At 70.3% G+C, this 57,671-nt stretch carries 47 protein-coding genes and 1 pseudogene (2 of these 48 running past the window's edge); 25 read left to right on the top strand and 23 right to left on the bottom strand.

The window, feature by feature from the left end:
* The 7 genes from AB0J90_RS02330 to AB0J90_RS02300 all read left to right on the top strand — a co-directional run.
* Nucleotides 1-473, top strand: the 3' end of a protein-coding gene (locus AB0J90_RS02330; protein ID WP_363591290.1) for a hypothetical protein. 562 nt of this gene lie to the left of the window's left edge; 473 of the gene's 1,035 nt are visible here — the last part of the coding sequence; its start codon lies off the left edge, out of view; its stop codon occupies nucleotides 471-473.
* Between the two features lie 197 nt (nucleotides 474-670).
* Nucleotides 671-2,041, top strand: coding sequence for an Nramp family divalent metal transporter (locus AB0J90_RS02325; protein ID WP_363591288.1), 1,371 nt, complete (start codon nucleotides 671-673; stop codon nucleotides 2,039-2,041).
* Nucleotides 2,042-2,193: 152 nt separating this feature from the next.
* Nucleotides 2,194-2,373, top strand: coding sequence for a hypothetical protein (locus tag AB0J90_RS02320; protein ID WP_363591286.1), 180 nt, complete (start codon nucleotides 2,194-2,196; stop codon nucleotides 2,371-2,373).
* Nucleotides 2,374-2,453: 80 nt separating this feature from the next.
* The gene (locus AB0J90_RS02315) at nucleotides 2,454-4,223 is read left to right on the top strand and encodes a thiamine pyrophosphate-dependent enzyme (protein WP_363591284.1); all 1,770 of its coding nucleotides are present in this window, start codon (nucleotides 2,454-2,456) and stop codon (nucleotides 4,221-4,223) included.
* Nucleotides 4,224-4,309: 86 nt separating this feature from the next.
* Nucleotides 4,310-5,611 carry a low temperature requirement protein A gene (locus AB0J90_RS02310; RefSeq protein ID WP_363591282.1) on the top strand — a complete coding sequence of 434 codons (1,302 nt, stop codon included), beginning with the start codon at nucleotides 4,310-4,312 and terminating at the stop codon, nucleotides 5,609-5,611.
* Between the two features lie 274 nt (nucleotides 5,612-5,885).
* Nucleotides 5,886-11,504: a ThuA domain-containing protein gene (locus AB0J90_RS02305; RefSeq protein ID WP_363591280.1), complete on the top strand. Its 5,619-nt coding sequence runs from the start codon at nucleotides 5,886-5,888 to the stop codon at nucleotides 11,502-11,504.
* A gap of 177 nt (nucleotides 11,505-11,681) precedes the next feature.
* Nucleotides 11,682-12,980, top strand: coding sequence for a vanadium-dependent haloperoxidase (locus tag AB0J90_RS02300; protein ID WP_363591278.1), 1,299 nt, complete (start codon nucleotides 11,682-11,684; stop codon nucleotides 12,978-12,980).
* A gap of 23 nt (nucleotides 12,981-13,003) precedes the next feature.
* Here the strand turns inward: AB0J90_RS02300 and AB0J90_RS02295 are convergent, their stop codons facing one another.
* Nucleotides 13,004-13,378: a hypothetical protein gene (locus AB0J90_RS02295; RefSeq protein ID WP_363591276.1), complete on the bottom strand. Its 375-nt coding sequence runs from the start codon at nucleotides 13,376-13,378 to the stop codon at nucleotides 13,004-13,006.
* Nucleotides 13,379-13,631: 253 nt separating this feature from the next.
* Here AB0J90_RS02295 and AB0J90_RS02290 point away from each other — a divergent pair, with 253 nt between their 5' ends.
* Nucleotides 13,632-14,609 carry an aminoglycoside phosphotransferase gene (locus AB0J90_RS02290; RefSeq protein WP_363591274.1) on the top strand — a complete coding sequence of 326 codons (978 nt, stop codon included), beginning with the start codon at nucleotides 13,632-13,634 and terminating at the stop codon, nucleotides 14,607-14,609.
* Nucleotides 14,610-14,750: 141 nt separating this feature from the next.
* Nucleotides 14,751-15,242 carry a GyrI-like domain-containing protein gene (locus tag AB0J90_RS02285; RefSeq protein WP_363591272.1) on the top strand — a complete coding sequence of 164 codons (492 nt, stop codon included), beginning with the start codon at nucleotides 14,751-14,753 and terminating at the stop codon, nucleotides 15,240-15,242.
* Nucleotides 15,243-15,499: 257 nt separating this feature from the next.
* On the opposite strand, the gene AB0J90_RS02280 is transcribed toward AB0J90_RS02285, so the two are convergent.
* Entirely contained in the window at nucleotides 15,500-16,402 is a 903-nt protein-coding gene (locus AB0J90_RS02280) for an aldo/keto reductase (protein WP_363591270.1), read from the bottom strand.
* Nucleotides 16,403-16,489: 87 nt separating this feature from the next.
* Between AB0J90_RS02280 and AB0J90_RS02275 the strand changes: the two genes are divergently transcribed.
* Nucleotides 16,490-17,191, top strand: coding sequence for a TetR/AcrR family transcriptional regulator (locus AB0J90_RS02275; RefSeq protein WP_363591267.1), 702 nt, complete (start codon nucleotides 16,490-16,492; stop codon nucleotides 17,189-17,191).
* A 53-nt stretch (nucleotides 17,192-17,244) separates the two neighbouring features.
* Nucleotides 17,245-17,367, top strand: coding sequence for a hypothetical protein (locus AB0J90_RS02270; protein WP_363591265.1), 123 nt, complete (start codon nucleotides 17,245-17,247; stop codon nucleotides 17,365-17,367).
* 222 nt (nucleotides 17,368-17,589) lie between these two features.
* On the opposite strand, the gene aceB is transcribed toward AB0J90_RS02270, so the two are convergent.
* Nucleotides 17,590-19,203: a malate synthase A gene (gene aceB, locus AB0J90_RS02265; protein WP_363591263.1), complete on the bottom strand. Its 1,614-nt coding sequence runs from the start codon at nucleotides 19,201-19,203 to the stop codon at nucleotides 17,590-17,592.
* Nucleotides 19,203-20,573, bottom strand: a complete 1,371-nt coding sequence (aceA, locus tag AB0J90_RS02260; protein WP_363591261.1) for an isocitrate lyase — start codon at nucleotides 20,571-20,573, stop codon at nucleotides 19,203-19,205. The genes aceB and aceA overlap by 1 nt, the downstream gene beginning before the upstream one ends.
* Nucleotides 20,574-20,837: 264 nt before the next feature.
* Here aceA and AB0J90_RS02255 point away from each other — a divergent pair, with 264 nt between their 5' ends.
* Nucleotides 20,838-22,259 (top strand): short-chain fatty acyl-CoA regulator family protein, encoded by a 1,422-nt coding sequence (locus AB0J90_RS02255; protein WP_363591259.1) that lies wholly within the window; start codon nucleotides 20,838-20,840, stop codon nucleotides 22,257-22,259.
* 106 nt (nucleotides 22,260-22,365) lie between these two features.
* Nucleotides 22,366-23,151 (top strand): peptidoglycan DD-metalloendopeptidase family protein, encoded by a 786-nt coding sequence (locus AB0J90_RS02250; protein ID WP_363591257.1) that lies wholly within the window; start codon nucleotides 22,366-22,368, stop codon nucleotides 23,149-23,151.
* A 90-nt stretch (nucleotides 23,152-23,241) separates the two neighbouring features.
* Here the strand turns inward: AB0J90_RS02250 and AB0J90_RS02245 are convergent, their stop codons facing one another.
* Nucleotides 23,242-24,396: a magnesium and cobalt transport protein CorA gene (locus tag AB0J90_RS02245; RefSeq protein ID WP_363591255.1), complete on the bottom strand. Its 1,155-nt coding sequence runs from the start codon at nucleotides 24,394-24,396 to the stop codon at nucleotides 23,242-23,244.
* A gap of 147 nt (nucleotides 24,397-24,543) precedes the next feature.
* Between AB0J90_RS02245 and AB0J90_RS02240 the strand changes: the two genes are divergently transcribed.
* From AB0J90_RS02240 to AB0J90_RS02230, 3 genes are all read left to right on the top strand, one after another.
* Nucleotides 24,544-24,873, top strand: coding sequence for a metalloregulator ArsR/SmtB family transcription factor (locus AB0J90_RS02240; RefSeq protein ID WP_326559146.1), 330 nt, complete (start codon nucleotides 24,544-24,546; stop codon nucleotides 24,871-24,873).
* Nucleotides 24,873-25,580, top strand: a complete 708-nt coding sequence (locus AB0J90_RS02235; protein ID WP_363591253.1) for a cation transporter — start codon at nucleotides 24,873-24,875, stop codon at nucleotides 25,578-25,580. Before AB0J90_RS02240 ends, AB0J90_RS02235 begins: the two co-directional genes overlap by 1 nt.
* 224 nt (nucleotides 25,581-25,804) lie before the next feature.
* A complete protein-coding gene (locus AB0J90_RS02230) occupies nucleotides 25,805-28,273 on the top strand; it encodes a beta-N-acetylhexosaminidase (protein WP_363591251.1) in 2,469 nt (822 codons plus the stop codon).
* 185 nt (nucleotides 28,274-28,458) lie between these two features.
* Here AB0J90_RS02230 and AB0J90_RS02225 read toward each other — a convergent pair whose 3' ends face one another.
* Nucleotides 28,459-29,064, bottom strand: a complete 606-nt coding sequence (locus AB0J90_RS02225; RefSeq protein ID WP_363591249.1) for a class I SAM-dependent methyltransferase — start codon at nucleotides 29,062-29,064, stop codon at nucleotides 28,459-28,461.
* A gap of 142 nt (nucleotides 29,065-29,206) precedes the next feature.
* Nucleotides 29,207-31,282 carry an MMPL family transporter gene (locus AB0J90_RS02220; RefSeq protein WP_363591247.1) on the bottom strand — a complete coding sequence of 692 codons (2,076 nt, stop codon included), beginning with the start codon at nucleotides 31,280-31,282 and terminating at the stop codon, nucleotides 29,207-29,209.
* Nucleotides 31,283-31,381: 99 nt separating this feature from the next.
* Here AB0J90_RS02220 and AB0J90_RS02215 point away from each other — a divergent pair, with 99 nt between their 5' ends.
* A complete protein-coding gene (locus AB0J90_RS02215; RefSeq protein WP_363591245.1) occupies nucleotides 31,382-31,882 on the top strand; it encodes a MarR family transcriptional regulator in 501 nt (166 codons plus the stop codon).
* Between the two features lie 456 nt (nucleotides 31,883-32,338).
* Here AB0J90_RS02215 and AB0J90_RS02210 read toward each other — a convergent pair.
* The 7 genes and pseudogenes from AB0J90_RS02210 to AB0J90_RS02180 form a co-directional block, all read right to left on the bottom strand.
* Nucleotides 32,339-32,734 (bottom strand): annotated as a pseudogene (locus AB0J90_RS02210) (hypothetical protein); the annotation flags it as partial.
* Nucleotides 32,735-32,897: 163 nt separating this feature from the next.
* The gene (locus AB0J90_RS02205; protein ID WP_363591243.1) at nucleotides 32,898-33,254 is read right to left on the bottom strand and encodes a hypothetical protein; all 357 of its coding nucleotides are present in this window, start codon (nucleotides 33,252-33,254) and stop codon (nucleotides 32,898-32,900) included.
* A gap of 281 nt (nucleotides 33,255-33,535) precedes the next feature.
* Complete coding sequence (locus tag AB0J90_RS02200; protein WP_363591241.1) at nucleotides 33,536-34,573, bottom strand: glycosyltransferase family 2 protein; 1,038 nt, start codon at nucleotides 34,571-34,573, stop codon at nucleotides 33,536-33,538.
* Nucleotides 34,570-35,583, bottom strand: coding sequence for a glycosyltransferase family 2 protein (locus AB0J90_RS02195; RefSeq protein ID WP_363591239.1), 1,014 nt, complete (start codon nucleotides 35,581-35,583; stop codon nucleotides 34,570-34,572). Before AB0J90_RS02195 ends, AB0J90_RS02200 begins: the two co-directional genes overlap by 4 nt.
* Nucleotides 35,580-36,551: a UbiA prenyltransferase family protein gene (locus AB0J90_RS02190; RefSeq protein ID WP_363591237.1), complete on the bottom strand. Its 972-nt coding sequence runs from the start codon at nucleotides 36,549-36,551 to the stop codon at nucleotides 35,580-35,582. The genes AB0J90_RS02195 and AB0J90_RS02190 overlap by 4 nt, the downstream gene beginning before the upstream one ends.
* A 15-nt stretch (nucleotides 36,552-36,566) precedes the next feature.
* The gene (locus AB0J90_RS02185; protein WP_363591235.1) at nucleotides 36,567-37,586 is read right to left on the bottom strand and encodes an NAD-dependent epimerase/dehydratase family protein; all 1,020 of its coding nucleotides are present in this window, start codon (nucleotides 37,584-37,586) and stop codon (nucleotides 36,567-36,569) included.
* Nucleotides 37,580-38,893 (bottom strand): aspartate aminotransferase family protein, encoded by a 1,314-nt coding sequence (locus tag AB0J90_RS02180; RefSeq protein ID WP_363591395.1) that lies wholly within the window; start codon nucleotides 38,891-38,893, stop codon nucleotides 37,580-37,582. Before AB0J90_RS02180 ends, AB0J90_RS02185 begins: the two co-directional genes overlap by 7 nt.
* A 226-nt stretch (nucleotides 38,894-39,119) precedes the next feature.
* On the opposite strand from AB0J90_RS02180, the gene AB0J90_RS02175 reads away from it, so the two are divergent.
* The 3 genes from AB0J90_RS02175 (at nucleotide 39,120) to AB0J90_RS02165 (ending at nucleotide 41,788) form a co-directional block, all read left to right on the top strand.
* On the top strand, nucleotides 39,120-40,172 hold the full coding sequence (locus tag AB0J90_RS02175; protein ID WP_363591233.1) for a glycosyltransferase family A protein: 1,053 nt from the start codon (nucleotides 39,120-39,122) through the stop codon (nucleotides 40,170-40,172).
* A complete protein-coding gene (locus tag AB0J90_RS02170) occupies nucleotides 40,169-40,885 on the top strand; it encodes a polysaccharide deacetylase family protein (RefSeq protein ID WP_363591231.1) in 717 nt (238 codons plus the stop codon). The genes AB0J90_RS02175 and AB0J90_RS02170 overlap by 4 nt, the downstream gene beginning before the upstream one ends.
* 96 nt (nucleotides 40,886-40,981) lie before the next feature.
* A complete protein-coding gene (locus AB0J90_RS02165) occupies nucleotides 40,982-41,788 on the top strand; it encodes an AfsR/SARP family transcriptional regulator (protein ID WP_363591229.1) in 807 nt (268 codons plus the stop codon).
* 82 nt (nucleotides 41,789-41,870) lie between these two features.
* Here the strand turns inward: AB0J90_RS02165 and AB0J90_RS02160 are convergent, their stop codons facing one another.
* The 6 genes from AB0J90_RS02160 to AB0J90_RS02135 form a co-directional block, all read right to left on the bottom strand.
* A complete protein-coding gene (locus tag AB0J90_RS02160; protein ID WP_363591227.1) occupies nucleotides 41,871-42,449 on the bottom strand; it encodes a class I SAM-dependent methyltransferase in 579 nt (192 codons plus the stop codon).
* Nucleotides 42,450-42,602: 153 nt separating this feature from the next.
* Nucleotides 42,603-43,619 carry a lysylphosphatidylglycerol synthase domain-containing protein gene (locus tag AB0J90_RS02155; RefSeq protein WP_363591225.1) on the bottom strand — a complete coding sequence of 339 codons (1,017 nt, stop codon included), beginning with the start codon at nucleotides 43,617-43,619 and terminating at the stop codon, nucleotides 42,603-42,605.
* Nucleotides 43,616-44,644 (bottom strand): glycosyltransferase, encoded by a 1,029-nt coding sequence (locus AB0J90_RS02150; RefSeq protein WP_363591223.1) that lies wholly within the window; start codon nucleotides 44,642-44,644, stop codon nucleotides 43,616-43,618. The genes AB0J90_RS02155 and AB0J90_RS02150 overlap by 4 nt, the downstream gene beginning before the upstream one ends.
* A gap of 174 nt (nucleotides 44,645-44,818) precedes the next feature.
* A complete protein-coding gene (locus AB0J90_RS02145; protein ID WP_363591220.1) occupies nucleotides 44,819-45,928 on the bottom strand; it encodes an endonuclease/exonuclease/phosphatase family protein in 1,110 nt (369 codons plus the stop codon).
* Nucleotides 45,929-45,989: 61 nt separating this feature from the next.
* Nucleotides 45,990-47,201: a glycosyltransferase 87 family protein gene (locus tag AB0J90_RS02140; protein WP_363591218.1), complete on the bottom strand. Its 1,212-nt coding sequence runs from the start codon at nucleotides 47,199-47,201 to the stop codon at nucleotides 45,990-45,992.
* A gap of 115 nt (nucleotides 47,202-47,316) precedes the next feature.
* Nucleotides 47,317-47,592 carry a DUF6289 family protein gene (locus tag AB0J90_RS02135; RefSeq protein WP_363591216.1) on the bottom strand — a complete coding sequence of 92 codons (276 nt, stop codon included), beginning with the start codon at nucleotides 47,590-47,592 and terminating at the stop codon, nucleotides 47,317-47,319.
* Nucleotides 47,593-47,740: 148 nt separating this feature from the next.
* Between AB0J90_RS02135 and AB0J90_RS02130 the strand changes: the two genes are divergently transcribed.
* The gene (locus AB0J90_RS02130) at nucleotides 47,741-49,291 is read left to right on the top strand and encodes an MFS transporter (protein WP_363591214.1); all 1,551 of its coding nucleotides are present in this window, start codon (nucleotides 47,741-47,743) and stop codon (nucleotides 49,289-49,291) included.
* A gap of 12 nt (nucleotides 49,292-49,303) precedes the next feature.
* On the opposite strand, the gene AB0J90_RS02125 is transcribed toward AB0J90_RS02130, so the two are convergent.
* Nucleotides 49,304-49,813, bottom strand: a complete 510-nt coding sequence (locus tag AB0J90_RS02125) for a helix-turn-helix domain-containing protein (protein WP_363591212.1) — start codon at nucleotides 49,811-49,813, stop codon at nucleotides 49,304-49,306.
* Between the two features lie 54 nt (nucleotides 49,814-49,867).
* Between AB0J90_RS02125 and AB0J90_RS02120 the strand changes: the two genes are divergently transcribed.
* Nucleotides 49,868-50,380, top strand: a complete 513-nt coding sequence (locus tag AB0J90_RS02120) for a PaaI family thioesterase (protein ID WP_363591210.1) — start codon at nucleotides 49,868-49,870, stop codon at nucleotides 50,378-50,380.
* Between the two features lie 12 nt (nucleotides 50,381-50,392).
* On the opposite strand, the gene AB0J90_RS02115 is transcribed toward AB0J90_RS02120, so the two are convergent.
* Nucleotides 50,393-51,850, bottom strand: coding sequence for a PLP-dependent aminotransferase family protein (locus tag AB0J90_RS02115; RefSeq protein WP_363591208.1), 1,458 nt, complete (start codon nucleotides 51,848-51,850; stop codon nucleotides 50,393-50,395).
* Between the two features lie 177 nt (nucleotides 51,851-52,027).
* On the opposite strand from AB0J90_RS02115, the gene AB0J90_RS02110 reads away from it, so the two are divergent.
* Nucleotides 52,028-55,210, top strand: a complete 3,183-nt coding sequence (locus tag AB0J90_RS02110) for a BTAD domain-containing putative transcriptional regulator (protein WP_363591206.1) — start codon at nucleotides 52,028-52,030, stop codon at nucleotides 55,208-55,210.
* Here AB0J90_RS02110 and AB0J90_RS02105 read toward each other — a convergent pair.
* A complete protein-coding gene (locus AB0J90_RS02105; RefSeq protein WP_363591204.1) occupies nucleotides 55,204-55,704 on the bottom strand; it encodes a Calx-beta domain-containing protein in 501 nt (166 codons plus the stop codon). The genes AB0J90_RS02110 and AB0J90_RS02105 overlap by 7 nt on opposite strands.
* Nucleotides 55,705-55,923: 219 nt before the next feature.
* Here AB0J90_RS02105 and AB0J90_RS02100 point away from each other — a divergent pair, with 219 nt between their 5' ends.
* Both AB0J90_RS02100 and AB0J90_RS02095 read left to right on the top strand, forming a co-directional pair.
* Nucleotides 55,924-56,289 (top strand): hypothetical protein, encoded by a 366-nt coding sequence (locus AB0J90_RS02100; RefSeq protein WP_363591202.1) that lies wholly within the window; start codon nucleotides 55,924-55,926, stop codon nucleotides 56,287-56,289.
* A gap of 422 nt (nucleotides 56,290-56,711) precedes the next feature.
* On the top strand, nucleotides 56,712-57,671 hold the 5' portion of the coding sequence (locus AB0J90_RS02095; protein ID WP_363591393.1) for a LacI family DNA-binding transcriptional regulator. 42 nt of this gene lie beyond the right edge of the window; 960 of the gene's 1,002 nt are visible here — the first part of the coding sequence; it begins with the start codon at nucleotides 56,712-56,714; its stop codon lies beyond the right edge, outside the window.

The following is a 57,671-nucleotide window of genomic DNA, read 5'->3' as shown; positions in this document are numbered from 1 at the left end:
ACCTCGTCCCGAACACCACCGAGACCTCGTACGCCCGGGTGTTCGAACACCGGATCGCCGGCCGCGACAACAAGTACGTGATGCTCTTCATGGGCGTGCACACCGTACGGCCGGGCACCCGGAAGATCTTCTGGGGCTGGTCGCCGAACGGGTGGGACCAGTGGCAGTTCGCCCCGAACCCGTTGGTCTCGCCGGCCGGCGACGGGCTGGCCGACATCGCCGCACCGCACCTGCTCACCCGCAACGGCACCGCGTACGTGGTCTACCACGGGGGCGACGGGCGGATGCACCTGACCGAGGTTGGTCTGAACTTCGATCGCGAGGTGCATCTGGGGGTGTTCCACACGCCGATCGCCTCCGACAACGGGCGGGTGGCGTCGCCCAGTTTCGGGACCGATGGTGGGGTGTCCTACATGGTGTACGAGGCTGGGCCTCGGTTGGATGCTCGGATCTGCGTGGCTCGGGCTGTGTGAGAGGGGTCGGGCCGACCGTGCCCGGGGAGCGCCGTCGAGCTTGATCCGCTCGCCGGGCACGGTCGGCCCGACCGCGTCCACAGTGGGGGTTTTGCTGGGTTCTGCTCTGGGTATGGGTGGGGTCCCGTTCCTGGAGGTCGACGATGACCCGGACTGCTGCTGATCGGTTTCCTACCCGGCATCTGCCGGGGGTGAGTGTGCGGGATCTGCCAGAGCCGCCGGGGTCGGCGTGGCCGGTGATCGGGCCGGGGGTGATCGCGGCCGGGGTGGGGCTGGCGTCGGGCGAGTTCATCCTGTTCCCGTACATCGCGTCGCAGGTGGGGCTGGTTTTCCTGTGGGCAGCCGGGGTCGGGATCGTGACCCAGTGGTTCCTCAACATGGAGATCGAGCGATACACGCTTGCCACCGGTGAGACGGCGCTGACCGGGTTTTCCCGGTTCTGGCGTCACTGGGGACTGGTGTTCGCGGTGATGGTGTACTTCGCGAACCTCTGGCCGGGCTGGGCGTCGAGTTCGGCGACCATGGTGACGTACCTGTTCGGTGGGGACGCCACCTGGATCGCGGTCGGCATGCTGGTGATCATCGGGCTGACGCTCACGCTGGCGCCGGTCATCTACACGGCGCTGGAGCGGGTGGAGTTCGTCAAGGTCGGCCTGGTCGTGGTCTTCCTGGTGGTGGCGGTGGTGTTCGCGGTCGGCGCGGACGCGTGGCGGGAACTGCCGCGTACGGTCACCGCGCCGGAGTTCCCGACCGAGCTGGGCTTCGCGCTGATCCTCTCCGCGCTGGTCTTCGCCGGCGCGGGAGGCGGGCAGAACCTGGTTCAGTCGAACTGGATCAGGGACAAGGGCTTCGGCATGGGCCGGTACGTTCCCCGGCTGGTCAGCCCGGTCACCGGTCGGCCGGAGGCGGCACCGGACACGGCCGGGTTCGTGTTCGAGCCGACCGAGGAGAACCTGGGCCGGTGGCGGCGCTGGTGGCGGTTGGCGAACCGGGAGCAGCTCGTCACGTTCGTGCTGATCTCGTTCGTCACCATCGTGCTGATGTCCATGCTCGCGTTCTCGACCGTGCACGGCGTACCGGGGCTCGCCAACAGCGTCTCGTTCCTCCAGGTGGAGGGCGACCGGCTCGGTGAGCTGGTCGGGCCCTGGTTCGGCACCCTGTTCTGGGTGATCGGCGCGATCTCCCTGTTCGCGGCGGCGATGGGCATCGTCGACTACACCAGCCGGCTCGCCGCGGACGTGATCAAGACGTCGTACCTGCCTAGTCGGTCCGAGAGCACGATCTACTTCGTACTGGTCTGGGGACTGGTCGGGCTGGGATGCGCGATCCTGCTCGCCGGCTTCGACCAGCCGCTGGTGCTGCTGGTCATCTCCGCCTGCGTCGGCGGGCTGATGATGTTCATCTACTCGATCCTGCTGTTGGTGCTCAACCGGCGGGTGCTGCCGCCGCAGATCCGGCCTCGGACCTACCGGGTGATCGCGCTGGTCTGGGCGGTGCTGCTGTTCGGGGTCTTCTCCGCGCTGACCATCTGGCAGCAGGGCGACCGGCTGCTCGACTGGCTGCGCTGATCCGCCGACCGGGTGGGCGCGACCCGCTGGCGGCACCGACCGGGTGGGATCGATGACAAGCTGTATGTCCAATATTTCACCAATGGTCGGTTATCGTCGGCTTGGGCGAGCGGCTTCCACACGCGGATCCGAGCCGGGAGGAGTACGGGCAGATGACGCACGGGCGCATCGGCGACGCGGCCATCGGTGCGGTCGGTGACGCCGCCGGAGCCGTCATGGATCCGGTGCAGGGTGCTCATCGGCTCAAGGCCGCTGTGAGCGTCCCGGCGCTGGTCGCGGCCGTGGCGGCCCTCGCTGTGGGCTACCTGATCGGTCGCCGGTCCCGGCGCTGACCCGGCACCGACCGCAGCCGGCTGTGACGCCCGCCGGGTGACCGCCACCGCGGCTCCGGGACACAGACGGGGGAGCACTGATGCAGGAAATCGTCGGAGAGGCCCTGGCCAAACGCTTGGTCGACTGGGGGGTCGACACCGTGTTCGGGCTGCCGGGTGACGGCATCAACGGCCTGATGGAGGGCTTCCGCCGACAACGGGAGCGGCTGCGGTTCGTGCTGGTGCAGCACGAGGAGGCGGCCGCGTTCATGGCCACCGGGTACGCCAAGGCGACCGGCCGGTTGGGGGTGTGCGCCGCGACGTCCGGCCCCGGCGCGATCCACCTGCTCAACGGCCTGTACGACGCGAAGATGGACCACATGCCGGTGCTGGCCATCACCGGCATGCAGGAAACCTCGGTGCTCGGTACGCAGTACCAGCAGGAGGTGCAGACGACCCAGCTCTACCAGGACGTCGCCGGTGCCTACAACCTGATGGTGACCAACCCGCAGCAGGTGCCGGGCGTGGTGGACATCGCCATCCGACACGCCCTGGCCAAGCGGACCGTGGTGCACCTGAGCTTCCCGAACGACATCCAGGTGGCGGAGACCACCAGTGACCCGTACCGGCATGTCAGTCCGGGGGCGCCGCCGAAGAGCAGCCCGGTGCTCTCCCGCCCACCGGTGCCCGCGGCGCACGAGGAACTCGAACGGGCGGTCCAGGTGCTGGACGCGGGGAAGAAGGTGGCGATGCTGGTCGGGGCCGGTGCCCGCGACGCCGGCCAGGAGGTGATCGCCGTCGCCGACGCCCTCGGCGCCCCGATCGTGAAGACACTGCCGGGCAAGCAGGTAGTGCCCGACGAACACCCGCTCACCACCGGAGGCCTCGGCCTGCTCGGCACCAAGCCGAGCGAGGAACTGATGGAGCAGTGCGACACGCTGCTGATGGTCGGCACCTCGTTCCCGTACGCCAGTTATCTGCCGTCGCCGGGGCAGGCCCGGGTGGTGCAGATCGACCACGACGCCAGCCAGATCGGCGTACGGCTGCCGGTGGAGGTGGCGATCAGCGCCGACGCCCGGCTCACGCTCAAGCAACTGTTGCCACTGCTGCGCCGCCGCGACGACCGGTCGTTCCTCGGCAAGTACCAGGGCATGCGCGACACCTGGCGGGAGGAGATGCGGGCGTTGCAGGACGGCACCCGCCACCCGATCGCACCGCAGTACCTGATCGGCTGCGTCGACGAACTCGCCGCCGACGACGCGATCCTCACCTGCGATTCGGGCACCATCGCCACCTGGGCCGCCCGGCACTGGACGATCCGTGGCGGGCGGGAGTTCTACCTCTCCGGCAACCTCGCCTCGATGGCACCGGGGCTGCCGTACGCGATCGGGATGCAGTTCGCCCACCCGGGGCGGCAGGTGATCGCGTACGTGGGTGACGGCGGGTTCGCGATGCTGATGGCCGAGTTCCTCACCGCGGCCCGCTACGAACTGCCGATCAAGGTCGTGGTCAACAACAACAACGCGTACGGGCAGATCCTCTGGGAGCAGATCATCCTCGGCTTCCCCGAGTACGCCGTACGCCACCAGCAGCCGGAGGCGGACTTCGCCGCCTGGGCGACGAGCTGCGGCGGCTACGGCTGCAAGGTCACCGAGCCGGGGCAGGTGTCGTCGGCGATCCGGGAGGCGTTGGCGTACCCGGGGCCGGCGCTGGTCGACTGCCGGGTCAACCCGGACGAGCCGCCGATGCCCGGCAAGGTCCGGTACGAGCAGGCAAAGGAGTTCACCGAGGCGTTCCTGCGGGGTGAGCCGCACAAGATGTCGACCCTGGCCACGGTCGCCCGCGACAAGTTCAACGAGCTGCGTTCGTGAGCCCGATTGCGTTCGTGAGCCCGGTTGCGTTCGTGAGCCCGGTTGCGTTCGTGAGCCCGGGACATGCGTCGCACTGACGGCGCCGGATGGTGAACCGCCGTCGAGGGCTGCTCGGGCAGTTGCGCCGCGCCGGCCCGGGGACCAGGGCGAACAGCCTGGAGGTCTTCTTCGACCTGGTCTTCGTCTTCGTGTTCTTCAGCATCGCCCGGGTCACCAGCGAGAACCTGACCCCGGTCGGCCTCTACCACGGGCTGCTGATCCTGGCCCTGCTCTGGTGGTGCTGGTGCTCGCACATGGTGGTGGCCAACTGGCTCCGGCTCGGCGAGGGGATCGGCCCGCTCGTGGTCTTCCCCGTCATGATCGCCACGTTCACCATCGCCCTGATCATCCCGCAGGCGTTCGTCGGCGACACCAGCGGATTCGACGCCCCGCTGGTGCTGGCCGTCTGCTACCTGGTCGTGCGGGCGTTGCACCTGGTGTTGCACTGGTACTCGGCCCGGGACGATCCGGTGCTGCGCCGGCAGATCCTGCACTACGCGCTGCCGCTGGTCAGCGCCACCACCGTGCTGTTCATCGCCGGCCTGATTCCGTCGGAGTTCCATGGCCTCGACGAGGTGACCTTCCGTACGCTGCTCTGGACCATCGTGGTCGTGATCGAGTACGCCGCCGGCCGGTTCCTCAGCGTCTCCCACTGGGGGCTCGCCTCGGCCGGGCACTGGGTGGAACGGTTCGAGCTGATCATCATCGTCGGGCTCGGCGAGACGATCATCTCGGTCGGGCTCGGCACCAGCCTGACCGACCGTACCGAGACCTGGCCGATGTTCATCGGGACCGCGCTCGGCATCGGCATCACGGCGTCCCTCTGGTGGGCGTACTTCGACATCGTCGCCCCGGCGGCGCACAAGGCCATGCACGGCACCCACGACCTACCCCGGATCCGGTTGGCCCGGGACGCGTACGTCTACCTGCACCTACCCATGATCGCCGCGCTGATCCTGCTGTCCCTCGGCGACAAGGAGCTGATCCACCAGCTCAGCAGCGAACACCTCCCGCTGGACGAACCCCAGCAGGGTCCCGGGGTGTACCTCGCCTACGGCGGAGTCATCCTGTTCCTCCTCGGACACATGGCCTTCCAGGCCCGCATCCTCGGTACGCTCAGCTGGACCCGGGTGGGCGCGGTCGTCCTCCTCGGTGCCCTGATACCGCTGGCCGTCGTGCTCCCCGCGCTGGCGGCGCTCGGGCTGCTCGCGCTGGTGTGTTTCGCCGTCGTGATCAGTGAGGTGGTCATCTTCGCCGACTCGCGGCACGAGCTGCGGGAGTCGGCACTGCAGGAGGCGAAGGTGCACGAGGACCGCGAATCAGAGTGGCGCCGCGACCGCTACGAATAGGCGGCCGACGGCGATGGCGATCGTCCCACTCCGCGGTCTCCAGACATCGGGTCTCTCCGTGCCCCCATGCCCGGCACATGTCCGAAATCTCCAGCTCACACAGGTTGATCCACAGTGGAAGACAAAGATCACGCGACTCTTTGATAGGAGGGGTTGACTCCCCTGAAACCGGCCGGCAAAGTCCGAGCGATATCGAACGGCTCGGCGGCCCTTCGGTGACCCTTCAGGTGCGGCGGCGCGCTCCTCTTACTCCCGACCTCCGGAAGGAGCACCCATGCGCCGACGCATCATCGCGTCCGCCGCCAGTGCTGCCCTTGTCCTGACCTCACTGGTCACCCTCACCCCGCCCGCCACCGCCGCGCCAGCCGCGCCCGCCGCCGCGGAGATCCTGCAGGAGGTGACCCTCGCCAAGGGGCCGGTCGCGATGGGCGAACCGATGGCCTTGACCGTCCTGCCGGACCGTACGGTGCTGCACACCTCGCGCGACGGGCGGATCTTCTCCACCGACGCGCTCGGCAACACGAAGCTCGCCGCGACCATCCCGGTCTACACCCATGACGAGGACGGGTTGCAGGGCATCGCCGCCGACCCCGACTTCGCCACCAACCGGTGGGTGTACGTCTACTACGCCCCGGTGCTCGCCTCCACGCCGGCCGGCGACGCCCCGTCGAACGGCACCGACGCCGACTTCGCCCGCTGGCAGGGGCACAACCAGTTGTCCCGGCTGACCGTACGGGCCGACGGGACGATCGACCTGGCCAGTGAGAAGAAGCTGCTCCAGGTCCCCGTCGACCGGGGGATGTGCTGCCACGTCGGCGGCGACCTCGACTTCGACGCCCAGGGCAACCTCTACCTGACCACGGGAGACGACACCCAGCCGTGGTCGTCCAGCGGGTACACCCCGATCGACGAGCGCGACGGCTTCACCTGGGCCTTCGACGCGCAGCGTACCTCCGGCAACACCAATGACCTGCGCGGCAAGCTGCTGCGCATCCACCCCGAGGACGACGGCAGCTACACCGTGCCGGCCGGCAACCTGTTCGCGCCAGGCACCGTGAAGACCCGCCCCGAGATCTACGCGATGGGCTTTCGCAACCCGTTCCGGATGTCCGTGGACAAGGCCACCGGCGTGGTCTACGTCGGCACGTACGCCGCCGACGCGGAGGTCGCCGACCCGAACCGGGGCGACGGCGGGCACCAGGAGTTCGAGCGGATCACCGGCCCCGGTAACTTCGGCTGGCCGTACTGCCAGGGCTACAACTCGCCCTACAACGACTTCGACTTCGCCACCAACACGTCGGGGCCGAAGTTCGACTGTGCCGCCCCGGTGAACGAGTCACCGCACAACACCGGCCTGACCGAGCTGCCGCCGGCCCAGCCGGCCTGGATCGCGTACGACGGTGGCCTGTCCTCGCCGCTGGGCAACGGCGGCGGCCCGATGGCCGGACCCGTCTACCACTTCGACCCGGCGCTCGACTCGCCGACGAAGCTGCCGGCCAGCTTCGACAACAGGTTCTTCGCCGGGGAGTTCACCCAGGACTGGATCAAGACGATCACCGCCGACGGCGACGGCAGCGCCGGCACGATCACCGACTTCCCGTGGAACCACACCCACATCATGGACCTGGCGATGGGCCCGGAGGGCGCCCTCTACGTGCTGGACTACGGCGCCGGCTGGTTCAACGGCGACGAGAACTCCGCGCTCTACCGGATCGAGACCGCCCCGAACGGCAACCGGGCACCGACCGCGGTCGCCGCGGCCGACAAGACCTCCGGACCCGGACCGCTCACCGTCGCGTTCAGCTCCGCCGGATCGAGCGATCCGGAGGGCGACGCGCTGAGCTACTCGTGGACCTTCGGCGACGGTGGCACCTCGACCTCCGCGAACCCGACCCACACGTACGCGGCCAACGGCACCTACCCGGCGAAGCTGACCGTGCAGGACCCGGCCGGTAACTTCGGCAGCTCGACGGTGAACATCACGGTCGGCAACACCGCACCGACGATCACCATCACCGGACCGGCCGAGGGCTCGGTGTTCAACTTCGGTGACGCGGTGCCGTACCAGGTCACGGTCACCGACCCGGAGGACGGCACGATCGACTGCACCAAGGTCGCGGTCAACTTCGTCCTCGGGCACGACCAGCACGGCCACCCGATGACCAGCGCCACCGGCTGCACCGGGGTGCTCCAGACCACCGCCAACAGCGAGCACGGCCCGGGCGACAACCTGTTCGGTGTGATCGACGCCGCCTACACCGACCGTTCCGGCCTGGCCGGACACGCCCAGGTGGTGCTGCAACCCCGGCACCGCCAGGCGGAGCATTTCGCCGACTCCAGCGGCAACGTGACCATCTACCAGAGCCCGGCGACCGAGGGCGGCTACGTCGGGGCGATCAACAACGGCGAGTGGGTGTCGTTCACCCCGTACAACCTGGTCGGGGTCACCGGGTTCACCGCCCGCGTCTCTTCGGCCAACGCCGGGGGAGTGCTCGAACTGCGTACCGGCTCGGCGACCGGCTCGGTGGTCGCCTCGGCCACCGTGCCCGGCACCGGCGGTTGGGAGAACTTCGTCGACGTGACCGGTACGGTCACCGCCCCGGCCGGCACCGACACGCTGTTCCTGACCTTCGCCGGGGACCCCACCGAGGGCCTGTTCAACGTGGACAGCTTCACCTTCACCGGTGGCGGCAGCGCCAACAGCGACCTGGCCCGGCACCGGCCGGTGACGGCGTCGTCGACCTACGAGGCGTACCGGGTGCCGGGGCTGGCGGTCGACGGTGACGCCAGCACCCGCTGGTCCAGCGAATACACCGACCCGCAGTGGATCAGCGTGGACCTGGGCGCGTCCCACGAGCTGGCGCGGGTCCGGCTGAACTGGGAAACCGCGGCCGCCAAGGCGTACGAGATCCAGATCTCCGAGGACGGCGACACCTGGACCACCGTGCACAGCGCCACGAACGGCAACGGTGGTGTCGACGACATCCAGATCAGCGGCACCGGTCGGTACGTCCGGATGTACGGCACCCAGCGCACCACCGCCTGGGGCTACTCGCTGTTCGACTTCAACGTCTACGGGCCGTCCGAGGAGGAGAACCCGCCGGAGACGTACCAGGTGATGGTCTTCTCCAAGACGGCCGGGTACCGCCACGACTCGGTCGGCGCCGGCATCTCCGCGATCGAACAGCTCGGCCGGGAGAACGGGTTCCGGGTCGACGCCACCGAGGACGCCGGTGCGTTCACCGCCGCCAACCTGGCCCAGTACGAGGCAGTCGTCTTCCTCTCCACCACCGGTGACGCGTTGGACGGCGAGCAGCAGGCGGCGTTCGAAACGTACATCCGGGGTGGCGGTGGCTTCGTCGGCGTGCACGCCGCGGCCGACACCGAGTACGACTGGCCCTGGTACGGCGGCCTCGTCGGAGGCTGGTTCGACTCGCACCCGGCGACCCAGCCGGCCACGGTCCGGTTCGAGGACCGGGCCAACCCGTCGACCTCGCACTTCGCGCCGACCTGGAACCACACCGACGAGTGGTACAACTACCGCACCAACCCGCGCGCCAACGTGAAGGTGCTCGCCACCGTGGACGAGTCGACCTACAGCGGTGGCGGGATGGGCGCGGACCACCCGATCACCTGGTGCCAGGAGTACGACGGCGGCCGGGCCTGGTACACCGGAATGGGCCACACCGTGGAGTCCTTCGCCGAGGAGAACTACACGAAGATGCTGCTCGGCGGCATCCAGTTGGCAGCCGAGCAGGCGGACGCCGACTGCCGGCCGGAGACCGGCTACACCGCCCTGTTCGACGGCACCCAGGCCAGCCTGGACCAGTGGGAGCAGGCCGGTCCGGGCGGTTTCACCCTGGCCGACGGCACGCTCAGCTCGTTCGGCGGCATGGGCCTGCTCTGGTACCCGCAGCGCACGTACGCCAACTACTCGCTGAAGGTCGACTGGATGATGCCGGGCGACGACAACGGCGGGGTGTTCATCGGGTTCCCGGACCCGCAGGGTGACCCGTGGAAGCCGGTCGACGCCGGGCACGAGATCCAGATCGACGCGACCGACAACGACCCGACCCGTACCACCGGCAGTGTCTACAGCTTCAAGGCCCCGGACACCGCGCTGCGCGAAGCCAACCTCAACCCGCCAGGCTCCTGGAACACGTACGACGTTCGGGTGCACGGGCAGCACGTGGAGATCTTCCTCAACGGGGTGAAGATCACCGATTACACCTCCAGCCGCAACATCGCCGACGGGCACTTCGGGGTGCAGAACGACGGCGCCGGACTGGAAATCAACTACCGCAACATCCGGATTCGCACCGACGACTCCCCGACCGGGGAGGACCTGGCCCGGGATCGTCCGGTGACCGCGTCGTCGGTGGAGCCGAACTCGTCGCACCTGCCCGGCAACGCGGTCGACGGCAACCCCTCCACCCGGTGGGCGAGCGAGCACCTGGTCGACCCGCAGTGGCTCAGCGTCGACCTCGGCGCCGAGTACGACTTGAACCGGGTACGCCTCGCCTGGGAGGCGGCGTACGCCGGCGCGTACGAGGTGCAGACCTCGACCGACGGCACCACCTGGACCCGGATCCACGCCACCACCAGCGGTGACGGCGGGGTCGACGACCTCGCGGTCACCGGCACCGGCCGCTACCTGCGGGTGTACGGCACCGCGCGGGCCACCGAATGGGGTTACTCGCTCTACGACGTCAACGTCTACGGCACCCCGGCCGTTGGCGACACCACTGCCCCGACGACCACGGCCGAGGTCGCCGGACCGGGCAGCGCAGGCTGGTACACCGGCACCGCCACTGTCACCCTGACCTCGACCGACGGGGCCGGCGGCAGCGGGGTCGGATCCACCGAATACCAGCTCGACGGCGATCCCGCGTGGACCGTCTACACCACGCCGGTCCCGGTTTCCGGCGACGGCGAGCACGTGCTGCGCTACCGCTCCACCGACCGGGCCGGCAACCTGTCCGCACCCGGCCAGGTCGAGGTGAAGGTCGACGCCACCGCACCGGTCAGCGCCGCGACCTTCGCCCCGGCCAACGACAACGGCTGGCACGCCGGGACCATCCCGGTCACGCTCGCCGCCACCGACGCAGGATCGGGCGCCCAGGGGATCGAATGGTCCCTCGACGGTGGGCCGTGGACGGCGTACTCGACGCCGGTCGACGTGACCGGCGACGGGCAGCACGAGTTGCTCTACCGGGCGAAGGACACGGCCGGGAACGCCGAGACCCTCAAATCCGCGCTGGTGCGGATCGACGGGACGAAGCCGACCGTGATCGTCTCCGGGCTCGCCGACGGCCAGCTCTACGGCGACAGCGGCGAGGTCCGGATCACGTTCCAGGCGGTCGACCCGACCTCCGGCGTCGCCGCCACGGTCGGCGAACTCGACGGTACGCCGTACGCCAGCAACACCCTGCAAGCCCTGTACGACCTCAGCCTGGGCCTGCACGAGCTGACCGTCACCGCCACCGACAAGGCCGGCAACAGCACCACCAGCTCCGTACGGTTCTTCGTCACCACCTCGTTCCGGGACATCCAGCACCTGCTGGACCGGTTCGAGGCGACCAGCCGGCTGTCCGCCAAGGCACACCGCCAGCTCACCAACAAGCTGACCGCGGCCCGTGACTCAGAGGCGGCCGGTAACGACAAGCGGGCGGTTCAGCAGCTCGCCGCCTTCGTCGAGTTGGCCACGGACCCGGCCCTGGTGCCGGACGCCGACGTACGCGGCGTGCTGGTACGCGACACCGACGCGATGATCGTGTCGCTCGGTGGCGTCGCCAGCACCGCCGGAGTGGCCGCGAACGACGGCCGGCAACTGGGCGGCACCGGCCGCCCCGACGGTGACACCAGCAGGATCACCAAGGACGGCAAGCTGTAGTCGATCGTCAGGTGGGGGAGGGGCGCCGGCCCCGGCGGCCTTCCCCCACCGTGTCGTGACCCGTCCGGACGGCCAACCATCGAGGCTCGACGATGCTATGTTCGATTGTCGTCGACTTCGCTTTGTGTGCCGCGCGCTTCGACAGCCAGCATCGACAACCTGCCGACGGGGGAGATCATGAGGAGCCGCAACCGAACACGCCGTACGTTCTGGTCACGCATCATTCCCGCGACCATCGCGGTCGGCTCGTTGGTCGCGTCCACGGCGACCTTCCCAGCAGCCTCCGCCGCGGCCGCGAGCCCCGGCACCGGCCCCAATCCGGTGGTCACCTGGGACGTCAATGCCCAGACGGCGATCTGGGACGTCGCCGCCCAGCAACCGAACGAGCAGGTGCGCAGCTTCGCGATGGTGAGCGGAGCCGTCTACGACGCGGTCAACGCGATCGCCGATACCCCGTACCAGCCCTACCTCGCCGCACCGCGGTCGAGCGGGACCGAGTCGGCGGCCGCTGCCGTGGCGGCCGCCGCCCACGGCGTACTCGCGGCCCTCTTTCCCGATCAGCAGGAGCGGCTTCGGGCACAGTACGACGAGGCTCTCGCCGCGATTCCCGACGGGCGGTCGAAGCAGGGCGGAATCACGATCGGGGCGCGAGCCGCGGCCGCGATGGTCGCCGCACGGCAGGACGACGGCGCGTTCGGGGACCAGCAGTGGCGCAACGGGACAAGACCCGGCCAGTGGCGACCCACGCCGCCGCTGTTCCTGTCCGACGGCGCATGGACCGGACACATGCGGCCGTTCCTCATCCCCAGTGCGTCGAGGTTCCGCACACCCGAGCCGCCCCGACTGACCAGCAGCGCGTACGCCCGCGACTTCGACGAGGTCAAGGAAGTCGGCTCGGCGACGAGCACGGTACGCACCCAGGACCAGACGGAGGCGGCGATCTGGTGGCACGACCGGCGTTCCGCCTCCTGGGAGATCAAGCGACAGCTCGCCACCAGCCAGCGGTTGAACGCCCTGCAAACCGCGCGCTTCTTCGCGATGACCGACCTCATCGTGGCCGACTCCGGAGTGGCGTGCTTCAGCCAGAAGGACTTCTGGAGCTACTGGCGCCCCGTCACGGCGATCCAACTGGCCGACACGGACGGTAACCCGAGGACGGCCGCCGACCCAGGCTGGCAGTCGTTGCTCGTCACGCCCCCGTTCCCCGAGTACCCCTCCGGCCACGCCTGCGGCACCGGTGCGCGGATGTCGCTGTACCGGTACTTCTTCGGCCGAGACGACATCACGTTCAGCGGGTCCAGCGTCGACTCGGGCACCACCAGGCGATTCACCAGCTTCTCGCAAGCGCTCGACGAGCTCATCGGCGCCCGCATCTGGGGCGGCGTCCACTTCCGCACCGCTGACGTCGAGGGGGCGAAACTCGGTGAGGAGGTCTACCGCTACGCGGTCCGGCACCACTTCCGCCCCCTGAGGTGACCGGCTGGCAGAAACTCGTCGTACTATTCGCGGAATTCGTCCTCGGTGCGGCCGTGGTGGGACTGGAACTTCTCGCCCACGGTGTCTGACCGCGCCGGGGCGTCGGCGTCGGCGTACTGCACGCCTGAGCGGGGGTTCTGCGCGAGCCGTCCGAGCATCTCGTTGACATCGAGGGCGTACCACTCGGTGTACCCGCATGCAGCGCATATCCAGACCTCGAAGCGGCCCGCCTCGATGCGCTTTCGCATCTCCCCACCAATCGCCGATCCCGAGGCCAGTCGGGTGACTCCTGGTAGAAGCTTGACGACGTTGCCGCTGTCGGTGTCGGGGATCAGGAACGGGTCGACCTGCCACAGGCGCGGGCACTGACATTTGACGCAACGACGACTCGTACGCATGAGCGCAGGGTAGACGCCGGTCCCGCCGGCGCCCCGTCCGGCCAGTCCGGGTCCTGCCGCTCCAGGAACGCCGAACCCGGGGCGGGTCTGGCGCGGCAAATAGCGCGTGCATCGCGACAGGTGCGGATGGTCGCTCCAGTAGCGATGCGGCCAAGGCGGGCTGCGAGAGCCGTCAGTCGTACGCCGCGGTAACTCGATTGCGCGGCGCTGCTTCGCCGGGCAGCATGGCCGGTCGACCTGACGAGAGGCGACCATGACGCGGACGTTCCTGCGGTCGGATGAGTTACACGACTTGGTGGCGGAGCAGTTCGGCTCCCACAGCCGGCTTACTGGGCTGGACCGGCTGACCGGCGGCAGCAAAAAGGGCGTCTACAGGCTTGGACTCGACGACCAGACAACCGTGATTTTGTACGTGTGGGCAGCGGGCGAGAATTACTGGCCACCGTCGCCGACGGTCCCGGATGACCCGTTCACCGACGCGTCGGGCGCCGAACTGTTCGCCGCCAGCCACGCGGCACTCGCCGCTGCCGGGGTGCGCATCCCGCGTCTGATCATGCTCGACCGCGACGGCCGTTACCTCGACGCCGACATCGCGCTGCTCGAGGACGCCGGCACACTACGGCTGGAGGCGTTACTGGAACGCGATCCCGCCGCAGCCGCCGCGCCGCTGTCTACGCTCGGTGACGCGTTGCGCCGCATGCACACCACCCTCGACCCGCAGTACGGCAAGCTCGCGGCCATCACCCGGGGCCAGGCCTCCCAGACTCGACGCACCGAGGACATCATCGTGGACCGGGCGCTCGGCCACCTTGACGCAGTAGCGGCCCGCGATGCGCGGCTGGCTGATGCGCATCACCGGATCGCCGCCCATGTGTATCACCTCCGTGGCAGGGTGGCGCCACGACAGACATACGCACTGGTGCACGGAGAGCTTGGACCGGATCACGTACTCGTCACGCCGGCCGGCGAACCAGTCATGATCGACTTCGAGGGTTTGACCTACTTCGACGTCGAATGGGAGCACGCCTGGCTGCAGATGCGCTTCGGCGAGGCGTATCCGGCGCTGCGTCCGGTCGATCTCGATCCCCACCGGCTGGAGCTCTACCGGTACGCGCAAGTGCTGTCGCTGATCGAGGGTCCGCTGCGTATCGCGGACACCGACTTCCCCGATCGACGATGGATGCTCGACCTAGCCGAGTGGAACATCATCAAGGCACTCGCCGCAATCTGATGCCTGAGCGACTTGGAGGCATCAGCGATGGCGGTGAACACCCTGTCCTGGCGCGCGTCTCACACGGCTTGACGCTGACCTCGGGAAAGACTGCACTGTGACATCCGGCGGCACGGGCCCCGGCTAGGACTGGAGGCGATCATGGTCGAGATTCGGTTGCGCGATGTGCCCGAGCAGCACGTGGTGACGGAGACGGGCATGGTTGACCAGGCCGGTTTGGAGGCCTGGCTGCCGGGCGCGATGGCACTGGTCGCGGAGCGGGCACGGGCAGCCGGTGGCCTGCTCGGCACCGCGGACTGGCCGTTCCTGGAGCGGTCCGGCCGTCCGGACGAGCCGGTGTTCATCACCATCTACGAGGGCAATCCCAACGAAGGGCCGACGCCGGTCGAGGTCTGCGCGACGGTTGCGACCGGAGGTGATCGCAGCATCCCGGCACACCGCGAGGCGTACGCCCGGATAACGAAATCCCACGTCACCAGCGGAGCGCTCGGCGGGGTGTACGAGGCGATCGAAAAGTGGATCGCGGCCAATGGCCTTGCCGTCGCCCGCGCGCCCCGCGAGACCTACTGGACCGACTTCCCGTCCGCCGCAGCCGACGACGAGGTCTTCGACATCGCCTTTCCGGTGACATGAGGCCAAGGAGCCCGGTCCGCTGACATCGGCGGCTACCTTCGCCCACCAAGTGTCATCAACGCCCTGCCCACCGAACCGGGAGTGGCGAGCCAACCCGCGCGTTGTCTGTGAGCAGATTCGAATGCCATCTGCTGCCGGCGCTGAGCCGCCTCTGGACGCTCGACGAAGCCAGGCGGTGGGGTGCTGGGGTCCGAGGATCCACTGCCTTCGGGAGCTCGGCGGGCGGGTGAGCCGGCTGCCGCCCGCCGAGCGGTTGCCTAGCGGTGGCTTCCGGTCGTGGACCTGAGTGCGTCGAGGGTGGACTGGTGCGGCTGGTCGATGACGGCCTTCGACTCGTCGACGAGGCTGGTCAGGCGGGCTACCTCGGCGTCGGTCAGGTTCTTGGCGACTTCGGTGGCGGCGATGTTGGCGCGTAGGTGGTCGGGGTTGCTCGTGCCGGGGATGACGACCATGGCGGGGGAACGGCGCAGCAGCCAGGCCAGCGCGACCTGGGCTGGCGTGGCGCCGAGGCGCTCCGCGGGGTTGGTCAGCTCGTCATAGCCGGTTAGGCGTCCGGATGCGAGGGGGTAGTAGGGGACGAACATGATGCCCTGCGCCTCGCAGTCGGCGAGGACCTGGACGCCGCTGCGATCGAGCAGGTTGAAGCGGTTCTGCACGGCTGCGATCGGTGTCAGCTTCTGTGCGCGGGCCAGCATCTCCGGTGACGCGCCGGACAGCCCGATGCGGCGGATGAGCCCCTGGTCACGTAGCTCGACGAGCACGCCGAGTGAGTCCTCCAACGGCACCTCGCTCCGCATGGCCGCATAGTCGCCGGCGAGCCGCAGGTACGTCAGCTCGCTCGTCTCCGTGCCCAGGTCTTCGAGGGCCTCGTGGACCTGCTGGCGGATTGTGTCCGGGTGGTCGGTGATGATCCACGACCCAGCCGGTCCACGTCCGGCGCCGACTTTGTTGCCGACGATCGTCCCATCGGGGAATGGCTGCAGGGCTTCCCCGATCAGCCGGTTCACCGTACGCGGACCGTACGCGTTCGCGGTGTCGAAGAACGTGACTCCCAGCTCGACCGCCAGGCGCAGCGTCCGCCGCGCTGATTCCGGGTCGTCCGGCGGCCCCCATACGTTCGGCCCGGCGAGCTGCATGGCGCCATATCCGACACGATTCACTGGCTTCTCCCCGGTGTATCACTGCCACGCCTGTATGCGTAGCACTGTTCGTTCCATTGATACGCCGAATGTCGTAGCATTGCAACCGTGGACGACGCGAAGACCCGTACTCGGCGGCAGATCATCGAGGTGACGGCCGGCATCCTGGAACGGGAGGGCGCTCAGGCGGTCTCCACCCGCTCGGTCGCCGCAGCGGCCGGCATCCGCGCCGCCTCCCTCTACCAGCTCTTCGGTGACAAGGACGGCCTCCTCGCAGCCCTGGCCGTCCACGCCTTCGACCTGTACCTGGCCGAGAAACACACTCTGGTGCAGACCGACGACCCGGTCGACGACATGCGCCGCGGCTGGGACGCACACGTCGACTTCGGCCTGCGCCACCCCGCCTTCTACTTGCTGATGTTCGGCCCTGACCGCCCCGGCCGCCGGCCGCCCGCCGTCGAGCAGGCCCACGAACTCCTGCTGAAGTTCCTCGATCGCATCGCCTCGGCCGGCCGTCTCCGGGTCCCGCCCGACCTCGCCGCCCACCTCTCCGTGGCGGCCGTCACCGGTATCACCCTGTCGCTGATCGGCACGCCTGCGGAGAAGCGCGACCCGGAGATCTCGACGAGAATGCGCGACACCCTCGTCGGCTCCCTGACCAGCGACCCGCCCTCGGCGACGGACCCCGGCCTCGCCTCCCGCGCCCTCGCCCTCGATGCCGCCCTCACCAACGCAGACGAGGCCACCCTCCCGCTCCGTCCGACCGAGACCGCCCTCCTACACGACTGGCTCCGCCAGCTTGCCCGCTGACCCGGACGCTCGTACGGGCACATCCAGCGCGGCCTCGCACTCCTCGCAGGGTGGTGGCAACGCCGGCTTTCAAGGCCGGGCCGGTCGACGAGTGCCGGCTGTTCATCCTGCCCATCGCCCTCGGCGGGGCGAGCCAGGGCTGCCGACCGACATACGCGTTGATCTCCGGCTCGTAGATGAGCGCCGATTCCGAAACGGCGTCGTACAACTCCGCTACCGCACTCTCGGGCACTGAACGACAACCCTTGTCCGTCGCTGCTGGCCGCTGGCGGCTGCCGCGCCGGGGTGGTCGAAGGCAAGGGTATGCCGATCCGCCTCCGACACCCGCTCGACGGGAAGAAGGGCGGAAGGGGAGCACATGCGGGAGTGCTCCCCTTCCGCTGTACGGGCGGATCGTGTTACCGGCTGCGCCGACCAACCAAGTGGGTCGCGTACGCGCTGGTGGTGAAGAACGTCGGCAGGGTTTCGCCGAGCGCTGTGCGTACGAAAATCTCCTCGGCCTCGGCCCACCGGTGCCCGGCGGCGTCGGTGCCGTCCCGGACCGCCGTGACCTCCTCGGCGAGCAGCTTGCGGACCAGTTCCTCGTCCACCGTCCGGCCGTCGGTCAGCCGGGTGCCGGTGTGGATCCACTGCCAGACCTGGCAGCGGGCGATCTCGGCGGTGGCCGCGTCCTCCATCAGGTCGAAGATCGCCACCGCGCCGTTGCCGCCCAGCCAGGCGTCCAGGTAGCGCAGCGCGACGGCGATGTTGTTGCGCAGCCCGGACTCGGTGACGGTGCCGCCGGTGGCGGCGATGTCGAGCAGGTCGGCCGGGCTCACCCGGACCTCGTCGCGGAGCCGGTCGAGCTGGTGTTCCCGCTCGCCGAGCGTCCGGTCGAAGACGTCCCGGCAGATCGGCACCAGCCCCGGATGCGCCACCCACGAGCCGTCGAAACCGTCCGCGGCCTCCCGTTCCTTGTCCTGGCGCACCTTCCCCATCGCGCGGGTGTTGGCATCGGCGTCCCGGCTCGGGATGGAGGCGGCCATCCCGCCGATCGCGTACGCGCCTCGGCGGTGACAGGTCGACACCAGCAGTTCGGTGTACGCGCGCATGAACGGCACGGTCATGCTCACCTGGGCCCGGTCCGGCAGGACGAACTCCGGCCGGGTGCCGAACGTCTTGACCAGGCTGAAGATGTAGTCCCAGCGGCCGGCGTTCAGCCCCGCGCAGTGGTCGCGCAGCTCGTACAGGATCTCGTCCATCTCGAACGCGGCCGTGATCGTCTCGATCAGTACGGTGGCCCGGATCGTCCCGTGCGGCATCCCGAGCAGCCCCTGCGCGCGTACGAACACGTCGTTCCAGAGCCGGGCTTCCAGGTGGCTCTCCAGCTTCGGCAGGTAGAAGTAGGGGCCGCTGCCGCGGTCGAGCTGCCGCTGCCCGCAGTGGAACAGGTAGAGCCCGAAGTCGACCAGGCTCGCCGACACCGGGCGCCCGTCCACGATCACGTGTTTGTCCACCAGGTGCCAGCCGCGCGGCCGGACGACGATCGTCGCCGGGTCCGGCCCGACCCGGTACCGCTTGCCCGTTTCCGCGGTGAAGTCGAGCCGCCCGTCGATCGCATCGCGGAGGTTGAGCTGCCCGCCGACCAGGTTGGACCAGGTGGGTGACAGGGCGTCCTCGAAGTCGGCCAGCCAGACCCGGGCACCGGAGTTGAGCGCGTTGACCGTCATCCGCCGGTCCGGCGGCCCGGTGATCTCGACCCGCCGGTCGGTCAGGCCCGGTGCGGCACCCGCGACCCGCCAACTCCGGTCGGCGCGGATCGACTCGGTCTGCGCCAACCAGCCCAGCGACTCCTCGCCCCGGGCCAGCCGCTCCCGGCGCTGTGCCCTCGCCACCAGCAGCTCGGCCCGCCGACCGGCGAACTCCGCGTCGAGGCGGGCGACGAAGTCCAGCGCCTCCGGGGTGAGGATCTCGTCGTACCGGTCACCGTCCGGCCCGGTGACCGTGATCTGGGAACGCATGGTGGTGGGCATCAGGACACCGCCCCGGTGAACTGTTCCTCCTCGGTCGACCCGCGCAGCGCGACCGTGTCGCTGGTCGGGTTGATCACGGTGCTGACCAGGTCGAAGTAGCCGGTGCCGACCTCACGCTGGTGCCGGGTGGCGGTGTAGCCGTCGGCCTCGGCCGCGAACTCGCGTTCCTGGAGGTCGACGTAGGCCGACATGCCACCGGCGGCGTAGCCGTGCGCCAGCGAGAACATCGAGTGGTTCAGCGCGTGGAAGCCGGCCAGCGTGATGAACTGGAACTTGTACCCCATGTGCCCCAGCTCGCGCTGGAACTTGGCGATCGTCGCGTCGTCGAGGTGCTTACGCCAGTTGAACGACGGCGAGCAGTTGTAGGCGAGCAACTGGTCCGGATACTCGGCCTTGATCGCCTCGGCGAACGTACGGGCCGCGTCCAGGTCCGGAGTGGACGTCTCCATCCAGAGCAGTTCGGCGTGCGGCGCGTACGCCAGACCGCGGGCGATGCACGGGGCCATGCCGGGCCGCACCCGGTAGAACCCCTCCGCCGAGCGCTCACCGGTGAGGAACTCCCGGTCGCGCTCGTCCACGTCGGTGGTGAGCAGGGTCGCCGCGTCGGCGTCCGTACGTGCCATGATCAGGGTCGGCACGTCGGCGACGTCCGCGGCCAGTCGGGCGGCGTTCAGCGTACGGATGTGCTGGCCGGTCGGGATCAGCACCTTGCCGCCCAGATGGCCGCACTTCTTCTCCGAGGCGAGCTGGTCCTCCCAGTGCACCGCCGCCGCGCCCGCCGTGATCATCGCGCTCATCAGCTCGTACGCGTTGAGCACCCCGCCGAAGCCGGCCTCGGCGTCGGCGACGATCGGCACCAACCAGTCAGCCGGCCCGGTCCCGCCGCCCTCGGCGTGCTGGATCCGGTCGGCCCGCAGCAGCGCGTTGTTGATCCGCCGCACCACCGCCGGCACCGAGTTCGCGGGGTAGAGGCTCTGGTCCGGGTAGGTCTGCCCGGCGAGGTTGGCGTCGGCGGCGACCTGCCAGCCGGAGAGGTAGATCGCCTTGAGTCCGGCGGCCACCTGCTGCACGGCCTGGTTGCCGGTCAACGCCCCCAGCGCGGGGACGAAGTCCTCGCTGTGCAGCGACTCCCACAGCCGACGCGCGCCGCGCCGGGCCAGTGTCTGCTCCTCCACCACGCTGCCCCGCAACCGCACCACGTCGTCGGCCGTGTACGTCCGCCGGATGTCCCGCCAGCGCGGGTCCTGTGCCCATCGCCGGGTCAGCTCGGCGGCCGAGGCGGTCCCCGCCGCGCGTGGCTCGTCGCCTGCGTGACCGGCCGCTACGCCGTTGGCCGTACCCGACGTCTTCGTTCCCGTGAACTCGTCCATGCCAACGTCCTTCCATCCCGATTTGCTTGACTCGGCACTGCCTATGGATCGACCGTGACATAGGTGAACGCGCTGGTCGATGGCCCCAATCAGCCAACAGTTGCCAATCTTCGGTGCGGTATTGCAAAGGTTGCGAAGGTACTGTTGGCAAACTGGCAGCCCGGCACGGGGACTGGTAGCCCAGCACGGGACTGGTTCGCCCAGCGCGGGACCGGTAGCCCAGCGTGGGAGAGTCGCAGCGCAACCGGGGGAGGGAGGCCGTCGATGCAGAAGGACGTTGCCGGCGCGCGGCTGCGCAGGCTGCGTGAGGAACGCCGGATGACCCAGGCCGCCTTCGCCCGCCTGCTCGGCATCTCGCCGAGTTACCTCAACCAGATCGAGCACGGCTCCCGACCGCTGACCGTGCCGGTGCTGTTGAGCATCAGCGAGTCGCTCGGCGTCGACGCCGGCTTCTTCGCCACCCACGACACCGCCCGGCTCACCGCCGAGATCCGGGAGGTCTCCTCCGACGACACGCTGCGCATCGACATTCCCACCGAGGAGGCGGCCGAACTCGCCCAGCGAATGCCGCACACCGCGCATGCGCTGGTCACCGTGCACCGCCGTTACCGGCAGCTCGCCGAACAACTGGCCGCGCTGACCGGGGATCGCGAACACGAGATGGGGGAGTTGGGGTCCGGGCCGCACGAGGAGATCCGGGACTACTTCTACCAGCGGCACAACTACATCGCCGAGCTGGACGAGGCGGCCGAGCGGCTCGCCGGGGTGATCGGCATCCGTCCCGGCGACATGCGTCCGGTGCTGGCGCAGCGGTTGGGCATGCACGGCATCCGGGTCCGCGTCGGTGAGCCGGGTTCCGGCGAGAACGACGAACTGCACCGGTACGACCCGAGGACCCAACTGCTGCATCTGTCGGGTTACCTGCGTCCGGGAGCGTTGGCGATCCGGATGGCGACCCAGCTCGCCTTCGCCGAGGTGGGGGAGATCCTCGACGACCTGGTCGACGCGGCCTCGTTGAGCAGCCCGGACTCGGAGACGCTGGCCCGGATCGGGTTGGCCAAGTACTTCGCCGCCGCGCTGATCCTGCCGTACACGGAATTCCATGCCAACGCGGAGGAGTTCCGGTACGACCTGGACCGGCTGGCCACCCACTACGGCATCGGGTACGAGACCGTCTGTCACCGGGTCAGCACGCTGCAACGACCGAGGGCGCGTGGGGTGGCGTTCTCGTTCATCCGGGTCGACCGCGCCGGCAACATGTCCAAACGCCAGTCGGCGACCGGTTTCCACTTTTCCCGTACGGGTGGGACCTGCCCGTTGTGGAACGTCTACGAGGCGTTCGCCGCGCCGGGCCGGATCCTGACCCAGATCGCGGCGATGCCCGACGGCCGGCGTTACTTCTGGATCGCCCGGACCGTCACCCGAGCCCCCGGTCGGTACGGCCGTCCCGGCAAGTCCTTCGCCATCGGTCTCGGCTGCGACCTGCGCCAGGCCGGCCGTCTCGTCTACTCGACCGGGCTGGACCTGGACGACGCCGATGCCGCCGTGCCGATCGGCATCGGCTGCAAGGTCTGCGAGCGCAGCGGTTGTCCGCAGCGGGCGTTCCCACAGATCGGGCGAGGATTGTCGATCGACGAGAACCACAGCACCTTCGCGCCGTACCCGGTGGCCGAACCGGATCGGTGAATCGTCGCTGTTTACCTTTCCGAGATCAATGTCTACCTATGTTGTTCATGATCGCTCTGCCAGGCTGTGACCCCGATCACCAAAGCTTCGGCAGAGGAGAAGTTCGATGCGTAAACGTTTGCTGTCCGCCGTTGGTGCCGTACTGCTGCTGGTGGGGGCGGTGCTTTTGCCCGCCGCGCCGGCCATGGCCGCGCCCAGTTTCAAGGTTCCATTCCCTTGTGGACAGTCGTGGTCCGGGCAGACCCGGAGCGACCACAGCCCGGCGCCCGCGATCGACTTCAACCGTACGAACGACGACGGCGACCCGGTGGTGGCGAGCGCGCCGGGCACCGTGGACGTCCGGACGGATCTCGGCAACACCAGTTACGGCCGCTACATCCGGATCAACCACGGCAGCGGCTACACCACCTACTACGCGCACCTGAGCAGCTTCGCCAGCGGCATCGGCGTCGGTTCGAGCGTCGGCTACGGCACCGTGATCGGGTACGTCGGCACCACCGGCGGCTCGACCGGCCCGCACCTGCACTACGAACAGCGGCTCAACGGCTCGTACGCCCAGGTCCGCTTCAACGGCACCCTCGCCCTCTACTACGGCACCAAGACGTACACCAGCGACAACAACTGCGGTGGTGGCGGCAGCGCCACCGGCACGGTGAACACGTCGGGCATCGACCTCAACGTGCGCTCTGGCCCGGGGACCGGTTATGGCGTGGTGGGTTCGGTCGCCGACGGTGCCCGGGTGACCATCCAGTGCCAGACGACCGGCACCACGGTCACCGGCACGTACGGCACCAGCAACATCTGGGACCGGATCGGCGCCGGCCGGTTCATCTCGGACACGTACGTGCTCACCGGCTACGACGGTTACATCCCCGGCGTACCCCGCTGTTGACGACGGCCCGGTCGGCCCGGCGGGGTCGTGGCGGCGTCGCGACCCTCCTCCGGTCGCGGCGCCGCCGTACGCGGTACCGCGCGAAGCGGCTCACAGCCAGTCGCGGCGCTTGAACACGAGGTAGAGACAGGTGCAGACCAGGGCCATCAGGGCCAGCGCGAACGGGTAGCCGAAGCTCCAGTGCAGTTCCGGGATGTGGTCGAAGTTCATCCCGTAGATGGTGCCGATCAGGGTCGGTGCGAACAGGATCGCCGCCCACGCCGAGATCTTCTTGACCTCCTCGTTTTGCGTGTAGCTGGCCTCGGTCAAGCGCTTGACCTCCTCGTTCTGTGCCTGCGAGACCAGGGTGGCGTTGAGCGTACGGATGTCGGTGAGGATTTGGCGGAAGCCGTCGACCCGTTCGGCGGCGGTGGTGGCGTGGTCGGCCACGTCACCCAGGTAACGCCGCAGCTCCTCGTCGGTGCCGTGCTTGGCGAAACCGGCGGACAGCGCCCGCAGGATGTCCAGCAGTGGTCGGGAGGCCCGCTGGAACTCGATCACCTCGCGGGAGAGTTCGTAGATGCGGCGGGTCACCTTCGGGTCCCCGCCGAAGACCTCCGTCTCGATCTCGTCGATGTCGTGCTGGAGTCCGGCGACCACGGGGGCGTAGCCGTCCACCACCGCGTCGAGGATCGCGTACAGCACCGCCTCGGGACCGCGGCGCAGCAGTTCGGGGTCGTCCTCCATCCGGCGGCGTACCGCACCCATGTCCGGGGCTTCGCCGTGCCGGACGGTGAGGACGAAGTTCGGGCCGACGAACACGTGCAGTTCCCCGAAGTCGACCTCCTCGATGTCGTCGAGGTAGCGGGCGGCGCGCAGCACCACGAACAGGGTTTCGCCGTACCGTTCCAGTTTGGGGCGCTGGTGGGCGACCACGGCGTCCTCGACCGCCAGTTCGTGCAGGCTGAACTCCTCGGCCACCGCCATGAGCTGGGCCTCGGCCGGCCGGTACAGCCCGATCCAGGCCATCGTGCCGGGCTGGCGGCGCAGCAGTTCGCAGGTGCCGGTCACGCTCTGCGGTGCGTCGAGGCGGTGGCCGTCGCGGTAGATGCCGGAGGTGACGACGCTCGCCTCCACCGGTGCCGGTTGGGTGGCGGCCCGGGGGTCCATCGACAGTTCCGGCGGCGACGGCTGCGGGTACCGCTCGTGCGACCGGCGCCAGGCGCGCTTGGCCGGACGTTGGGCGCGGGACCGCCAATCGGACATGCCACGCCTCCGCCCCCGCTGGTCCGAACAAAGCTCGCCTTCCACATTCGCAGAGTTCGCCGACGGCCGGACGGACCCTGGCTTTCCCGAGGTCGGAACTTGATTCAGCGGCTCCTGAATACAGCGGATCGTGTACTATGCCGTTTCATGGAGGCACTGACGTACGGCCAGGTGCTGGCCCGGTTCGGCCATGCCCTGTCCGACCCCACCAGGGCTCGCCTGCTGCTCGCGCTGCGTGACGGACCTGGCTATCCGGCGGACCTGGCGGACCTGCTCGGCGCGACCCGGCAGAACCTCTCCAACCACCTCGCCTGCCTGCGCGGATGTGGCCTGGTCGTGGCCGTGCCGGAGGGCCGCCGGACTCGGTACGAGCTGGCCGATCCCCGCCTGGCCCACGCGCTGGGTGACCTGCTGGGCCTGGTGCTCGCGGTCGACCCGGCGGCCTGTGCGGAATCCGAGAGTCAGGACTGCTGCTGATGGCCACCGCGATCTCCCTCGGGCCGGGGCCGGAACGCGCGGCGGTGCTGACCCGGCGGGTCCGGCTGCTGGTCGCCGCGACCATCACCTACAACGTGATCGAGGCGGTGATCGGGATCGGCGCGGGCATCGCGGCGTCCTCGACCGCGCTGATCGGTTTCGGTCTGGACTCGGTGATCGAGGTGTCCTCCGCAGCGGCCGTGGCGTGGCAGTTCGCGGGTGCCGACCCGCACGCACGGGAGCGGACCGCGCTGCGGTTGATCGCGTGCTCCTTCTACGCCCTCGCCGCGTTCGTGACGGTGGAGGCGGTGCGCGCCCTCGTCGGTGCCGGGGAGGCGGAACACTCGTCGGTGGGGCTGGTGTTGGCGGCGGTTTCGTTGGCCGTGATGCCGTTCCTGTCGTACGCCCAGCGCCGCGCCGGGCGCGAACTCGGCTCGCGGTCGGCGGTCGCGGACTCGAAGCAGACCCTGCTCTGCACATACCTGTCCGCGGTGTTGCTGGTGGGGCTGGCGCTCAACAGCCTGTTCGGGTGGTCCTGGGCGGATCCGGTCGCGGCGCTGGTGATCGCGGCGGTGGCGGTCCGCGAGGGTCGGGCCGCCTGGCGCGGCGACACCTGCTGCACCCCGCTGCCGCCCGCCTCGGGCGGTGTGCGATCGGAGGGCGCGGCGGCAAGTTCGGGCTGCGCCGACGGGTGCTGCTCGTCCTGAAGCTCGTCGGGGCGACCCACCGAGGGCGCGTTCCGATCCCGGTCACCCAATGTAAGGACTCTTTACAGTACGTCGCATCGGTGCCTATCATTCGGCCAGCGTCATTCGCGTTGATCACTCAAGTCGCGCCGGTCGACCGTCACCGCACTGCGTCCACACCGAGCCGTGAGCCAGCGGTCGGTGGGCGCGGACGGGCGCCGCGCACCCCGAGCAGGGAGCGTGACATGCAGACGTCCGGCCGGTTGTTGGCAGGCACAGGGGACAGGCGCTCCACCCGGGTACGCAGACGCCGGCTCGGCGGCGCCGTACTCACTCTCGCGCTGGTGGTCCAGACGATGGTGCTCGCCGGCCCGTCGGCGACACCCGCACTGGCGGACACCGCGCCGACCGGCCCGGCCCAACTCGTACCGATCCCCGCAGACGTGGTGAAGGTGCCGGGGGAGTCGTTCGTGGTCGGACCGACGACCCGGATCGTGGTGGCCCCCGACGGCGCCGGGGCGCTGCCGGTGGCGGAGACCCTGGCAGGGATCATGCGCCCGTCGACCGGCTACCCGCTGCCGGTCACCACCGCCACGCCCCAGCCGGGCGACATCGGACTGCACCTCACCGGCACCACCGACCTCGGCGCCGAGGGCTACCGACTCGACGCCTCGACCGCCGGGGTACGGCTGGAGGCGGCCGAGCCGGCCGGGCTCTTCTACGCCGTACAGACGCTGCGTCAACTGCTCCCGCCGTGGATCGAGAGCCCGACCGTACGCCCCGGCCCGTGGACCGTCGACGGCGTACGGATCACCGACAGCCCCCGGTACGCCTACCGCGGCGTGATGCTCGACATCGCCCGGCACTTCCAGTCGCCCGAGGTGGCCAAGCGCCTGATCGACCAGGCGTCGGCGTACAAGCTGAACACGCTGCACCTGCACGTCAGCGACGACCAGGGTTTCCGGATCGCGATCAACGGCCGGCCCGAGCTCACCACCATCGGCGCCCAGTTCTCCATCAACAACGACCCCGGCGGCTACTGGACCCAGGCCGAGTACGTCGACGTCGTCAACTACGCCGCCGCGCACTTCATGACCGTCATCCCCGAGGTCGACTCACCCGGGCACACCAACGCGATCGTCATGTCGTACGCCGGCCCGCAGGCCGACCCGGTGCTGCCCGACGTCAACTGCACCACCCGTACCCCGCCGCAGTGGAACCTCACCGGCGCCGTCGGCTACAGCGCGATGTGCCCGGAGAGCCCCAACACGTGGGCGATCATCACGGACATCGTCAGTCAGCTCAGCGCGCTGACACCCGGCCCGTACTACCACCTCGGCGGTGACGAGGTGCCCGCGTCGACCCTGTCGAGCGAGCGCTACGTCGCCTTCGTCGACCGCGAGTCCCAGATCGTCAAGGCGCAGGACAAGGTCGTGATGGGCTGGGCGGAGATCTCCCAGGCGAACTTCGGCCAGCCCGGATCGCCGCAGTCGGTGGCCCAGTTCTGGAACAACGGGAACCCGACCGGCTCCGGCGGCGACTCGGCGCGGCGGGCGGTGCAGAAGGGCATGAAGGTCGTCATGTCACCGGCCAACCACACCTACCTCGACATGCAGCAGTTCGTCGGCAGCCCGCTCGGGTTGAGCTGGGCGGGGCGGCTGGACGTCTCGCAGTTCTACAACTGGTCCGGCACCAGCAGCGACCCGGGCAGTTACATTCCGGCGCGTACCACCGGCGGGGTCACCCTGCCCGCGGTGACCGACGCCGACATCATCGGCGTCGAGGCGCCGATCTGGTCCGAGACGCTGCGAACCCTGGCCGACATCGAGTTCCAGGTCTTCCCCCGGATGCCGGCGACGGCGGAGATCGGCTGGTCGCCGAACGTCCACCCCGAACGCAACCTCGCCTCCTTCGTCTCCCGGATCGCCAGCCACGGCGTACGGCGGCAGGTGCAGGGCCAGAACTTCTACGCCTCCCCGCAGGTGCCCTGGCGGGTCGACGTGGCGGCGCCGGACATCACCACCGACCGGCGGATCGTGTCCGGTGAGATCGCCTCGATCGCCACTCCGGGTGCGGCCCTCGACCAGGTGGCGGCGACGGTCGACTGGGGCGACGGGACCACCTCCACGGCGACCCTGAGCGGCACCGCCGGCACCAACAAGAGCATCAACGGCATCTACTCGGCCACCGCACAGCATGCGTACGCCCGCGACGGCGTCTACCAGGCGACGATCACCGCCACCCGGCCGGGCGGCAGCACGACCGCCCACTTCACCGTGGTCGTGAACACCTGCACCGCGACGGTCTCGGGCAACCACAACGGCCCACTGCTCGTCACCGCCGGGGTGACCTGCCTGGCCGGCGCCACCGTGTCCGGACCGGTGACGGTACGGCCGGGAGCATCACTGATCGCCACCGGCGCGTCGATCCGGGGACCGGTGACGGCGACCGGTGCGGCGGTGGTCGAACTGTTCGGCGGTTCGGTCAGCGGGCCGGTGAGCATCACCGGGGCCACCGGTGACGTGATCGTGGAACGGGTCGGGATCAGCGGGCCGCTCGTGCTGACCGGCACCGCCACCGTCCCGGCACCCGTGGTCGCCGGCAACACGGTCAACGGCCCGCTCGCCTGCACGGGCAACACACCCGCACCCGTCAACGACGGCCTACCCAACACCGTGCACGGCCCGGCCACCGGCCAGTGCCGGACCCTCTGACCCGTCGCCGCGCCCTGACCTGTACCCGCCCCTCACCGGAGGCGCGGGTCAGGCGGGCCGCCGGCTCTGCCCGACCTGACGGGGGCAGGCCAGGCGGGAGGCTTTGGCCGACACGACGGGCAGGCAGGAGGCTTTGGCCAAGGTGACGGGTCAGGCAGGTGGCTTGGCTTGGTCGAGGTGACGGGTCAGGCTGGCGGGCGGCGCAGGATCGTCACCGCGAAGTCGGCGTCGGCCCGCCACGGGCGCAGGTCCCAGGTGGCGAAGCGCTGCTCGACCAGCAGCCCGGCGGCGTCGGCGTGGGCGTCGAAGTCGGCCAGCGAGTAGCCACGGTCGGTGCCGAACCCGACCACCACCGGCCCGTCCGGGCGTACGTGCGCGGCGAGCCGGGTCAGCACGGCGGCCTCGGTGCCCGGTGCGACGTACGGCATCACGTTGCCGGCGACCACCACGGCGTCGAACGGATCCGGCTGCCCGGCGGCGGGCAGGTCCAGTTCGGCGAGGTCGGCGATCAGCAGGGTCAAACCGGGGTGATCGTTGCGGGCGGCCTCGATCAGCAGCGGATCGGCGTCCACGCCCACCACCCGGTGACCGCGTACGGACAGTGCGGCGGCCACCCGCCCGGTTCCGCAGCCGGCGTCGAGGATCCGGGCACCGGGCGCCACTATCGCGTCCACCAGCCGTGCCTCACCCGCCAGGTCCGCCCCCTCGGCGGCCAACCGCCGGAACCGGTCGACGTACCACTGCGAATGCCCCGGTGCGGTTTCGGTCGCCCACCGCGTCGCTTGCTGCATGAGCCCACCGTAACCATCCCCGCCCGCCCGGCCCCGCCCCGCCCGGGATCCGGGCTCGGAGATCGACGTCTTCGTCACCTCGACCACTTCGACCCGTCCGGGCGACACATGGCGAACCACGAACCCGGTGGTGGGGCTGTCCCTACCTCCCGGGTTCCGCCGACGGCGTCCGGGAAAGCGTGCCGGGCCACCAGAAGCGGCGGCCCAGGGTGATCGCGATCGACGGTACGAGCAGCGTACGCACCAGCAGGGTGTCGAGCAGCACGCCCAGCCCGACGATGACACCGATCTCGGTGAGCGTGACCAGCGGCAGCACCCCGAGTACGGCGAACACGGCGGCGAGCAGGATGCCGGCGCTGGTGATCACCCCGCCGGTCACCGCGAGCGCGGTGAGCATGCCCTGCCGGGTGCCTGCGGTCAGCGTCTCCTCCCGGGCCCTGGTCGCCAGGAAGATGTTGTAGTCCACGCCGAGCGCGACCAGGAAGAGGAAGGCCAGCAGCGGTACGGAGGTGTCCAGCGCGGCGTAGTCCAGGACCCGGGTGAACAGGAAGTTGCTGGCCCCGAGGGCGGCGAAGAAGGTGGCCACCACGGTGGCGACCAGCACCAGCGGGGCGATCAGGGAGCGCAGCAGCAGGACCAGCACGAGCAGGACCACGGCCAGGATCAGCGGTACGACCACCCTGAGGTCGCGTACGGCGGCCCGCCGGGTGTCCAGGTTCGCCGCTACCGTACCGCCGACCAGCGCTTCCGCCCCGGACACGGCGCCGACCCGGTCGCGCAGCCGCTCGACGGTCCGGTAGCTGTCGGCGCTGTCCGGCTCCGCGTCGAGTACGACGTCGATGGCGACCAGGTCTGCGGCGCGTTCGGTGACCCGGGCGCTGGACACCCCCGGTGTCGCCTCGATGGCCTCCAGGACGGCCCGTTCACCGGCCGACCGGGTGACGATCACGGTCGGGTCGGCCGAACCGGCCGGGAAGTGACGGCTCAGCGTTGCCAGGCCGTCGATCGATTCGGCCTGCACCCTGAACTGCTCGGTCTTGCTCAACCCGAGCCGGGCGTCCGCCAGCCCGGCGGCCAGCACCGCGAGTACCACCAGGGCGCCGGCCAGCACCGCCCGTGGGCGCCGGGCGACCAGGCCGCCGATCCGGGCCCAGACGCCGGTACGGGTCGGGTCGGCCTGGCCCTCGCGGGGAACGAACGGCCAGAACAGGCCACGCCCGCAGACCGACAGTGCGGCGGGGAGCACGATCAGCCCGAACAGTGCGGCGACCCCGATGCCCAGCGCTCCGGTGACGCCGATGGTCCGGTCGTTGTCGAGCACCGCGGTGAGCAGGGTGAGCAGGCTCAGGCACACGGTGGTGGCGCTGGCCGCGATCGCCGGTCCGGCCGAGGAGAGCGCGCGGCGCATGGCCAGGTGCCGGTCGGCGTTGCGGCGCAGTTCCTCGCGGTAGCGGGCGATCAGCAGCAGCGCGTAGTTGGTGCCGGCGCCGAAGACGAGTACGTCGACGATGCCGGTGGTGGAGCCGTCGATGTCCAGCGCGGCGGCCCGGCTGACCATCGCGATGACCGCGTTGGCGACGACGTCGGCCACACCGACCACGGCCAGTGGTACGAGCCAGAGCCAGGGGCTGCGGTAGGTGACGATCAGCAGCGACGCGACCACCGCGACGGTGACCAGCAGCAGCGTGACGTTCGCGCCGTCGAACGCGGAGGCGACGTCGGTGGTGAAGCCGGCACCTCCGGTGACCTGGGCGACGGTGCCCTCGGGCAGGCCGTCGCGGGCGGTGGCGCGTAGCCGGTCGACGATGCCGGCGAGTTCGTCGTTGGGCAGGTCGGCCGGCAGCGGTACGGCGACCAGGGCCGCCTGCCGGTCGGGGGAGAGAACCGGTGGGGAGACCCCCCCACCGGTCGCCTCGGTGGCGTACGCGCGGGCGTCGTCGGCGATGGCGCGTTCGTCCTCGGGCCGCAGCGGCTGACCGTCGCGGGAGTAGACGACCAGGGCCGGGTTGAGTTGCCCGCTGGGCAGTTGGCGCTGGAGGGCGGCGACGCGTACGGACTCGGCGGAGTCGGGCAGCGCCGAGGTGGGGTCGTTGTCGGTACGGGGTTCGCCGCCGAGGGCGATGACACCACCGGAGAGCACCGCGGCGATCAGCAACACCAGCCAGGCGCTCCATCGTCCGCTGACGGCGTGCGCGATCCTGGACCCGAACGCACCCATGCATAACTCCCGACCGTCGAGTATCTCGATGGCCGAGATTATCGACGGGTGAGATAAGGTGCAAGTTGGGCGGAGGGAATCGGCACAGTGGTGGACGGCATGTACCGACCGAGGGACACCCGACGGGCGGTCCTCTCCGGCGAGATCACCTCCGACCTGCGCAACTACACGGTCGACGCCCAGCACATCGGCCACGCGTTCGCCGCGCTGCACGGCCTGGGCGTGACCGACCTACAGGCGCTGATCGCGGTGATGCACGGCGAGCGCCGGGGTGAGCCGATCACGCCGGGCCGGCTGGGGGAGCAGCTCAACCTCTCCTCTGGTTCGGTAACCGCGCTCGTCGACCGGTTGGAGCGGACCGGCCACATCCGCCGGGACCGGGACACCGCCGACCGCCGCAAGGTCTTCCTCCGGTACGCCGACGAGGGCGCCCGGGTCGCGGTCGAGTTCTTCCGCCCGCTCGGTGCGCGTACGGACGTGGTGATGGAGCGGTTCACCGACGACGAACTCGAAGTCGTACACCGTTTCATGCGGATGATGGTCGAGTCGATGCGCGACCACCGCGACGCCGTACGCGCCGCCCGGAACCCGGCGGAGTAGCCGGGCGGCAGGTCAGGACGACTCGGGCGTGTGCGACCGGAGCACGTCCAGCGCCTCGTCGGTGCGGCCCTGCTTGGCGAGCAGGGCGAGCAGCAGACCGACCGAGCGCCAGTCGTCGTCCAGCCCGGCACGCAGCAGGCCGATCGCCTCCTCGACGCGTCCGTGCGCGACCAGGAGGTCGGCCAGTTCGGGCCGGGCGTTCGGCTCGCCCTGTGCGACCGCGAGCCGCCAGAAGTGCTCGGCCTCGTCGGTGTGGCCCTGGTCGAGGAGCAGTGCCGCGAGCCGGGCCGCCGCGTGCCCGTTGCCGCTCTCGGCGCGGATCCGCAGCTCCTCGGTGCGTCCCCGATCGGCCAACAGGTCCGCCAGCACCCGGCCCGCGCGCGACTCACCCGAGTCGGCCAGGTCACGCAGGTAGCCGGTCGGATCCGGTACGGGCGTCAGGCCGGACGCCTCCGCCCCGAAGAACCGACTGCCGCCGAACTCCTGGTGCAGGTGATCGTCGAGATCGTCCGCCAGCCTGATCATCGCCTGGATCGCCAGCAGCAGGTGGGTGGGCTGGAAGTCCTCTCCGAAGACCGGCACCGACGCCCAGATCGTGTCCCCGGTGCAGTAGACCCGGCCGATCACCATGCCGTTGGTCAGGTCGGAGAGCCGACGGTAGAGGGACTCGGTCGGCTGGACTCCGGTGAGCAGCGGCGAGAAGACGTCCACCAGCGGCGGATCCTCCTGCGCCCGTACGAAAATGATCGCCGAACCGGCGCGGATGCCGATGTCTCCGTCGGAGTCGACGCGCAACTGGTCGGCGGTGGTGCCGAGCAGTTGCGCCACCACCCACCTGACCTGGTCGGTGACCTTGTCCCCGGGCCCGGCGGACAGGTCGACCAGCCCGCGTGTCTGGGTGATGGGTCTGGCCGCGAGTGCGGCGGCCAGTCTGGTCCGGGTCGGTAGCGGCACGGAGGCGGTGGTGGTGGACGGCTGGGCCGCGAGGGCCCAGGCCAGCCGGCGCAGGAGTCCGTCAGGCGGCGTCATCGTCGCTTCCCCCCGGTTTGCTGTCCGGTGTGGACGGCCGGTCGAGCACCCGGATCTGGTCGAACATCTTGGCGATGACCAGGGGTGCCGCCACGCCGAAGGTGAACGTCGCGAAGGCGGTCGTGGCCAGTCCACCGGCGGAGGCGGCGGCCGCCAGCCCGGTGCCGGCGAGTGCTCGCAGCGCCACCGCGAACATCACGATCGGACGGTCCCGTTTGTCCCGCCACGGCCACTGCCAGCGTCCCTTCGATTCGGTTGTCGGGCGCATCATGGCGTAGAGGTTCAGCGCTTCGGAGACGGCGCTGCCGACAAGTCCCCAAGTCGCGGCGATCCATAGAGACACGCCCCTACTGTACTGATCGTGGTCGCTTGCCTACCTACCCGGCGTCGTGATCGTGTCGACGATCGTCGAGCCGCCGGTCATGTCTGAACGGTAGCCGCCTCGGACAAGCCGTCGGCGCTGCGGATTCGGGTACGGGGGCGACACGCACCACGGCGTCCGGGCGGGGTCGGCGAACCCCGGACAGGAGAAAGGCCGGGCATCCACGGGGGGAGATGACCGGCCGTTCTGCCAATAATGTAAGCACGATCACGCCGATAGCGCTACCCGTGCGGGTGCGACTGTCATATCGCTTCCCGTACCGGCCTCCCGTCGACCGGGAACGACGCGTCGTAGAGCCCCCGGAAGGTCCGCGAACCGAGCCACTGGAGCGCACCGGTGGCCACCCCGAGCGTGATGGTCACGTTGACGACGAAGTGCAGCCCGGCGAAGAAGACCAGGAAGGGTACGCCGTGCCGGCGGCGGACGAAGCCGTACATGCCGGCGTCGAGGGCGAGCGAGGTGACCAGCAGACCGGCCGGGAGCACCGCCGCCCACGGGCCGAACAGCAACGGCGCCACCAGCGCCGGCAGCACCGCGAACGCGGCCAGGCTGCCCCCGGCCCGCGAAGCCGTCTCGAAGCCCTTGCTGAAGCGGCGGGCGCGGGCGTACAGCGGGATGCGCAACCGTCCGCGGTGGAACAGCTTGCGCAGCAGCCCGCGCAACTCGTGGTCGTGGTCGTGCCGGCCGTGCACGTCGGAGGTGAGCACCATCCGGTAGCGCCGGGTCAGCCGGTAGCCGTAGTCGACCTCCTCGGTCTGGCGCAGCGCCGGGTTGAACGGGCCGATCTCGTCGAAGACGTCCCGCCGGATCACGCAGACCGCGGGGAACAGGAACGAGATGTCGCCCTCAGAGCTGATCGACCAGTAGTGGTACTGCAGCCCCCGGTAGCGGGCAACGGCGGTGTCGTGCAGCAGCGGCTCGGGGTCCTCGATGCCGCACACCGCACCGATGGTCGCGTCGTCGGCGAGCAGGCGTACCGCGTTGGCCACCGCGTCAGGCGCCATCACCAGGTCGGAGTCGACGTAACAGAGCAGGTCGCCGCTGGTGTTCGCGGCGCCGATGTTGCGGGCCTGACCGCAGCCGCCGTTCACCCCGGTGCTGATCACCCGTACGCCGAGCGTCTCGGCGACCGCGATCGACTGGTCCGTACTGCAGTCGTCGACGACCAGGATCTCGACGTTCGGGTAGGTCTGGTCGAGGATGGACCGCAGGCACAGGTCCAGCGACTCGGCGTAGTTGTAGTTCGGCACGATCACCGAGACGAGTGGTTGCGGGTTCATCGGGTAGCCGCCTCCGGTCGGTTGTAGAGCCGGCGGAACCGAGCCGACGCCAGCCAGGCGATCACCCCGGTCAGCGCGGCGGCCGCGATGACCAGGTTGAGGAAGAAGTGCATCGCCACGAAATAGATCAGGAACAGCGGATGGCGTTCCCGGAGCACGAACCGGTACATCGGCAGGTCCCCGGCGACGAAGGCGGCGAAGGTGACCAGCGGTACGAGCAGGAACGCCGGTCCGAGCAGCACCGGAAACGCCACCGTCAGTACGGTGAACAGCGCGGCGATGCTCACCCACGCCCGCGGCCCGCTGCTCAGACCACCGGGAAACTCGGGTTTGTGGGCGTACATGGGGATGTGCAGGGCGGTCCGGGTGAACACCTTGCGGACCAGCACCCGCAACTCGTGGTCGTGGTCGTGCACGCCGCGTACCCGTGGGGTCAGCCAGATCTGGTAGCGCTGGGCCAGCCGCAGGCCGTAGTCGGCGTTCTCGGTCTCGCGCAGCCGGGGGTTGAACGGCCCGATCTCGGCGAAGACCGCCGCCGGGATGGCGAGCAGGGCGGTGTAGAGCGTCATGATGCGGCCCTCGTCGGCGATCAGCCAGTAGGACTGCTGCAGGCAGCGGTACTCCTCGACCAGGCTGTCCCGGATCAGCGGCACCGGATCGTAGTTGCCGCAGACGGCCCCGATCTCCGGGTCGGAGGCGAGTACCTCCACCGCGTTGGCGACCGCGTCCGGCTTGGCCGCCACATCGGAGTCGATGAAGAACAGGATCTCGCCGGACGCGTTCGCCGCGCCGAGGTTGCGGGCCGCCGCCGGTCCCGAGTTCTCCGGCGTACGGAGCACGCGGGCGCCGTACGACCGCGCGACCTCGGCCGAGTCGTCGGTGCTGCAGTCGTCCACCACGATGATCTCGAGGTTCGGATAGGTCTGCGCCTTGAGCGAGGTGAGGCACAAACCGAGCGCGCGGGCGTAGTTGAAGTTCGGCACGATGACCGATACGAGCGGCTTGTTCATCTGTCCATCCATGTCAGCAGGTCCGGATAGCGGGCAGCGACCTCCGCCACGGCCAGCGCGGTGCCGATCAGGGCGGCGCTGGTCACGATCATGGGGTCCCGGAGCAGGGCCCGGATGGGGTCGCCGCCGAGCTGGAGCACCAGGACCGATTGAAGGTAGCGGAAGGCGGCGAGCAGTCCCAGTGGCACCACGACCAGCAGTACGCCCGGGCGGAGCGGGTCGATCGGTGCCTCCGTGTGGAGGTAGAGCAGGAAGGTGGCGGCGGCCAGCGAGGCGTTGAGCCCGAGCAGGTGATCGGCGAGCAGCACGTTGTAGCCGGCCAGCGCGGGCCGGTGCGACACCCCGGCGACGGCGATCTCGGCCCGCCGCTTGCCGAGGATCAATACCAGGCAACCGGTGAAGACGGCGGTCAGCAGCAGGCCGGACGCGGGCCCGCCGGTGGCCGCGTACCCCTGGAGCACGCGCAGCACGAACCCGGCGGCGACCACGCAGATGTCCAGCAGTGGCAGGTGCTTGAGCCGCCGGCTGTACGCGGCGCTGAGTGCGAGGTAGACCACCAGCGGCCACCAGGACATGGCCGGCCCGGCGAGCACCGTGGTCACCAGCAGTCCGGCCAGACCGGCGGCGAGCAGCCAGGCGAGCGGCACCGGCACCGCGCCGGAGGCGATCGGCCGGTGTTTCTTGGCCGGGTGCGCCCGGTCGAGCCGGCGGTCGGCGATGTCGTTGACGACGTAGATCAGTGACGAGGCGAGGGTGAACGCCACCACCGCCCAGCCGGTACGCAGCAGCGTCGGCCCGTTCCAGGCCGGTGCGTCGACCAGCGCCAGCGGTACGGCCAGGATGTTCTTGACCCAGTGGCCGGGCCGGGTCAGCGTGATGAGGTGCCGGGCCAGTGCGAGGACGTTGGTGGTTGCGCGGGGTGCGGCGGCGGGGACGGTCCGCTCGACCGTGGTCTCGACGGCGGTCACGATGGGGCCCTCCGGTCAGAAGAAGATCTTCGCGAAGGCCAGGGCGCCCTGCCGCCAGGGATCGCGGCTGGTCCGTCCGCGCTGCGCGGGCTCGGTCCGGTGTCGCTGCTCGCGCCACCACTCGTAGGTGCGCAGGATCGCGTCCTGGTTGGACAGCTTCGGCGCGAAGCCGAGTCGCTGCTGGGCCTTGTCGATGCTGACGTACGAGTCCCCCATCAGCTTGTGCAGCAGCCGGCCGTAGACCGGGGAGAGTCGGGTGCGCTCCAGCAGGTCGAGCGCGGCGAGCGCGGGTCGGGCCGGCAGGCCGACGACGCGTTTGCCGTGCCCGGCCGCGTCCAGTACGGCCTGGAAGTCGGCGCGCAGGGTGTCGAACCGCTCCGCGCCGAGGTTGTACGTGTCGTTGGCCGCGTCGTCGGGCGCGTTCAACACGGTGACGACCGCGTCCACCAGGTCGTCGACGGCGAACATCTGGATGCGTACGTCGCCGCGGCCGAGTACGGGGAAGTTGCGCCCCTCCTCGGCCCACTCGAACAGCATGGCGAACAGCCCCATCCGGCCCGGTCCGAGGAATGTCTTCGGCCGCAGGATCGACAGCTTGGTGCCGGCGGCCCGGTGCCGTTCGGCGACCTCCTCGGCGGCTGCCTTCGCCGCGCTGTACGTGTCGACCGGCGTACGCGGGTGCTCTTCCGGTGTGGGTACGAGCTTCGGCAGCCCGTACACGGCGGTGGACGAGACGTGTACGACGTGGCCTACCCGGGCCCGGTGTGCGGCGGCGAGCACGCTCTCGGTGCCGTCCACGATGATCGAGCGGATCTCGTTCGCCGGGTAGCTGGGCAGTGCCGCCGCACAGTGGATCAGGGTGGCGGCACCGGCGGTCGCGCGGTCCATCACCCGCGGGTCCCGGATGTCGCCGACCACGCTCACGCCGGGCCCGGACCGCAGGTCCACCCCCTGGATGTCGTGCCCGTCGGCGGCGAGCCGTTCGGCCAGTCGGGAACCGAGCATGCCGGCCGCCCCGGTAATGGTGATCACCACAGCGACGACCCCACCTTCTGCGCCACGAACCGGGTGACCAGCCGGGTCAGCCCCTGGCTCAGCACCTCGCCGAGGGCGTCGGTGGCGCGCTGTACGTCGGTCGGCTCGGTGACCAGGGAGGGACCGAGGATCAGCGGGTTGAGCCCGTTGAGCGTGTAGTAGGTGAAGATCTGGTGGTCCTGGTAGAGGGCGTTGATCACCGCGCAGGTGACCAGTTTCGCCTTGAACCTCGGGTCGCGGGCCATGCCGGCCGGGGCGACCTTGGCCACCAGGTCGAGGATCTTCGGCCCGCCGTCGATGTGTACGCCCCACAGCGCGCCGGCTCCGGCGACCCGACCGACCGCGTCCGGGAACTCCTTGGCCAGCCGGTTCAGGGCCGGCTCCAGTACGCGTTCCAACTCCCGGGCCCGCCCCGGATAGTCGTCCTCCACCACGATGTTGATGGCCTCGAGCGCCGTCACGCACTCCTCGCCCATGCCGTAGTAGGTGGTACTGGTGCTCTGCAACAGCGCGTCGGTCAGGTTGTCGTACGCCTTGCGGAAAATCGGCTCCCGAGCGACAAAGGCCGAAATGGAGGACTTCCCGCCGCCAAAGGACTTGCTCGTGGTGAGGACATCCGGCACCAGACCTGGATAGCGCATAAAATAGAACAAGCTGCCGGTCTTGCCCCACCCGGTGTAAATCTCATCGAAGATGAGCACTATGTCGTGCTGAGTGCAGAGCTCGCGGAGTCCACGAAGGAAATCTTCATCGCACCACTGGATGGTGGACGCGCTGAACGGCTCGACGATCAGCGCGTATACGTCATCCGGATGTGCGGCCAGCGCGGCACGGACCGACTCCAGGTCGCCGTAGGTAAAAGGAACAATGCCGGGAATCGTGGGGAAGGCGAACGACGGTTGGCCGGTGAGCCCACCCGATCCGAGCAGCTTCCCGTGGAATCCGCAGTCGGCCCGCAGGACCGTGCCGCGCCGCCCCCGGTGGTACTTGTAGGCCAGCTTCACCGCGCCCTCGACCGCCTCCGCGCCCGAGTTGGGCAGGAAGGACATCGAGAGGTCGCCGGGGAGGAGCTGGGCCAGGTTGTGGCCGAGCGCGGCCAGGTAGGGCGAGAAGTACGTCTTGTGCACCTCCATCCGCCGCTGGTCGGCGAACCGCTGCCGGGCCGCCACGATGCGGGGATGGTTGTGCCCGTGGTTGAGTACGCCCACGCCGCCGGTGAGGTCGAGGATGCGCCGCCCGTCGCGCAGCACCAGGTACGCACCCTCGGCGTGGTCGACCAATTCGCGGCCGAACCCGAACGAGGTCATGAGGCTGACCTGGCTGGCGTTGACGTATCGGCGATAGAGGTCATGCACCTCACGAACAGTGAGCCGGTCGCAATCGTCGAGGCTGACCAAATTGGACATACTGCGACGCTATAGTTCGGTCCGGAATCTTTTCTGGACCGGCCCTGGACGGAACCTTGACTACTCAAGGCAACGCTTGCCAGTCCGAATGCGGCTAGATAGCGTGGTCGCGGCACGATCGTTTTCGATGCGTCAATGTTCCGACCATTCGCCCCTGCGCTCCGGTGAGGTGTTGATCATGCGCCCGACGGTGTCGGTCATCATCCCCGTGTACAACAGCTCGAAAACCCTGCGGGCCTGCCTGGAAGCCGTCTACGCGCAGCGCCACCCGATCACCGAAGTTATCGTGGTCGACGACGCGAGCACCGACGACACCCGGGACATCGCCCGCGAGTTCCCTTGCCGACTGCTGGTCGCCGACCAGAATATGGGACCGGCGGCCGCTCGCAACCGGGGAATTCGGGCCAGTACCGGTGAGATGCTGTTCTTCCTCGACTCCGACTGCGCGCCCGAACCAGACGCGCTGGACAACGCCCTGGCGATTCTGCGCGACCAGCCCGACGTCGCCTGCGTACACGGCATCTACGCACTCCAGCCGATGTTCGACGACGGGCCGGTCGAGGCGTACCGGCTGCTGCACGGCCACTACTGGCGGTTACGGAACGTGGGGCGGGTCCGTACCACCCTGTTCGCGGTCTGCGTGACCCGCCGGGTCGCCTTCACCGAGGTCGGCCTCTTCGACGAGAAGCTGCGGGCCTCCGAGGACGTCGAGTTCGGCGACCGGCTGGCCGACCGGTACGCGACCGTACTCACCGACACGGTGGTCTGCCGGCACGACGACGACAGCCACCTCGGCAAGCTGCTGCGCAAGCAGTTCGGCCGCTCGCAGCTGCTGGTCCCGGTCGCCCTGGCCGAGCGGGGACCGGCCGGGATCCGCGCCAACGGGCCGGCCGGCCTGCTCACCGCACTGCTGGTGCCGCTGTCCGTACCGGTTGTCCTGCTCGGCCCGGTGTTCCTGCCGCTGCCGGCGTTTTTCTTCGGGCTGTTCGCCGCGGCCGACCCGGGGCTGCTGCGTTTCGTGCTGCGCCAGCGCGGCCCGGCGTTCGCCGTCTTCTTCTACGGCGTACACCTGCTGGTCCAGCTCACCATCGCCGCCGGAGCCGCCGTCGGCGGGCTGCGGCACCTGGCCGACCGGGACTTCGGACCGACCCGGATGGCACCCGTGGAGCCGAGGCGATGAACGGCGCCACGGACGAGAACGGGCGTGGACTGTCCTACCTGTCCGCGCAGGCGTTGCACTACCTCTTCTTCGCGATCAGGGGTCAGCAGTTCCTGCGTCGGCGCGCGAGCCTCGGCGGCAGCCACTGGCCGGCGTTCGGTGTGCCGGGTGCGGGCATCGCGTTGACCATCGACGACGGTCCGCACCCCGAGTGGACACCCCGGATGCTCGACCTGCTGGCACGCCACCAGGTACGGGCCACGTTCTTCCTGATCGGCGACCGGGTACGCGAGCAGCCGGAACTGGCCCGCCGGGTGCTGGCCGCCGGGCACACCATCGGCAACCACTCGATGTCGCACCCGCAGCCCTTCGCCGCGCTCTCCCGGCAGCGGATGCGGGCCGAGATCTCCGGTACCCAGGACGAGATCGCGGACGCGACCGGTGTACGTCCCCGGCTGTTCCGCGCACCCGGCGGCAACTGGTCCCGCGATGTCCTGCGTACCACGGCGGATCTCGGTTTGAGCGCCGTCGACTGGACGGTCAACCCGAGCGACTGGCGCAGTCCGGGCGTACACCGGATAACCCGGACGCTGTCGCGCGGTCGTGCCGGCCAGGTGTTGCTCTGCCACGACGGCGGCGGCGACCGCTCGCAGACCGTCGAAGCCCTGGAGACCGTGCTGCCCCGGCTGTTGGACCGGGGTCTGCGCTTCGTCACCCCCGACGGCGGCAGGTGATCGTGAACGTCTCGGGTCGGTCTCCACCGGAGCCACGGCCAGCACCGATGGGAAGCCGGGTGCCACGCCTGTCGACAGCTTGGGTGGGAGAGACCTATGCCGGACGATGACCTTTCTATCTCGCTGCTCGGACCGATCCGGACCGAACGCTGCGGGTACGCGCTCTACCTGGGTACGCCACGGCAGCGAGAGGTGTTGGCGGTGCTCGCGCTGCGCAGCGGCATGGTGATGTCGGTGGCCCAGATCGTCGACGCGATCTGGGTCGGGCGGCGGCCCAACTCGGTGGAGAACATGGTGCACACCTACATCGGGCGGCTGCGGCGGGTGCTGGAGCCGCCGGGGCGGCGACCCGCCCTGGCCCAGGTGCTGCGCTCCACCCGCCCCGGATACACGCTCGACATCCCGGACGGGTCGGTCGACATCACCCAGTTCGAATGGGACATCAAGCTGGCCCGCGCGGCGCGGGCCCAGTCCGACCTGCCGCAGGCACTGCAGATGTTCCAGCAGGCGCTGGGCCGGTGGTCCGGCCCGGCGCTCCAGGAGGCGACCGGCCCGCTCGCCGAGGCCGAGCGGATCCGGCTCACCGAACTGCGTCAGGACGTGGTGGAGGAGACCACCGGTGTACGACTGCTGCTCGGCGACGACGAGAACCTGATCTCCGAGCTGCGCTGGATGCTCGCCGAGCAGCCGATGCGGGAACGGCTCTGGGAACTGTTGCTGGTCGCCCTCGGCCAGACCTCGCGTCGGGCGGAGGCGCTCACCGCCTTCGAGGACGCCCGGATCACCCTGGCTGACCGGCTCGGGGTGGAACCGGGGCACCAACTGCAGGACCTGCACCGCAGGCTGCTGCGCAGCGAACCGGTGGCGGTACGCCCCTGGTGGGACCGCCGCGTCTCGGTCTGAGCAGACTCGACGTCGGGCCGTACGGGGGCGGCCCGCCCGCGACCGCGCGGTTTCGCGTCCCCGTCGCCGGCCTTCTGCCGGTTCAGGGCGCGACAGCGCTGCCGTTCACCCCGTCCGGCTGTGCGGACGGTTGTTCCGCCGGGGCGGCGAGCACGAAGAACGCCCCGACCGGCCCTTCGCCGAGCCGGGTCGGCACCTCCGCGACCACGGGTACGCCGCAGGTCCGGATCACCTCCACGAACTCCCCGGTCTGGGACACGTCGTAGACCTGCACCACGATCCGTCCGCGCGGCGTGAGCAGGGCGGGCAGCCGGCGCAGCAGGGCCGCGGACTCGGCACCGGACAGGTAGTAGATGACCTCGCGCAGCAGGATCGCGTCGTACCGCTGCGACGAATCGAAGGTACGGATGTCGCCGACGTCGAACGAGGTGTTCGGTCGACCCAGCGCCCGAGCCTGCGCGATCGCCTTCCGACTGATGTCCACCCCGTGGTAATGCCGGTACGACCCGGGCTTCAGCGGCAGATTGGCGCTGGTGCCGCAACCGAGGTCGAGAATGGTCGGCTGCGGAGCCCAGGTTTCGATCAGTGACAGCGGTACGGTGCCGTCGGACATGCCGTCGAGATAGCTCCACAGACCGAGCGCGTACTGGGTGTCCCACATCGCCGCGTTGATTCTGCGATTGGGGCGGACGAAAAGCCGTACCGGGATTCTGGTCAATCGCGACAGTGCCCGGAAGAGTCCGTTGGACATGAGATCACCGACATTCCTGGTCGCGTACGGATCGTGAGTGAAATGCGTCGTTCTCCGGTGAGTTCAACCTGCCAGGGCCGGGTCGGCTGTGCGGTCGACGACGGTCCGGCGGCGGTGCATGTACTGCGCGATCAGGAGCCCGCCCGCGCCGATCGCGACCTCGCTGAGCGCGCAGACGAGTCGGCTGGCGAGCACCACCGGGGTGGCGACCGACAACGGCATGACGGTGGCCAGACCGACCATGAGCACGGCCTCCCGTACCCCGAGGCCGTCCGGGGCGATCATGACGACCAGTCCCGCCACCGTGGCGGCGGCGAACCCGGCGACGCAGACGAGGTACGACTTCGCGGGCGGGGCGCCAGCGGTGACCGCGAGCAGCCAGAGGTGGTGCCCGGAGACCACCCAGGACAGCGACTGCGAGGTGATCGCCCGGCGCATACCGGCCGGTGACGCGCTCACCTCCGGTGGTTGGCGCCGCAGCAGCCGGGCCGCGGTCGCCAGCCCGCGGTTGAGCAGGTCCGGTCGGGCGAACAGGACCACCAGCGGCACGGTGGCCAGCAGCAGCCAGCCGGTGGTGCCGCCGAGCACGGCCGGTCCGGCGGCGAGTGCGACCGTCGCTCCGGTCAGCGCCACCACCACCCAGCTCAGCATGAAAACGCCGGCCAACCGGACCGGCCCGACGTTGATCTCCTTGCCCATCCGCAGCAGCACCGGCAGGGCGACGAACCTGCCGGGCACGAACTTGGCCAGGAAGCCGACGAAGAACAGCCGGTACGCGGTCCACCGGTTCACCGGCGCACCCAGGTCGACGAAGAGCGCGCGCCAGGACAGCATCCCGAGCAGCAGCCCGGACGCGTTGATCAGCAGTGCGGCGACCAGTGCGGCGCCGAGCCGGACCGGGTCCAGTTGGGCTGCCAGCGCCCGGACCGGTGCCCAGTCCTGGTCGCGTACGAACAGCACCAGGCCGACGGTCAGCCCCACCACGAACACCACGACCAGCGCCTGGTTGAGCAGGCGCCACCAGCTGACGCCGGTCCGAGCCGCCGGTGGTGGCGGTGTGTCGCCGGTCCCGGGCGTCATCGCCGTGCTCCCAACGCCGCCGGGCGGGTCTCGCCCGGCCGCAGCCGCCGGAGCAGGGACCGGCCGACCCCGATGGAGAGGCCGGCGAACTCGGTCAGGTGGGTGAGGAAACGCATCGCCGTGGCGTAGAGCAGGAAGGCCGGTCCCCGCTGGCGCAGCGCGAAGGCAAGCAGCTCCCGGTCGGCGACGAGGAATACCGTCAGCAGACCCAACGGCACCAGCAGCAGCCAGGGGGAGACGACGACCAGGGGCACGGTGGCGACCGCGAGCGCGCTGCCGAGCAGGCCGGCGACGGAGGCGCGGTCGACCCGGTGCGGTGCCCGGCCGTCCGGTGGGGCTTCGGGGACCGGCCGGGGCGCCCGGCGGGCCAGCACCACCGCGTCGGCGTACGTCAGCGCGCGGCGGAACAACTCGGACACGTACGGCCACAGCCGGTCCACGTCGTCGTGCCGACCCACCATCTGCGCACTCGTCCGGATCTCGTACGACGCCGGCAGTCGGGTGCCGAACTCGATGTCCTCGGCGTCGCGCAGCCGCTCGTCGAAGCCGCCGACCAGCTCGAACACGCTGCGCGGCACGGCGGTCAGGGCGAACATGGTGGACGTGGCCAGCCCGGCGTCGCGCCGCCGCCAGAAGTGCTCGAACAGCGTCTTGTAGGACTCGACCGGCCCGTCCGCGTACAGCGGGTGCAGGTCGTAGATGCCCTGCACCACCCCGCAGGCCGGGTGCTCGCGCAGGGTGCGCAACGCGACGGCCAGCGCGTCCGGTGCCAGCGCGATGTCGGAGTCGACGAAGAAGAGCACGTCGCCGCCGGCCCGTGCGGCACCGGCGTTGCGCGCCGCGGAGACTCCCCGGTTCACCGGGAACGCCACCAGCGTGCAGTCGAAATCGGCGACGATCTGCCGGGACCGGTCGGTACTGGCGTCGTCCACCACGACCACCTCGGCCGGGGTGTGGGTCTGCGCATAAACCGCTGTCAGGCAGGCCCGTATCGTCTTTTCCTTGTTGTGATTCGGAATGACCACCGACACTCGCACAATTCGAGGCTAGCGGCGGGCCGACAGAAAAACAATGGCCGTGAATATCTTTGTGGACGATCGGGTGGCGTTGAATGGGAGCTGTTCCGGTGCGCGCCGAATTCCGCGCCTCGAATCAGCGCGGAATCGCCCCGGCCGTTGCCATTCGGTGTTCCGGCCCGGCTATCCGGTCGAGATGACCAATTGCTGTGGGCGGTGGTCGGACAGACCGCGGGCGCTGTCGAACTCGTACGAGTGGACGCGCACGTCGGGCGAGACGAAGGCCCAGTCGAGTCGCCACCAGCGGGGCCAGTTGGACGACTCGGCCCAGCTCCGCGGGTAGATCGAATTCATCGCGTACGCGGCGTCGCGCAGGCCGTCGGGCAGCTTGCGTACATCGCCCATCGCCGGGCTGGTGTTGAGGTCACCGGCCAGCAGGACCAGGTTGTCGTTGACCGCGACGTCGCGGGCCAGCGCCCGGAACTGCGGTTCGCGCTGACCGTGCTGATCCTTGACGACCCGGTAGAAGTCCCCGTCCAGGGGCCCGTCCTCCGGGGACAACTGCACCGGCAGGTGCACGTTGTACGTCGACAGCACCCGTCCCCGCCCGAGATCCAGGTCGGTACGCAGCGACTTGTAGAGCCAGTGGTCGGTGCTGCCCGCCGTGGGTGGTGGCAGGTCCGGTGCGTCCAGCGGGAGCTGCCGCAGGATCGGGAACCGGGAGACGGTGATCAGTTCTCCGACGATCGCGATGTGGAAACCGGGGAACTCGGCCCGCAGGCGGGTCGCCGCCGGGTCGAGTGGTTCCGGTGTCTTCTCGTACCAGTACTCCTGCAACAGGTAGACGTCGGCGTCCGCCTCCCGCAGCATGCGGTAGAACGCCTCGGTGTCCTCGCCCTCGTCCCAGTAGCCGGTGTTCCAGGAGAAGACCCGGATCGCGTCGGCCGGAGCGGGACCGTCCCCGCCGCCGAACCGGTGGACGTTGATCCCCGACAGGGGTGCGGCGAGCAGCAGCGCGGCGGCGGCGAGCAGTGCCACCGGCCCGCGCGACCGCCGGCACGGGAACGCCCCGACGGCCAGCACCACCGGGACGACCAGGAAGAACATCGGGGGGATGGCGTCCACCGCGAGCCAGAGCCACCACTGCCCGCTGAGCACGAGATGCGCCACGACGAAGGCCAGCCAGGCCGCCCCGGCCGCGACCAGCGCCGAGTAGAGCCACCAGCGCCAGCCCCGCCGCGCGGCGGGACGGGTCAGCTCCCGGACCGGCGCCTCCGGCGCGATCACCGTCATGACATCGACCGTACCGATCCGCATGTAACCCCTTCTGAACCGGCCCTGGATCCAACCTTGACTACGGTCGGCGACCGCGGCGCAGATAAAACGGCAGGTAGCCGAGTGCGGCCAGCCCGATCAGCACGTACAGGTTGCTGTAGAGCAGGCCCAGACCCTGGAAGTGCAGGTCCCGGCCCTGAATTCCGACGAGTACCCAGGCCGTGGTCGCCACCAGGACGAGCCAGACCGCCCCGGCGACGGCGAGGACTGTCCGGTTGCCGGTGGGTCGGGCCCGGTCCACCAGCAGCACCAGCGCCGGCACCACCCAGACCCAGTGGTGGTGCCAGGAGACCGGGGAGACCAGCAGCCCGGTCGCCGCGCAGGCCAGCACGCCGAGCAGGTGCTCGCCTCGGCGTACGCACCAGGCCGCGAGGACGATGCCCGCCGCCGCGACCAGGGCGGCCACCGGCAGCCAGACCGTGGACACGTCGGCCGAGTCGGCCAGCCGGGCCAGCGCGCCGTGCAGCGACTGGTTCAGGATCGTACGGGGGTCGCCCGTCACCCGGGACGAGTCGAGCAGCGTGCCGCCCCAGAACTGCGCCGAGTCCGCCGGCCGCCAGGCGAAGCCGACGGCCACGGTGGCGAGGAATCCGGCCACCGCCGTGGCGGCCGCGCGGATCCGCCCGGTGGCGAGCAGGAACAGCACGAAGATCAGCGGGGTGAGCTTGAAACCGGCGGCGACACCGACGCCGAGCCCGTACCACCAGCGCCGGGGGTCGCCGGTCAGGTCCACGAGCACGATCAGCACGAGGAACAGGCCGACCTGACCGGCCTGCAGGTGACCCGACACCGCGAACATCGGCAGCGCGACCACCGTGGCCACCAGCGCCGGCAGGGTGCGGCGGTCGGCCGTGGGGGCAGCCGACCGCCGGGTCACCTGGACAACGGCGACCAGCGCAAGGACCGAGGCGAACGTCCAGACCGCGATGGCAAGATCCGGTCCGACGTACGCGAGTGGCTGGAACAGCAGTGCCGCGAACGGCGGGTACGTGAAGCCGAGCTCGATGCCGTCCGTGCCCCGGACGGCCACGTCGTACAGGGTGCCGTCGCCACCCGCGGCGGCCGACGCGCCCGTACGGTAGGCGGCGAGGTCCCACCAGAACTGCCCGGTGGCCCGGTGTACGGCGACCGCGGCGGCGGCGATCAGCACCGCGAGCGCCGTCGGTGCGAGCGCCGTGAGCCTCGGACGGGTCCGTGGGCGACTCGGCGCCTGCGTGGTCAGAGAAGGCATCAGCACCGCGTCTCCCTCCGTCGCCGGGCGAGGAAACGGTAGCGAGCGGCGCTCTACCCTTCCTGGAACCGACCTGGATTACCCAGCGTCGACCGTCACCGGGCAGGCGGGCGGGTCAGAGCGGGTCGGGGCACTGCGCCGTGGAGAATTCCAGGTAGCGGCTGGTGACGCCGAACGAGTCGGTGGTGCCGTCACAGAAGATGGTCCGGCCCCCGACGATCGTCTCGTGGTCGGCGGAGCTGTAGTAGAAGTAGCTGCACTGGTATCCGGCCCGGCAGTGCGGGATGGCCTGCGCGGGTGCGGCGGGACCGAAGATGATCGCCGTGGCGGCGCCGGCGGTGGCCGCCAGCATGGCGAGCGATCGGCGGAGGGTGACGTTGCGACGGGACATGTTTCCTCCCAGCGTCTGTCCACATCGGATGGTGGACACCGTCACCACATTCTGCGGCGGTGACCCCCCGAGTGCAATGGGTAGCCGGCCCCCCGCATCAGGCAAGATCGGCAGGACTAGCCTGGTAGACCCCGCCCGAGGAGCACCGATGACCGCCGCCACATCCGACCGTCCCGCCAGCGACCTGGTGCGGTACGGGCAGCCGGCCGGTCGCTGGGTGCTCTTCGCCACCGTGCTCGGCTCCGGCCTCGCCTTCATCGACGCGACCGTGGTCAACATCGCCCTGCCCCGGATCGGCGACGAGTTCGACGCGGGTGCGGCGGCGTTGCAGTGGACCGTCAACGGCTACACGCTGAGCCTCGCCGCGCTGATCCTGCTCGGTGGTTCGCTCGGGGACCGGTTCGGCCGGCGCCGGGTCTTCGTACTCGGCATCGTCTGGTTCGCGGCGGCGTCGCTGCTCTGCGGGGTGGCGCCGAACGTGGAGGTCCTGGTCGGGGCCCGGGTGCTCCAGGGCATCGGCGGTGCCCTGCTCACGCCGGGTGCGCTGGCCATCCTCGGTGCGTCGTTCCATCCCGACGACCGGGCCAGGGCGATCGGCGCCTGGTCGGGGCTCGGTGGCATCGCGGGAGCGCTCGGGCCGTTCCTCGGCGGGTGGCTGGTCGAGTCCGCGAGCTGGCGACTGGTCTTCCTGATCAACGTACCGCTGGCCGCGATCGTGGCGCTGGTCGCGCTCCGGCACGTACCGGAGTCGCGTGACCCGGACGCCCCGGACCACCTCGACGTTGTCGGGGTGCTCACCGGCGCGGCCGGTCTCGCCGGTCTGACGTACGGCTTCACCGCGTGGCCGGCGACCGGACCTACCTCGCCGACAGTGCTCGGTGCGCTGGCCCTCGGTGTCGCCGGCCTGGTCGGTTTTGTACTCAACGAACGGCGCTCGCCGCACCCGATGCTGCCGCTGGAGGTGTTCTCGGTCCGGGCGTTCAGCGCGGTGAACCTGGTGACGTTCGCCGTGTACGCCGCACTCGGCGGGGTGTTCTTCCTGGTGGTGCTCAACCTCCAGGTGGTGGTGGGCTTCAGTCCGCTGGCGGCCGGGACCGCGATGCTGCCGGTGACCGTGCTGATGCTGCTGCTCTCGGCACGGGCCGGCGCGCTCGGCCAACGCATAGGTCCACGGATCCCGATGACGGTCGGCCCGATCGTCTGCGCGGTGGCGCTGGTGCTGCTGGCCGGCATCGGGCCCGGCACGACGTACCTCACCGGGGTGCTGCCGGCGGTGCTGCTGCTCGGCCTGGGGCTGTCGCTGACCGTCGCGCCGCTGACCGCCACCGCGCTCGGCTCGGTCGACGAACGGCACGCCGGCATCGCCAGCGGGGTGAACAACGCGGTCGCCCGTGCGGCCGGCCTGCTCGCGGTCGCGGTGCTGCCGCTGGCCGCCGGCATCGGCAGCGGGAGCCTGACGAACGCGGCCGAACTCCACCCGGTCTACCGGGTCTCGATGCTGATCTGTGCGGGGCTGCTGCTGCTCGGGGCGGCGATCAGCCTGGTCGGCATCCCGTCCCGGCTGGCCTCCCGGGGACGACCGCCCACGACCGGCGCCGGGCCCGACCCCGAGCCGGTCCCCAGCCCGGTACGGGTCCACTGCGCCATCGCCGGCCCACCGCTGCACCCGCGGCCCGGCACCACGGTGTCGAAGACCTGACCGGGGAGCACCTCACCCGCTGCCCCGGCCGACCCCGACGGCGACCGGTGCGGCGCGTCGGCGCAGGCCCGGGCCGGGGCGGGGCACCACGTCCCGGGGTGCGGTGACCTGGTGACCGTCGGCACAGCGCAGTTCGACGCGTACCGGGGCTTCGCAGTCGCGGTGCACGGCGAGCAGGGGAGAGCCTTCCGGGTCGGCGAGGTAACGGTCGCCCCAGGCCAGCAGTGCCACCAGCATCGGCCAGAGGTCCAGGCCCTTGTCGGTGAGCCGGTACTCGTGCCGCTGTCGGGCACCCGGCTCCCGGTAGGGCTCGCGGCGCAGCAGTCCCTCATCGACGAGCCGGGCCAGGCGGTTGGTCAACACCTGCCGGGGTATCCCGGTCCGCTCGCGCATGTCGTCGAAGCGCCGTACGCCGGTGAAGACCTCGCGGAGCACCACCACGGTCCAGCGTTCACCGAGGATCGCCATCGCCCGCGCGATGGTGCAGTTGTCCAGTTCCCAGTCCAGTGCCGTCGGTGTCACCCCGCCAGGCTAAGTCTCGTTGACAGACGCAGCAACGCCTGCGACGCTGCGTCTGTGACTCAGACCCAGCCCCGAAGCCGTACCTTCACCTGGTCCGACCCCTCGATCAACGCGGCCAGCCTGGGCCGGCGCAGCGGCCTGGAACTGCTGACCTCCATGATCGCCGGTGAGCTGCCGCCACCTCCGGTGATGCACCTGATCGACATGAGTCGGATGACCGCCGAAGAGGGCCGGGTGGTGGTCGAGATGGAGGTCCAGGAGTTCCACTACAACCCGCTCGGCAGCGTGCACGGGGGAGTGCTCTCCACCCTGCTCGACACCGCCGCCGGCTGTTCCGTGCACAGCACCCTGCCGGCCGGGGTCGGCTACACCTCGCTCGACCTGAACGTGAAGTTCCTCCGCCCGGCCACCGTCCGCTCCGGCGTACTGCGCTGCGAGGGCAACGTGCTGCAACGCGGTCGGCGTACGGCACTGGCCGAGGCGAAGGTGCTGGACAGCGCCGGCCGCCTGATCGCCCACGCCACCTCCACCTGCCTGCTGTTCGACCTCGAACCACCGGCCGTCTAGGTCCGGTGCCGGCTATTTCAGCTCGGACAGGGCGCCGACCAGGCGGGACATGCTCCGGTGCAGGTCCGGGTCGGGCAGGTGGCCGAAGCCCAGCACCAGCGCGGGCGGCGTCACCCGACCGGAGAAGTGGTACGGCGAAAGCGTCGACACCCGTACGCCGTGCTGGCGTACCCGGTCGGCGACCTGCTGGGCGTCGGACCGCTCCGGCAGGTACAGCACCTCGGTGTTGACCGCGTGCGGGGCGCCGAGCCTGATCCGGCGCAGCGGAGCGAGCGCGGACTCGACGATCCGGCGCCGGGCGGCGTAACGACGGCCGAGCCGGTGCATCAGCCGGACGATCACCCCGTCACGCAGCAGCGACGCCAGCGCGAGCTGGGTCAGGTACGGCGGCGCCGCCGCGTACTCGCCGAACTGCCGGCCGACGGAGGCGGTGAGTTCGCGTGGGACGAGCGCGTACCCGAGGTTCAGCGCCGGGGTGAGCAACTCGCAGAAGCCGCCGACCAGGATCGACCGGGCACCGGCGGTGCCGTACAGCCGGGGTAGCTGGCTCACCGCGGGCCGGAAGACCGGGTCGCAGGCGATCTCGACGACGTGGCCGCCGGAACTCGCCGCCCACGCCACCGCGGCCCGGCGTCGTTCGGCGGAGAGCACGTGACCGAGCGGCACCTGGGCGTCGGCGCTGACCACGACGGCCCGGCAGTTCGGCCCGACCGCGTCCAGCCGGGCGCCCTCGACGTCGACCGGCAGCGCGGCCGGCCGCTCCGCGTCCCCGGCGGCGGCCCGGTGCAGGGCCGGCGGCACCGGCTCCTCGATCGCCACCTGGCGTCCGTGCAGGCCCAACGCGTCCAGCACCAACCGGAGTCCATGCGCGGTACCGCCGGTGATCACGACGTCCCGGCCGGCCAGCGGCACCCCACGGCTGGCGGCCAGGTGTTCGGCGACGGCCCGGCGCAACTCCGGCAGGCCGAGTGGTGGAAGGGGTTGTGCCGGTGGCCGGTTGAAGCTCGCCCGCCGCCAGGCCGCCCGCCAGGCCGGCAGTGGGCAGGCCTCGATGTCGACCTGCCCCGGCCGCAGGTCGATGACCGCTGGCCGGTCGGTCGGCGCCGGGGGACGGGTAGCGGCGGCGCGATCGGGCAGGTTCCGCGGCCGCCGTCCGGTGGCACCCGCCCCGGTTCGTCCCGGTCTGCCCGGCTCCGGCCGGGCCGTCGGTCGACCGGCTACGTACGTCCCCGAGCCCGGCTGGCTCTCCAGGTAGCCGCGGGTGAACAGCAACTCGTACGCGGCGGTCGCCACGCCCCGCGAGACGCCGAGCAGTGTGGCGAGGGTACGGGTCGACGGCAACTGCGTACGGTGTGCCAGCAGCCCGTGCTCCACGGCCGTGCCGACCTGGCTGGCGATCTGTTCGTGCAGCGGCTGCCGGGCCTGCCGGGTCACGGTGAGCGGGATGGTGAGGATTGCCTGGTGACGCATTACCTCTGTGTACGGAACCCGGGCTGCGGGGCGGTTGTGCGTCGGTTGTGGAGCCGGCAACCGTCCGACGGCGGATCTCCGACGATTGCTATCCATCGATCATCGGAGACCACTATGCTGCCTGGATAGACGACTCGTGACGCGTGTCCGGCACGCGGAAGGGGGGCCGTGGGGCGTATGTCGGCGGTCCCTGACCCCAACGTCCCGGCTCCGGCACAGGCCCGGTTGGACCGGGCGACCCCGGCGCGACAGCAGATCCGCCTGCTCGGGCCGGTGGAGGTGCTCGGTCCGGCCGGTCCCGCACTGCTCGTCGGAGCCCGTCAGCGTGCCGTGGTGGGACTGCTCGCGCTCAAGGCCGACACGGTGGTGCCGCAGTGGCGGCTGGTCGACGCGCTCTGGGGGCAGCGCCCACCCCGTACGGCGATCAAGTCGTTGCACAGCCACGTCGCCCGCGTACGCCAGGCGCTGACCCTCTGCGGCCTGCCGGACGTGCTGGTCACCAGGGAATCCGGATACACCCTGCGGCTGGATCCCGAGGCCGTCGACGCCGTCCGTTTCCAGGAGTACGCCCGCCGGGGCAGGGAGGAACTCGCCGCCGGAGCACCGGCTCGGGCCGCTGCCCACCTGCGCGAGGGCCTGGACCTGTGGCGGCACGACGTGGCCCTCGCCGACGCCGAGCCGACCGGTTGGGGCGCGGCCGAGGTGGACCGCCTCTCCGAGGTGCGGCTCGCCGCGATCGAGGACCGGTGGGACGCCGAACTCCGGCTGGGGCGGCACGTCGCCGCCGTCGGCGAACTGGAACGGCTGCTGGTCGAGTACCCGGCCCGGGAACGCCTGGTCGGGCTGTTCATGATCGCGCTGTACCGCGCCGGGCGGCAGACCGACGCGCTCGACGCCTACCAGCGGCTCCGAGCCGGTCTGGCGGACGAGTTCGGCGTGGACCCCGGCCCGGACCTGGCCCGGCTGCACACCCGGATCCTGCGCCGCGACCCGAGCCTCGACCCCGAGCCGGACACCTCCGCCGAGGCGACCGCTGCCACCGCGGCTCCCGGGACCGCCGCGCGGCTCGACACCGGGGCGGCGCCGCTGATGCCGACGCCGATGCAACTGCCCGCACCGGTCGGCTTCTTCACCGGGCGCAGCGCCGAGCTGTCCATCCTGGACAAGCTGCTCGACGACCCCGACGGCGACCTTCCGCTGGCGCTCATCTCCGGGCCGGCCGGCATCGGCAAGACCGCTCTGGTGGTGCAGTGGGCGCGGCGGGTCGCGAACCGGTTCCCGGACGGTCAGCTCTTCGTCGACCTGCGCGGGCACGAGCGGGAGTCGACCCTCTCACCGGAGCAGGCGCTGTCGCACATGCTGCGCAGCCTCGGCGTACCGGCGGACCGGATCCCGGCCGAGCTGACCGAGCAGGCCAGCCTCTACCGCTCCCTGCTGCACGGCCGCCGGATCCTGATCGTGTTGGACAACGCCGGCACCGCCGACGACGTACTGCCGCTGGTCCCGGGCAGCGCCGGCACCATGCTCGCGGTGACCAGCCGCAGCGCGATGGCGGCCCTGAACACCCACCACGCGGTCTGCCCGGTCAACCTCGACGTGCTGCCCGATGCCGAGGCGTTGGCGGTGCTGCGGCGGCTGCTCGGCGCCGGGGCGGTGGAGTCCGAACCGGCGGAGGCGGCCGAGCTGGTCCGGCTCTGCGACCGGATGCCGCTGGCACTGCGGATCGCGGCGGCGAAACTGGCGAGCCGGCCCAACCGTACGATCGGGACGCTGGTGACCGAGCTGGCCGGGGCGAACCGGCTCGACGCGCTCAGCGTGGACGGCGACTCGCGCAGCGTACGGACGGTCTTCGCGAGTGCGTACCGGGCGCTGAGCCCTCCGGCCGCACGGCTGTTCCGCCTGCTCGGGCTCCATCCCGGCCCGACCTTCCACGCCCTGCTCGCCGCCGCCGTGGCCGACCTGGACCCGGCCGAGGCGCGCCGGATCGTCGACGAGCTGGTCGTGGCGCACCTCGCGATCGAGACCGGTGTGGACCACTACCGGTTCCACGACCTGATCGCGCTCTTCGCCCAGCAGTGCGCGACCGTGGACGAGAACCCGCAGGACCGGGACCAGGCAACGGTACGGATAGCCGACTGGTACGTCGCCGTCGCCCACGCCGCGAACCGGGTGCTCGATCCTGGGCGGGACCGGGTGACCCCGGTGCTGCGGTATCCGCCGCCCGAGCCGCCGTTCCCGGCCGAGCACCACGCGGCGCTCGCCTTCCTCGACGCCGAGCGCGGCAACCTGCTGCCGATCACCCGGTACGCGGCCGAGCACGGGCTGCCGACAACCGCCTGGCAGCTCACGTACCTGCTGATCGGTTTCTACGACTCGCGGGGGCACTGGCCCGAGCGGGTGGAGATGTGCCGGTGGGGGGTGACCGCGGCCCGGCAGGTCGGCGACCCGGCCACCGAGGGGCTGATGCTCAGTGGACTCGGGGTCGCGCACATCATGGCCCGGCGTTTCGACGCGGCGCTGGACAGCCTGCACGAGGCGCTGCCACTGATGCTCGCCAGCGGCGACCAGCGGGGCGCGGGACACGTGTACAACAACATCGCGGCGGCGTACAGCGGGCTGCGCCGGTTCGACGAGGCGGTCACCGCGTTCCGGCACGCGTTGGCGATCCACTCCGCCAGCGGCTACCGCCTGGGCATCGCGCTGGCACTCAACAACACCGGCCACACCTACGTACGGATGGGCCGGCCGGAGCTGAGTTCGCCCGACCTCGCGCAGGCGCTCACCATCAGCCGGGAGGTCGGCAACCCGAGACTGGAGGCCGCGGTGCTGCACAGTCTCGGCGAGGCCGATCTCGGCCGGGGTGCCCTCGACGACGCACTCGACCACCTCGGCCAGGCGCTGCTGGTCTACCAGGCGATCGGCGATCGCCGCTACGAGGCGGAGACGATGAACGGGCTCGGGCTGGCGCTGCTGCGCCGGGGCGACCCGGCCGCCGCGATCAATCCGTTGCGCCGGGCGCTGCTGCTCACCCGCGACCTCGCCGACCAGCACCTGGAGGCGATCACCCGGCACAACATGGGGCAGGTGCACCTGGACGCGGGGGACCTCGCCGAGGCCGGCGACCAACTTCGGCACGCGCTCGCCCTGCGCGCCCGGATACCCGACCCGTACGAGGAGGCGCGGGTTCGACGGCATCTCGGCGACCTGGACCGTCGGCTCGGTGACCGGGCCGGCACCGAGCACCACTGGCGGCTGGCGGTGGCGCTGTACCGGCGGGCCAACGCCACCGCCGAGGCGGAGGAACTGGCCGCGCGTCTCGATCGGGACGCACGACCAGTCGTCGCGCCCCGTTCCTACTGACCGCCGCCCTTCGGTGGCGCGCCGTCCTTGATGACCACCGTGGCCCGTCCCTGGCCGATCACGCCGGACGACGGGTCGGAGATGTTCACGGTGAACCATTCGTCCGGTTCCCGCAGGGTGTCGGCCCGGATGTCCACCGGCACCTCGACAGCGCGGGCGCCGGCCGGAATCGTCACCCGGCGCTGCGGGATCGCGGTGTAGTCCGCCGGTGCGACAGCGGTGCCGTCGATGGTACGGAACAGCACGGTCAGCGGCGCCTTGACCGGTTCCGACAGGGTCACCGTGACGATGGCCTGGCTGCCCTGCTCGTACGTGACCGGGGGGCCGTCGATCGGGGGCTGCTCCCAGCAGATGGTCCCGTTGATCGAGACCACCACCCGATCGTCTTCCGGGTCACAGCAGGCGTGGCTGGCCGCCGGGGTCAAGCCCAGCAGCGCCGTGGGAACTACGACGGTGGCGGCAAGACTGCCGACTCGCCAGCGCAGACGTGTCATCGGATCCTCTCCTTCGGTCGCCGGTGTCAACTCCCATTAAGCCCTTCTGCGGTTGTGGCGCGGTTGTGACGCACATCGATGGCTCGGATGTCCAGGGCCACTGCCGACCGGAACTGGACCATGCACCGGTCCTGTCCGGTGTGACCAGGCTCGACCGATCCTGATCGCAGGCGGTACCGAGGGGGCATCCGCCGCACCGGAGGTCGGAGGGGGGTGAGCATGGTGGCCGAGCTTCACCTGCATGCCCCGGAGCCGGAGTCCGGGGGAGGCGAACGGGTGGAGGGGACCGCGATGTTCTCGTGGCTGGGCACCCCGACCTCCGGTGGGCCGGACTGGCCGCCGCCGGACCGTCGTCACGACCACCGTTTTGCCCGACGTCGGGTCTCCGTCTGGTCCCTGCTGGCCCTCGGGTCGCACCCGGCGTCGGAGTTGCCGCTCCGGCCGACGGTCGGCCTTCACTGGCGGTACGGCACCGGAGTCCTCGGCACCCGGCGGCGGTTGTCGCGACTGCTCGCCCGGCGCTCGGCGCGACCCCGGTCGGAGTTCCCGATGATGCCGGCCGTCGGGCGGCAGGTCCGATGGTGACGGTGTCCACCAACCGGTGGGGGGAGAGTGTGGGCGGTCCGGAAGCGGCGTTCCGGTAACCGCCCCGCTCTGCCGTACCGGGGTCGCGGAGGTGATGCGGCCACCGCGGGACCCTTGACGAGGGCGATGTTATCGCTAACATGATCGCTGCCGGCATGGTATCGGCTGTGGTGGAAGGAGAGCGGGCCCCGACGCGTCCTCCGTGTTACGGCATGACGCACCGTGTCGACCGGCGCCGCCGTCGGGTTCCGTACCCGACCGATCGGTAGCTGGCCGATCGGTTCGCCGCGGATACCCGCGCGTGGGTGGGTGAATCCGTCGGGCATGGCCGACGATAATCAGATTCCCAAGCGGCGCTCGGTGCAGACGCGGCGATATGTGAGCTTTCCCCGAGTGAGGTAGTGAAAGTGGATAACAGGATGATGCGCAATCCCGCGATGACCGATGTCGCGCGTCTTGCCGGGGTGTCCCACCAGACGGTGTCCCGGGTGCTCAACGATCATCCGAACGTCCGCGAGCAGACCCGCAGCCGGGTTCGCGCCGCCATCGCCGAGCTGGGTTACCGACCGAACCGGGCCGCCCGGACCCTGGTCACCGGTCGATCGCAGTCGATCGGCGTCGTCACGCAGAACTCCACCCTGTACGGCCCGGCGTCGTTGCTCGCCGCCTTCGAGCAGGCCGCGGCGGAAGCCGGCTTCGCCGTCAGCGTGGGCAGCGTCAGCGTGCTCGACCGTCGATCCATCGCCGAGGCGGTCGCCCGTCACCTCGACCACCGGGTTGCCGGGATCATGGTCATCGCGCCGGTGACGTCGGCGAACGAGGCCCTCGACGACCTGCCCGCCGACGTGCCGCTGGTGGCGATCGACGGTGACCCGCGGCGGTCGGCCGCACTGGTCACGGTCGACCAGGTGACCGGGGCACGGGACGCCACCCGGCACCTGCTCGACGCCGGTCACCAGACGGTATGGCACGTTTCCGGCCCGGCCGAGTGGTTCGACAGCGCCGGCCGGATCGAGGGTTGGCGGGAGGCGCTGCGGGCCGCCGGTGCCGAACTGCCGCCGCTGATGCCCGCCGACTGGACCGCCGCCTCGGGTTACCGGGCCGGGCAGATGCTGGCCCGGATGCCGGAGGTCACCGCGATCTTCGCCGCCAACGACCACCTGGCGCTCGGCATCCTGCGGGCGATGAGCGAACGGGGTCGCCGGGTGCCGGAGGAGGTCAGCATCGTCGGCTTCGACGACGTGCCGGAGGCGGCGTACTTCATCCCTCCACTGACGACCATCCGGCCGGACTTCGGTGCCGTGGCGCGGGCGAGCCTTGCCCTGCTGCTGGAGCAGATCGAGTCCGGGCTGCCGACGACCAGCCGACAGACCGTCGCGCCG

The organism is Micromonospora sp. NPDC049523 (genome assembly GCF_040676775.1).
GTDB lineage: Bacteria > Actinomycetota > Actinomycetes > Mycobacteriales > Micromonosporaceae > Micromonospora_G.
The sequence above is the reverse complement of the archived record's forward strand: the minus strand, read 5'-3'. Positions and strand labels throughout refer to the sequence as shown.

Coding starts and splice junctions, on each gene's coding strand:
- AB0J90_RS02140 (WP_363591218.1), bottom strand. CDS start 47,201: ATGCCTTCTCTGACCACGCAGGCGCCGAGTCGCCCACGGACCCGTCCG.
- AB0J90_RS02235 (WP_363591253.1), top strand. CDS start 24,873: ATGGCCACCGCGATCTCCCTCGGGCCGGGGCCGGAACGCGCGGCGGTG.
- AB0J90_RS02250 (WP_363591257.1), top strand. CDS start 22,366: ATGCGTAAACGTTTGCTGTCCGCCGTTGGTGCCGTACTGCTGCTGGTG.
- AB0J90_RS02240 (WP_326559146.1), top strand. CDS start 24,544: ATGGAGGCACTGACGTACGGCCAGGTGCTGGCCCGGTTCGGCCATGCC.
- AB0J90_RS02200 (WP_363591241.1), bottom strand. CDS start 34,573: ATGAACCCGCAACCACTCGTCTCGGTGATCGTGCCGAACTACAACTAC.
- AB0J90_RS02305 (WP_363591280.1), top strand. CDS start 5,886: ATGCGCCGACGCATCATCGCGTCCGCCGCCAGTGCTGCCCTTGTCCTG.
- AB0J90_RS02215 (WP_363591245.1), top strand. CDS start 31,382: ATGTACCGACCGAGGGACACCCGACGGGCGGTCCTCTCCGGCGAGATC.
- AB0J90_RS02145 (WP_363591220.1), bottom strand. CDS start 45,928: ATGACGGTGATCGCGCCGGAGGCGCCGGTCCGGGAGCTGACCCGTCCC.
- AB0J90_RS02220 (WP_363591247.1), bottom strand. CDS start 31,282: ATGGGTGCGTTCGGGTCCAGGATCGCGCACGCCGTCAGCGGACGATGG.
- aceB (WP_363591263.1), bottom strand. CDS start 19,203: ATGCCCACCACCATGCGTTCCCAGATCACGGTCACCGGGCCGGACGGT.
- AB0J90_RS02115 (WP_363591208.1), bottom strand. CDS start 51,850: ATGCGTCACCAGGCAATCCTCACCATCCCGCTCACCGTGACCCGGCAG.
- AB0J90_RS02180 (WP_363591395.1), bottom strand. CDS start 38,893: ATGACCTCGTTCGGGTTCGGCCGCGAATTGGTCGACCACGCCGAGGGT.
- AB0J90_RS02300 (WP_363591278.1), top strand. CDS start 11,682: ATGAGGAGCCGCAACCGAACACGCCGTACGTTCTGGTCACGCATCATT.
- AB0J90_RS02175 (WP_363591233.1), top strand. CDS start 39,120: ATGCGTCAATGTTCCGACCATTCGCCCCTGCGCTCCGGTGAGGTGTTG.
- AB0J90_RS02105 (WP_363591204.1), bottom strand. CDS start 55,704: ATGACACGTCTGCGCTGGCGAGTCGGCAGTCTTGCCGCCACCGTCGTA.
- AB0J90_RS02290 (WP_363591274.1), top strand. CDS start 13,632: ATGACGCGGACGTTCCTGCGGTCGGATGAGTTACACGACTTGGTGGCG.
- AB0J90_RS02295 (WP_363591276.1), bottom strand. CDS start 13,378: ATGCGTACGAGTCGTCGTTGCGTCAAATGTCAGTGCCCGCGCCTGTGG.
- AB0J90_RS02225 (WP_363591249.1), bottom strand. CDS start 29,064: ATGCAGCAAGCGACGCGGTGGGCGACCGAAACCGCACCGGGGCATTCG.
- AB0J90_RS02155 (WP_363591225.1), bottom strand. CDS start 43,619: ATGACGCCCGGGACCGGCGACACACCGCCACCACCGGCGGCTCGGACC.
- AB0J90_RS02285 (WP_363591272.1), top strand. CDS start 14,751: ATGGTCGAGATTCGGTTGCGCGATGTGCCCGAGCAGCACGTGGTGACG.
- aceA (WP_363591261.1), bottom strand. CDS start 20,573: ATGGACGAGTTCACGGGAACGAAGACGTCGGGTACGGCCAACGGCGTA.
- AB0J90_RS02160 (WP_363591227.1), bottom strand. CDS start 42,449: ATGTGGGACACCCAGTACGCGCTCGGTCTGTGGAGCTATCTCGACGGC.
- AB0J90_RS02135 (WP_363591216.1), bottom strand. CDS start 47,592: ATGTCCCGTCGCAACGTCACCCTCCGCCGATCGCTCGCCATGCTGGCG.
- AB0J90_RS02100 (WP_363591202.1), top strand. CDS start 55,924: ATGGTGGCCGAGCTTCACCTGCATGCCCCGGAGCCGGAGTCCGGGGGA.
- AB0J90_RS02195 (WP_363591239.1), bottom strand. CDS start 35,583: ATGAACAAGCCGCTCGTATCGGTCATCGTGCCGAACTTCAACTACGCC.
- AB0J90_RS02110 (WP_363591206.1), top strand. CDS start 52,028: ATGTCGGCGGTCCCTGACCCCAACGTCCCGGCTCCGGCACAGGCCCGG.
- AB0J90_RS02315 (WP_363591284.1), top strand. CDS start 2,454: ATGCAGGAAATCGTCGGAGAGGCCCTGGCCAAACGCTTGGTCGACTGG.
- AB0J90_RS02310 (WP_363591282.1), top strand. CDS start 4,310: ATGGTGAACCGCCGTCGAGGGCTGCTCGGGCAGTTGCGCCGCGCCGGC.
- AB0J90_RS02130 (WP_363591214.1), top strand. CDS start 47,741: ATGACCGCCGCCACATCCGACCGTCCCGCCAGCGACCTGGTGCGGTAC.
- AB0J90_RS02255 (WP_363591259.1), top strand. CDS start 20,838: ATGCAGAAGGACGTTGCCGGCGCGCGGCTGCGCAGGCTGCGTGAGGAA.
- AB0J90_RS02320 (WP_363591286.1), top strand. CDS start 2,194: ATGACGCACGGGCGCATCGGCGACGCGGCCATCGGTGCGGTCGGTGAC.
- AB0J90_RS02165 (WP_363591229.1), top strand. CDS start 40,982: ATGCCGGACGATGACCTTTCTATCTCGCTGCTCGGACCGATCCGGACC.
- AB0J90_RS02170 (WP_363591231.1), top strand. CDS start 40,169: ATGAACGGCGCCACGGACGAGAACGGGCGTGGACTGTCCTACCTGTCC.
- AB0J90_RS02230 (WP_363591251.1), top strand. CDS start 25,805: ATGCAGACGTCCGGCCGGTTGTTGGCAGGCACAGGGGACAGGCGCTCC.
- AB0J90_RS02245 (WP_363591255.1), bottom strand. CDS start 24,396: ATGTCCGATTGGCGGTCCCGCGCCCAACGTCCGGCCAAGCGCGCCTGG.